General features: G+C 70.4%; 56 protein-coding genes and 1 pseudogene (2 of these 57 running past the window's edge). 26 read left to right on the forward strand and 31 right to left on the reverse strand.

The window, feature by feature from the left end:
* The 7 genes from ACQP2O_RS38470 to ACQP2O_RS38500 form a co-directional block, all read right to left on the reverse strand.
* Positions 1-1,711, reverse strand: partial view of an ATP-binding protein gene (locus tag ACQP2O_RS38470; RefSeq protein ID WP_433173967.1) — the 5' portion only. The gene continues 896 nt to the left of window position 1, outside the view; only the first 1,711 of its 2,607 coding nucleotides appear in the window; its start codon is at positions 1,709-1,711; the stop codon falls past the left edge of the window.
* Positions 1,712-1,783: 72 nt separating this feature from the next.
* On the reverse strand, positions 1,784-2,707 hold the full coding sequence (locus tag ACQP2O_RS38475) for a potassium-transporting ATPase subunit C (protein WP_433173969.1): 924 nt from the start codon (positions 2,705-2,707) through the stop codon (positions 1,784-1,786).
* Position 2,708: 1 nt separating this feature from the next.
* Positions 2,709-4,892: a potassium-transporting ATPase subunit KdpB gene (kdpB, locus tag ACQP2O_RS38480; RefSeq protein ID WP_433173971.1), complete on the reverse strand. Its 2,184-nt coding sequence runs from the start codon at positions 4,890-4,892 to the stop codon at positions 2,709-2,711.
* The gene (gene kdpA, locus ACQP2O_RS38485; RefSeq protein WP_433173973.1) at positions 4,892-6,553 is read right to left on the reverse strand and encodes a potassium-transporting ATPase subunit KdpA; all 1,662 of its coding nucleotides are present in this window, start codon (positions 6,551-6,553) and stop codon (positions 4,892-4,894) included. The genes kdpB and kdpA overlap by 1 nt, the downstream gene beginning before the upstream one ends.
* A complete protein-coding gene (locus ACQP2O_RS38490) occupies positions 6,553-6,642 on the reverse strand; it encodes a potassium-transporting ATPase subunit F (protein WP_360890487.1) in 90 nt (29 codons plus the stop codon). The genes kdpA and ACQP2O_RS38490 overlap by 1 nt, the downstream gene beginning before the upstream one ends.
* Positions 6,643-6,795: 153 nt before the next feature.
* Entirely contained in the window at positions 6,796-7,206 is a 411-nt protein-coding gene (locus ACQP2O_RS38495) for a hypothetical protein (protein ID WP_433173975.1), read from the reverse strand.
* A gap of 185 nt (positions 7,207-7,391) precedes the next feature.
* Complete coding sequence (locus ACQP2O_RS38500; protein WP_433173977.1) at positions 7,392-7,772, reverse strand: hypothetical protein; 381 nt, start codon at positions 7,770-7,772, stop codon at positions 7,392-7,394.
* A 261-nt stretch (positions 7,773-8,033) separates the two neighbouring features.
* Between ACQP2O_RS38500 and ACQP2O_RS38505 the strand changes: the two genes are divergently transcribed.
* A complete protein-coding gene (locus ACQP2O_RS38505; protein WP_433173979.1) occupies positions 8,034-8,207 on the forward strand; it encodes a hypothetical protein in 174 nt (57 codons plus the stop codon).
* 28 nt (positions 8,208-8,235) lie between these two features.
* On the opposite strand, the gene ACQP2O_RS38510 is transcribed toward ACQP2O_RS38505, so the two are convergent.
* Complete coding sequence (locus ACQP2O_RS38510; protein ID WP_433173981.1) at positions 8,236-9,951, reverse strand: IlvD/Edd family dehydratase; 1,716 nt, start codon at positions 9,949-9,951, stop codon at positions 8,236-8,238.
* Positions 9,952-10,020: 69 nt separating this feature from the next.
* A complete protein-coding gene (locus ACQP2O_RS38515) occupies positions 10,021-12,192 on the reverse strand; it encodes an MMPL family transporter (protein ID WP_433173983.1) in 2,172 nt (723 codons plus the stop codon).
* A gap of 129 nt (positions 12,193-12,321) precedes the next feature.
* On the opposite strand from ACQP2O_RS38515, the gene sigJ reads away from it, so the two are divergent.
* Positions 12,322-13,224 (forward strand): RNA polymerase sigma factor SigJ, encoded by a 903-nt coding sequence (sigJ, locus tag ACQP2O_RS38520; protein WP_433173985.1) that lies wholly within the window; start codon positions 12,322-12,324, stop codon positions 13,222-13,224.
* A gap of 32 nt (positions 13,225-13,256) precedes the next feature.
* Here sigJ and ACQP2O_RS38525 read toward each other — a convergent pair whose 3' ends face one another.
* The 5 genes from ACQP2O_RS38525 to ACQP2O_RS38545 all read right to left on the reverse strand — a co-directional run bounded on the left by ACQP2O_RS38525 (position 13,257) and on the right by ACQP2O_RS38545 (position 17,187).
* The gene (locus tag ACQP2O_RS38525) at positions 13,257-13,709 is read right to left on the reverse strand and encodes a VOC family protein (RefSeq protein WP_433173987.1); all 453 of its coding nucleotides are present in this window, start codon (positions 13,707-13,709) and stop codon (positions 13,257-13,259) included.
* A gap of 91 nt (positions 13,710-13,800) precedes the next feature.
* A complete protein-coding gene (locus ACQP2O_RS38530; RefSeq protein WP_433173989.1) occupies positions 13,801-14,376 on the reverse strand; it encodes a Uma2 family endonuclease in 576 nt (191 codons plus the stop codon).
* A 133-nt stretch (positions 14,377-14,509) separates the two neighbouring features.
* Positions 14,510-15,334 (reverse strand): DUF3710 domain-containing protein, encoded by an 825-nt coding sequence (locus ACQP2O_RS38535; protein ID WP_360890472.1) that lies wholly within the window; start codon positions 15,332-15,334, stop codon positions 14,510-14,512.
* Between the two features lie 3 nt (positions 15,335-15,337).
* Positions 15,338-15,835 (reverse strand): dUTP diphosphatase, encoded by a 498-nt coding sequence (gene dut, locus ACQP2O_RS38540; protein ID WP_433173991.1) that lies wholly within the window; start codon positions 15,833-15,835, stop codon positions 15,338-15,340.
* A 110-nt stretch (positions 15,836-15,945) separates the two neighbouring features.
* Positions 15,946-17,187 carry an AI-2E family transporter gene (locus ACQP2O_RS38545; protein ID WP_433173993.1) on the reverse strand — a complete coding sequence of 414 codons (1,242 nt, stop codon included), beginning with the start codon at positions 17,185-17,187 and terminating at the stop codon, positions 15,946-15,948.
* Between the two features lie 213 nt (positions 17,188-17,400).
* On the opposite strand from ACQP2O_RS38545, the gene ACQP2O_RS38550 reads away from it, so the two are divergent.
* Genes ACQP2O_RS38550 through ACQP2O_RS38575 form a run of 6 tightly spaced genes read left to right on the forward strand, consistent with a single transcriptional unit; the run spans position 17,401 to position 20,486 of the window.
* Entirely contained in the window at positions 17,401-18,099 is a 699-nt protein-coding gene (locus ACQP2O_RS38550; protein ID WP_433173995.1) for a hypothetical protein, read from the forward strand.
* Positions 18,099-18,635 carry a MauE/DoxX family redox-associated membrane protein gene (locus ACQP2O_RS38555; RefSeq protein WP_433173997.1) on the forward strand — a complete coding sequence of 179 codons (537 nt, stop codon included), beginning with the start codon at positions 18,099-18,101 and terminating at the stop codon, positions 18,633-18,635. Before ACQP2O_RS38550 ends, ACQP2O_RS38555 begins: the two co-directional genes overlap by 1 nt.
* Complete coding sequence (locus tag ACQP2O_RS38560; protein ID WP_433173999.1) at positions 18,632-19,177, forward strand: hypothetical protein; 546 nt, start codon at positions 18,632-18,634, stop codon at positions 19,175-19,177. Before ACQP2O_RS38555 ends, ACQP2O_RS38560 begins: the two co-directional genes overlap by 4 nt.
* 18 nt (positions 19,178-19,195) lie before the next feature.
* Positions 19,196-19,750: a hypothetical protein gene (locus ACQP2O_RS38565; RefSeq protein WP_433174001.1), complete on the forward strand. Its 555-nt coding sequence runs from the start codon at positions 19,196-19,198 to the stop codon at positions 19,748-19,750.
* Positions 19,734-19,913, forward strand: coding sequence for a hypothetical protein (locus ACQP2O_RS38570; protein ID WP_433174004.1), 180 nt, complete (start codon positions 19,734-19,736; stop codon positions 19,911-19,913). Before ACQP2O_RS38565 ends, ACQP2O_RS38570 begins: the two co-directional genes overlap by 17 nt.
* Before the next feature lie 18 nt (positions 19,914-19,931).
* The gene (locus tag ACQP2O_RS38575; RefSeq protein ID WP_433174006.1) at positions 19,932-20,486 is read left to right on the forward strand and encodes a hypothetical protein; all 555 of its coding nucleotides are present in this window, start codon (positions 19,932-19,934) and stop codon (positions 20,484-20,486) included.
* A 14-nt stretch (positions 20,487-20,500) separates the two neighbouring features.
* Here ACQP2O_RS38575 and ACQP2O_RS38580 read toward each other — a convergent pair whose 3' ends face one another.
* Positions 20,501-20,827 carry a cupin domain-containing protein gene (locus tag ACQP2O_RS38580; RefSeq protein ID WP_433174008.1) on the reverse strand — a complete coding sequence of 109 codons (327 nt, stop codon included), beginning with the start codon at positions 20,825-20,827 and terminating at the stop codon, positions 20,501-20,503.
* A gap of 29 nt (positions 20,828-20,856) precedes the next feature.
* On the opposite strand from ACQP2O_RS38580, the pseudogene ACQP2O_RS38585 reads away from it, so the two are divergent.
* Positions 20,857-21,675 (forward strand): annotated as a pseudogene (locus ACQP2O_RS38585) (amidohydrolase family protein); the annotation flags it as partial.
* 42 nt (positions 21,676-21,717) lie between these two features.
* On the opposite strand, the gene valS reads toward ACQP2O_RS38585, so the two are convergent.
* On the reverse strand, positions 21,718-24,243 hold the full coding sequence (valS, locus tag ACQP2O_RS38590; RefSeq protein ID WP_433174009.1) for a valine--tRNA ligase: 2,526 nt from the start codon (positions 24,241-24,243) through the stop codon (positions 21,718-21,720).
* A gap of 119 nt (positions 24,244-24,362) precedes the next feature.
* On the opposite strand from valS, the gene ACQP2O_RS38595 reads away from it, so the two are divergent.
* A complete protein-coding gene (locus tag ACQP2O_RS38595) occupies positions 24,363-24,674 on the forward strand; it encodes a DUF4235 domain-containing protein (protein ID WP_433174011.1) in 312 nt (103 codons plus the stop codon).
* 142 nt (positions 24,675-24,816) lie between these two features.
* On the opposite strand, the gene ACQP2O_RS38600 is transcribed toward ACQP2O_RS38595, so the two are convergent.
* The 4 genes from ACQP2O_RS38600 to ACQP2O_RS38615 form a co-directional block, all read right to left on the reverse strand.
* Positions 24,817-25,959, reverse strand: coding sequence for a hypothetical protein (locus ACQP2O_RS38600; RefSeq protein WP_433174013.1), 1,143 nt, complete (start codon positions 25,957-25,959; stop codon positions 24,817-24,819).
* 1 nt (position 25,960) lies between these two features.
* Complete coding sequence (locus ACQP2O_RS38605; RefSeq protein WP_433174015.1) at positions 25,961-26,125, reverse strand: hypothetical protein; 165 nt, start codon at positions 26,123-26,125, stop codon at positions 25,961-25,963.
* Positions 26,126-26,352: 227 nt separating this feature from the next.
* Positions 26,353-27,096, reverse strand: a complete 744-nt coding sequence (locus ACQP2O_RS38610; RefSeq protein ID WP_433191288.1) for a hypothetical protein — start codon at positions 27,094-27,096, stop codon at positions 26,353-26,355.
* Between the two features lie 73 nt (positions 27,097-27,169).
* On the reverse strand, positions 27,170-27,466 hold the full coding sequence (locus ACQP2O_RS38615; protein WP_360890442.1) for a DUF4193 domain-containing protein: 297 nt from the start codon (positions 27,464-27,466) through the stop codon (positions 27,170-27,172).
* A 331-nt stretch (positions 27,467-27,797) separates the two neighbouring features.
* Between ACQP2O_RS38615 and ACQP2O_RS38620 the strand changes: the two genes are divergently transcribed.
* Together ACQP2O_RS38620 and ACQP2O_RS38625 are read left to right on the forward strand one after the other, a co-directional pair.
* Positions 27,798-29,384 carry a serine/threonine-protein kinase gene (locus ACQP2O_RS38620; RefSeq protein ID WP_433174017.1) on the forward strand — a complete coding sequence of 529 codons (1,587 nt, stop codon included), beginning with the start codon at positions 27,798-27,800 and terminating at the stop codon, positions 29,382-29,384.
* A 31-nt stretch (positions 29,385-29,415) separates the two neighbouring features.
* Positions 29,416-32,184, forward strand: coding sequence for an ABC transporter substrate-binding protein (locus tag ACQP2O_RS38625; RefSeq protein WP_433174019.1), 2,769 nt, complete (start codon positions 29,416-29,418; stop codon positions 32,182-32,184).
* Between the two features lie 80 nt (positions 32,185-32,264).
* Here the strand turns inward: ACQP2O_RS38625 and ACQP2O_RS38630 are convergent, their stop codons facing one another.
* Together ACQP2O_RS38630 and ACQP2O_RS38635 are read right to left on the reverse strand one after the other, a co-directional pair.
* The gene (locus ACQP2O_RS38630) at positions 32,265-33,398 is read right to left on the reverse strand and encodes a sensor histidine kinase (protein WP_433174021.1); all 1,134 of its coding nucleotides are present in this window, start codon (positions 33,396-33,398) and stop codon (positions 32,265-32,267) included.
* The gene (locus ACQP2O_RS38635; RefSeq protein ID WP_433174023.1) at positions 33,395-34,048 is read right to left on the reverse strand and encodes a response regulator transcription factor; all 654 of its coding nucleotides are present in this window, start codon (positions 34,046-34,048) and stop codon (positions 33,395-33,397) included. The genes ACQP2O_RS38630 and ACQP2O_RS38635 overlap by 4 nt, the downstream gene beginning before the upstream one ends.
* 157 nt (positions 34,049-34,205) lie before the next feature.
* Here ACQP2O_RS38635 and ACQP2O_RS38640 point away from each other — a divergent pair, with 157 nt between their 5' ends.
* Positions 34,206-34,376, forward strand: a complete 171-nt coding sequence (locus ACQP2O_RS38640; RefSeq protein WP_433174025.1) for a hypothetical protein — start codon at positions 34,206-34,208, stop codon at positions 34,374-34,376.
* 120 nt (positions 34,377-34,496) lie between these two features.
* Here ACQP2O_RS38640 and ACQP2O_RS38645 read toward each other — a convergent pair whose 3' ends face one another.
* The 3 genes from ACQP2O_RS38645 to ACQP2O_RS38655 form a co-directional block, all read right to left on the reverse strand.
* The gene (locus ACQP2O_RS38645; protein ID WP_433174027.1) at positions 34,497-35,300 is read right to left on the reverse strand and encodes an inositol monophosphatase family protein; all 804 of its coding nucleotides are present in this window, start codon (positions 35,298-35,300) and stop codon (positions 34,497-34,499) included.
* 32 nt (positions 35,301-35,332) lie between these two features.
* Positions 35,333-36,331, reverse strand: coding sequence for a ferrochelatase (locus ACQP2O_RS38650; protein ID WP_433174029.1), 999 nt, complete (start codon positions 36,329-36,331; stop codon positions 35,333-35,335).
* A gap of 73 nt (positions 36,332-36,404) precedes the next feature.
* Positions 36,405-37,562 (reverse strand): lytic transglycosylase domain-containing protein, encoded by a 1,158-nt coding sequence (locus ACQP2O_RS38655; RefSeq protein ID WP_433174031.1) that lies wholly within the window; start codon positions 37,560-37,562, stop codon positions 36,405-36,407.
* 172 nt (positions 37,563-37,734) lie between these two features.
* Here ACQP2O_RS38655 and ACQP2O_RS38660 point away from each other — a divergent pair, with 172 nt between their 5' ends.
* The 6 genes from ACQP2O_RS38660 to ACQP2O_RS38685 all read left to right on the forward strand — a co-directional run bounded on the left by ACQP2O_RS38660 (position 37,735) and on the right by ACQP2O_RS38685 (position 44,650).
* Positions 37,735-39,045, forward strand: a complete 1,311-nt coding sequence (locus ACQP2O_RS38660; protein WP_433174033.1) for a D-arabinono-1,4-lactone oxidase — start codon at positions 37,735-37,737, stop codon at positions 39,043-39,045.
* Positions 39,046-39,442: 397 nt separating this feature from the next.
* On the forward strand, positions 39,443-40,828 hold the full coding sequence (gene sepH / locus ACQP2O_RS38665) for a septation protein SepH (protein ID WP_433174035.1): 1,386 nt from the start codon (positions 39,443-39,445) through the stop codon (positions 40,826-40,828).
* 228 nt (positions 40,829-41,056) lie between these two features.
* The gene (locus ACQP2O_RS38670) at positions 41,057-41,494 is read left to right on the forward strand and encodes a MarR family winged helix-turn-helix transcriptional regulator (RefSeq protein ID WP_433174037.1); all 438 of its coding nucleotides are present in this window, start codon (positions 41,057-41,059) and stop codon (positions 41,492-41,494) included.
* Complete coding sequence (locus ACQP2O_RS38675) at positions 41,491-43,257, forward strand: MFS transporter (RefSeq protein ID WP_433174039.1); 1,767 nt, start codon at positions 41,491-41,493, stop codon at positions 43,255-43,257. The genes ACQP2O_RS38670 and ACQP2O_RS38675 overlap by 4 nt, the downstream gene beginning before the upstream one ends.
* A gap of 172 nt (positions 43,258-43,429) precedes the next feature.
* Positions 43,430-43,576 (forward strand): hypothetical protein, encoded by a 147-nt coding sequence (locus ACQP2O_RS38680; RefSeq protein ID WP_433174041.1) that lies wholly within the window; start codon positions 43,430-43,432, stop codon positions 43,574-43,576.
* Positions 43,577-43,678: 102 nt separating this feature from the next.
* A complete protein-coding gene (locus tag ACQP2O_RS38685; protein ID WP_433174043.1) occupies positions 43,679-44,650 on the forward strand; it encodes a hypothetical protein in 972 nt (323 codons plus the stop codon).
* Positions 44,651-44,703: 53 nt separating this feature from the next.
* On the opposite strand, the gene ACQP2O_RS38690 is transcribed toward ACQP2O_RS38685, so the two are convergent.
* Together ACQP2O_RS38690 and ACQP2O_RS38695 are read right to left on the reverse strand one after the other, a co-directional pair.
* A complete protein-coding gene (locus ACQP2O_RS38690; RefSeq protein ID WP_433174045.1) occupies positions 44,704-45,336 on the reverse strand; it encodes a DUF1579 family protein in 633 nt (210 codons plus the stop codon).
* A gap of 8 nt (positions 45,337-45,344) precedes the next feature.
* Entirely contained in the window at positions 45,345-45,749 is a 405-nt protein-coding gene (locus ACQP2O_RS38695) for a hypothetical protein (RefSeq protein ID WP_433174047.1), read from the reverse strand.
* A gap of 168 nt (positions 45,750-45,917) precedes the next feature.
* Between ACQP2O_RS38695 and ACQP2O_RS38700 the strand changes: the two genes are divergently transcribed.
* Positions 45,918-47,870, forward strand: coding sequence for a histidine kinase (locus ACQP2O_RS38700; protein ID WP_433174049.1), 1,953 nt, complete (start codon positions 45,918-45,920; stop codon positions 47,868-47,870).
* Here the strand turns inward: ACQP2O_RS38700 and ACQP2O_RS38705 are convergent.
* A complete protein-coding gene (locus tag ACQP2O_RS38705) occupies positions 47,796-48,401 on the reverse strand; it encodes a response regulator transcription factor (protein ID WP_433174051.1) in 606 nt (201 codons plus the stop codon). The two genes, ACQP2O_RS38700 and ACQP2O_RS38705, sit on opposite strands and share 75 nt — an antisense overlap.
* Before the next feature lie 277 nt (positions 48,402-48,678).
* Between ACQP2O_RS38705 and ACQP2O_RS38710 the strand changes: the two genes are divergently transcribed.
* The gene (locus tag ACQP2O_RS38710; protein WP_433174053.1) at positions 48,679-49,080 is read left to right on the forward strand and encodes a nuclear transport factor 2 family protein; all 402 of its coding nucleotides are present in this window, start codon (positions 48,679-48,681) and stop codon (positions 49,078-49,080) included.
* Between the two features lie 215 nt (positions 49,081-49,295).
* Here the strand turns inward: ACQP2O_RS38710 and ACQP2O_RS38715 are convergent, their stop codons facing one another.
* Both ACQP2O_RS38715 and ACQP2O_RS38720 read right to left on the reverse strand, forming a co-directional pair.
* The gene (locus ACQP2O_RS38715; RefSeq protein ID WP_433174055.1) at positions 49,296-49,421 is read right to left on the reverse strand and encodes a DUF397 domain-containing protein; all 126 of its coding nucleotides are present in this window, start codon (positions 49,419-49,421) and stop codon (positions 49,296-49,298) included.
* Positions 49,403-50,233, reverse strand: a complete 831-nt coding sequence (locus tag ACQP2O_RS38720; protein ID WP_433174057.1) for a helix-turn-helix domain-containing protein — start codon at positions 50,231-50,233, stop codon at positions 49,403-49,405. The genes ACQP2O_RS38715 and ACQP2O_RS38720 overlap by 19 nt, the downstream gene beginning before the upstream one ends.
* Before the next feature lie 92 nt (positions 50,234-50,325).
* Between ACQP2O_RS38720 and ACQP2O_RS38725 the strand changes: the two genes are divergently transcribed.
* The 3 genes from ACQP2O_RS38725 to ACQP2O_RS38735 all read left to right on the forward strand — a co-directional run bounded on the left by ACQP2O_RS38725 (position 50,326) and on the right by ACQP2O_RS38735 (position 52,586).
* Complete coding sequence (locus ACQP2O_RS38725; protein WP_433174059.1) at positions 50,326-50,760, forward strand: ATP-binding protein; 435 nt, start codon at positions 50,326-50,328, stop codon at positions 50,758-50,760.
* 158 nt (positions 50,761-50,918) lie between these two features.
* Positions 50,919-51,548 (forward strand): SMI1/KNR4 family protein, encoded by a 630-nt coding sequence (locus tag ACQP2O_RS38730; RefSeq protein ID WP_433174061.1) that lies wholly within the window; start codon positions 50,919-50,921, stop codon positions 51,546-51,548.
* 111 nt (positions 51,549-51,659) lie between these two features.
* Positions 51,660-52,586 carry an alpha/beta fold hydrolase gene (locus tag ACQP2O_RS38735; protein WP_433174063.1) on the forward strand — a complete coding sequence of 309 codons (927 nt, stop codon included), beginning with the start codon at positions 51,660-51,662 and terminating at the stop codon, positions 52,584-52,586.
* Here the strand turns inward: ACQP2O_RS38735 and ACQP2O_RS38740 are convergent.
* Positions 52,543-53,808 (reverse strand): MFS transporter, encoded by a 1,266-nt coding sequence (locus tag ACQP2O_RS38740; RefSeq protein WP_433174065.1) that lies wholly within the window; start codon positions 53,806-53,808, stop codon positions 52,543-52,545. The genes ACQP2O_RS38735 and ACQP2O_RS38740 overlap by 44 nt on opposite strands.
* 146 nt (positions 53,809-53,954) lie before the next feature.
* Between ACQP2O_RS38740 and ACQP2O_RS38745 the strand changes: the two genes are divergently transcribed.
* Together ACQP2O_RS38745 and ACQP2O_RS38750 are read left to right on the forward strand one after the other, a co-directional pair.
* Positions 53,955-54,974: an LLM class flavin-dependent oxidoreductase gene (locus ACQP2O_RS38745; RefSeq protein ID WP_433174067.1), complete on the forward strand. Its 1,020-nt coding sequence runs from the start codon at positions 53,955-53,957 to the stop codon at positions 54,972-54,974.
* A 127-nt stretch (positions 54,975-55,101) separates the two neighbouring features.
* Positions 55,102-55,541, forward strand: partial view of an ATP-binding cassette domain-containing protein gene (locus ACQP2O_RS38750; protein ID WP_433174069.1) — the 5' end (the start) only. 538 nt of this gene lie beyond the right edge of the window; 440 of the gene's 978 nt are visible here — the first part of the coding sequence; the start codon lies at positions 55,102-55,104; its stop codon lies off the right edge, out of view.

The following is a 55,541-nucleotide window of genomic DNA, read 5'->3' on the forward strand; positions in this document are numbered from 1 at the left end:
CGCCGTCGTCGGGTGTGCAGGTCGGCTCACCACCGACGGTGGCGATGATCCGCCAGCAGTCCGGGTCACGCTGGCGATTCGGGGTCAGCGGCGTCTCCGGGCGGCGTTCGAGCAGCGTCACCGACGTGAGGGCGAAGGTGACCCGCAGGTGTTCCAGAAGGTCGTTCAGCGCGCCGTGGTGGCGTCCGTCGGCGTCCCAGCCACGCAGGACACTGCCGGCCAGGTCGGACAGCAGTTCGGCGTCCGCGCTCGCGCGGACCGCCTCGCGGGTCCGCCGGGCCGCGATCTCCACCACGACGCTGACCGCGATTCCCACGAGGACGTACGCGATCAGCGCGAGGACGTTCTCGTGCTCGTTGATCGTGAACTTGTACAGCGGCGGGGTGAAGTAGTAGTTGAGCAGCAGCGAGCCGAGGATGGCGGCGAACAGCGCGGGGTAGATGCCGCCGACGAGGGCGACGCCGACCACGGCGACGATGAAGAGCAGGATGTCGCTGGGCAGGGAGAGCTGGCCGCGCAGACTCGCCAGCAGCACTGTGAGAAGGGGCAGGCCGGCTGCTGCCATGACGAACCCGGCGGCCTGACGGCGGCGGGTGAGCCCGCCGGCGCGGCGAGTGCGGAGCCGCGGCTTGTTCACCTCCTCGTGGGTGACCAGGTGGACGTCGATCGGCCCGGACAGCGCCGTGGTGGTGACGCCGACGCCGCGGGAGAACAGCTGGGCGAACCGGCCGCGCCGGGAGGCGCCGAGGACGAGCTGGGTGGCGTTGACACCGCGGGCGAAGTCGAGCAGGGCGTTCGGGACGTCGTCGCCGACGACCTGGTGGTAGGTGCCGCCCAGGCTCTCGACGAGCGCGCGCTGGCGGGCGAGGTTGGCGGGGCTCGCGCCGGCCAGCCCGTCGCCGGTGGTGACGTGGACGGCGAACAGGTCGGCGCCCTTGGCCCGGTCGGCGATGCGGGCCGCCCGCCGGACGAGAGTGTCGCCCTCGGGGCCGCCGGTGAGCGCGACGACGACGCGCTCACGTGCCTCCCACGTCGTGTGGATGTCGTGGTCGGCGCGGTACCGGTCGAGCTGGTCGTCGACCTTGTCGGCCAGCCACAGCAGGGCCAGTTCGCGCAGCGCGGTGAGGTTGCCGACACGGAAGTAGTTGGCCAGCGCGGCGTCGATCTTCTCCGCCTGGTAGACGTTGCCGTGCGCCATCCGGCGGCGCAGCGCCTCGGGCGCCATGTCGACCAGCTCGACCTGGTCGGCGCGCCGGACGACCTCGTCCGGCACGGTCTCCCGCTGGGGGATGCCGGTGATCTGCTCGACGACGTCGTTGACCGAGTCGAGGTGCTGGATGTTGACCGTGGTGATCACGTCGATGCCGGCCTCGAGGATCTCCTCGATGTCCTGCCAGCGCTTCTCGTTACGTGATCCCGGGATGTTCGTGTGCGCGAGCTCGTCGATCAGCGCGACCCTGGGGGCGCGGGCGATGACGGCATCGGCGTCGAGCTCGGTGAACGTCGTCCCCCGGTACCCCATGGTCTTGCGGGGAACGGCCTCCAGACCCTCCAGCAGTTCTATGGTGCGGGGCCGGCCGTGGCACTCGACGTAGCCGACGACCACGTCGGTGCCGCGGTCGTGGCGCCGATGTGCCTCGGACAGCATGGCGTAGGTCTTACCGACACCCGGCGCGGCGCCGAGATAGACGCGCAAGCGCCCCCGGGTCATCTCGCCTCACCCTCCTCCTGCGGGGGACGGCGCGCCGTGCGCTCCCACGCACGGCACGCCGGATGCCCGCCGTCATCCACGGAACGGGTACTTCTTGTCGAGCTCGACGTTGAGCTGCAGGACGTTGACGCGGGGCTCGCCGATGAAGCCGAGCGTCCGGCCGTCCTCGTTGTCCTTGATCGCGGACAGGACCTGCGCCGCGGTGATGCCGCGGGCCTTCGCCACCCGGGCGGCCTGCAGCCGCGCATAGGTGGGAGAGATGTGCGGGTCCAGTCCGCTGCCGCTGGCGGTGACCGCGTCCGCGGGCACCTCCGGCTGCGCCGGTGCGGTGCCGCGGATCGGCACGATCTCGCCCGCGGCGTAGTCCTCACCGGCCTTGGCGCACTCGACGGCGACGCCCTTGTACGTGGCGAGGAACGGCTTGGTCACGACGCCGCATTGCTCGTTGACGCTGACGACGCGGGTGGGCCGGGTCACGTGGCCCGAGCGGTCGCGGGGGCCGATGACCGACAGGACCGCGCCGACGCCGCCCGGGGTGCAGAACGGGCGGGCGCCGCTGACGCCCTCGAGCTCGCCGACCGCCTTGCTGCGGGAGCACACCTGGGTGAGCAGGCTGTCCCGGGCGGTCTTGGCGGTGATCTCCTTCGCCTTGTCGGCCGGGTTCTTCGGGAGGGTGTCGACGATGTCCTCCGGGCCCAGGTTGCTCGCGGCCGTGGAGGTCGGGTCGTAGCCGGTGCCGGCGTTGGACGGGCGGCTCTGGACGTACTGCTTGAGCGGGTTCCCGTCCTTGTCGGTGAAGGCCTGGCCGATGAGCCGGCTGCCGACGACCTTGCCGTCCGCGCCCTCGATCATCGAGCCTTGGGCCCGGTCGTGCAGACCGGGGATGAACGCGACGGCCCAGACCGCGAGCGGATAGATCACTCCGGTGATCACCGTCAGGACGAGCAGGGCGCGGACCGCGGCGAGATGCTGGCGGATCCAGGTGGGCAGGCGCATGTCAGGACATCCCCGGAAGGAACATGATGAGTAGATCGATGAGCTTGATGCCGATGAACGGCGCGATGATGCCGCCGAGCCCGTAGACGTACAGGTTTCGGGACAGCAGCTTCGACGCGCTGCTCGGGCGGTACTTCACGCCGCGCAGGGCGAGCGGGATCAGCGCGATGATGATGATCGCGTTGAAGATGACGGCCGACAGGATCGCCGACTGCGGGCTGTGCAGCCGCATGATGTTGAGCTTGTCGAGCCCGGGGTACACCGCCGCGAACATCGCGGGGATGATCGCGAAGTACTTGGCGATGTCGTTGGCGATCGAGAAGGTCGTCAGCGCGCCTCGGGTGATCAGCAGCTGCTTGCCGATCTCGACGATCTCGATGAGCTTCGTCGGGTTGGAATCGAGGTCGACCATGTTGCCGGCCTCCTTGGCGGCCGACGTGCCGGTGTTCATGGCCACACCGACGTCGGCCTGGGCGAGCGCGGGCGCGTCGTTGGTGCCGTCGCCGGTCATCGCGACGAGCTTGCCGCCCTCCTGCTCCCTCTTGATCAGCGCCATCTTGTCCTCGGGCTTGGCCTCGGCGAGGAAGTCGTCCACGCCGGCCTCGTCCGCGATGGCCTTGGCCGTCAGCGGGTTGTCACCCGTGATCATTACGGTACGGATGCCCATGCGGCGCATCTCGTCGAAGCGCTCGCGCATGCCCTCCTTGACGACGTCCTTCAGGTGGATGACGCCGAGCACGTGAGCCGTCGTCGCGCCGTTCTCCCGGACGACCTCGCCGACCACGAGCGGCGTGCCGCCACTGGCCGAGATCCCGTCCACGATGTGGCCGACCTCGTCCGTCGGGTGACCGCCGTTGTCGCGGACCCACTTCATCACGGCCGTCGCCGCGCCCTTGCGCAACATCCTGTCGCGGCTCGGCGTGCCGTCGCCGTCCAGGTCGACCCCGGACATCCGGGTCTGGGCGGTGAACTCGATCCAGGTCGCGTGCGACAGTTCGCCCGGCGTGCGCTCCCGCAGGCCGTACGTCGTCTTGGCGAATACGACGATCGAGCGGCCCTCCGGCGTTTCGTCGGCGAGGCTGGACAGCTGGGCGGCGTCGGCGAGCGCCTGCTCGCTCACGCCGTCCACCGGGGTGAACTCCGCGGCCTGCCGGTTGCCCAGCGTGATGGTGCCGGTCTTGTCGAGCAGCAGCGTGTTGACGTCGCCGGCCGCCTCGACGGCGCGGCCGCTCATCGCGAGGACGTTGCGCTGGACGAGCCGGTCCATGCCGGCGATGCCGATCGCGCTCAGTAGCGCGCCGATCGTCGTCGGGATGAGGCAGACCAGCAGCGAGACCATGACGATGCCGGTGACGCCGTGCCCGTTCAGCGCGAGGGAGTCCGCCACGCCGGGCTGGTTCGCCTTGGAGAAGATCGCCAGCGGCTGCAGCGTCGCGACCGCCATCACGAAGATGATCGTCAGCGAGGCCAGCAGGATGTTGAGGGCGATCTCATTCGGGGTCTTCTGCCGGTTGGCGCCCTCGACGAGGGCGATCATCTTGTCGATGAAGCTCTCGCCGGGCTTCTGGGTGATCTTGACGATAATCTGGTCGGACAGCACCTTGGTGCCGCCGGTGACCGCGGACCGGTCACCGCCGGACTCGCGGATGACCGGCGCCGACTCGCCGGTGATGGCCGACTCGTCGACGCTGGCAATGCCCTCGACGACGTCTCCGTCGCCGGGGATGATCTGCCCGGCCTCGACGACCACATGGTCGCCCTGCTGGAGCTGCGGCGCGGGCACCGACTCCTCCCGGATCTGCCTTCCGGGAGCCCAGTCGATCAGGCGACGGGCCATCGTGTCGGTCTTGGCCTTGCGCAGCGTGTCGGCCTGGGCCTTGCCCCGGCCCTCGGCCACCGCCTCCGCCAGGTTGGCGAAGATCACGGTCAGCCAGAGCCAGGCCACGATCAGCCAGGCGAACCAGCTGGGCTTGGCGAACGCCAGGATCGTCGACCATACGGCGCCGATCTCGACGATGAACATGACCGGGTTGCGCCACATCGTGCGCGGATCCAGCTTCTTGGCGGCGTCCGGCAGCGACGTGAGCAGCTGCTTGGGATCCAGGAGACCGCCCTGGACACGCCCGCCCGATGGCTTCGGCGGTTCCGGAGCCTTGGTGGGAGCTTCAGTGACCTGTGCAGACATCAGTGGATTCCTTCGGCCAACGGCCCGAGCGCGAGCGCCGGGAGGAACGTCAGGGCGACGAGGACCACCGTCACGCCGGCGACCATGCCGACGAACTGCGGACGGTGGGTGGGCAGGGTGCCCTCCGACGCAGGGGTGTGCCCCTGGCGGGCAAGCGACCCGGCCAGGCCCAGCACGAAGATCATCGGCAGGAACCGCCCGAAGACCATCGCCAGTCCCAGAGCCGTGTCGTACCAGGTCGTGTTCACCGTGATCCCGGCGAACGCCGACCCGTTGTTGTTGGACGCCGAGGTGAAGGCGTACAGCACCTCGCCCAAGCCGTGCGGGCCGCTGTTGGCCATGCCCGCCCGTTCACCGGGCAGTGCCATCGCGAACGCGGTGCCGACGAGCACGCAGATCGGGGTGATGAGGAAGTAGGTCGCCGCGAACTTGATCTCACGGCTGCTGATCTTCTTGCCGAGGTACTCGGGGGTGCGGCCGACCATCAGCCCGGCGACGAACACCGTGACCACCGCGAGGATCAGCATGCCGTACAGGCCGGAGCCCGTCCCGCCGGGCGCGACCTCGCCGAGCATCATGTTGAACATCGTCATCATGCCGCCGAGGCTCGTGTAGGAGTCGTGGAACGAGTCCACCGCGCCGGTCGAAGTCAGGGTCGTGGCGTCTGCGAACGTGGCGGAGTTCGCCACACCGAAGCGCGTCTCCACGCCCTCCATCGACGACCCGATCGCCGTCGGGACCGTTCCGTGGTGGGCGAGTTGGAAGGCCGAAAGCAGCGTCACGCTGATGATGGCCAGCGTGGCCATGACCGAGACGATCGCGTAGCCCTGCTTGTTGTTGCCGACCATCCGGCCGAACGTCCGGGGGAGGCTGAAGCTGATCACCAGCAGGAGGAAGATCTCCAGCCAGTTGGTCCACACCGTCGGGTTCTCGAAGGGGTGGGAGGAGTTGGCGTTGTAGAAGCCACCGCCGTTGGTCCCGAACTCCTTGATGACCTCCTGGCTCGCGACCGGGCCGCCGGTGATCGACTGCTTGGCGCCCGCGAGGGTCTGGATCGTGTGGGGGTCGTGGAAGTTCTGGACCACCCCGCCGATGATCAGGACGATCGCGCCGATGAAGGCGAAGGGCAGCAGGATCCGCAAAGTGCCGCGGACCAGGTCCACCCAGAAGTTGCCGAGGTGCTCGGTCTTCTTGCGGGCGAAGCCGCGGACGAGGGCGATCGCCACGGCCATGCCGACGGCCGCCGACACGAAGTTCTGCACGGCCAGGCCGGCCATCTGCACCAGATGGCCCATGGTCGACTCACCCGAGTACGACTGCCAGTTGGTGTTGGTGACGAAGCTGATCGCGGTGTTCCACGCCTGGTGCGTCATCACCGGCTTGAACCCCAGGCTCAGCAGCAGGTGGCTCTGCAGCCGCTGCAGGGCGTAAAGGAACAGCACGGACACGGCCGAGAACGCCAGCACGCTCCGCGCGTAGGAACTCCACGTCTGCTCAGCGTCCGGGTGGGCCCCGATCAGCCGGTAGACGACGCGTTCGACCCGCGAGTGCTTCGTACCGGTGTACACCCGGTACATGTAGTCGCCCAGCGGCCGGTAGGCCAGGGCCAGAGCGAGCACGAGGGATCCCGTGAACAGGACCCCCGCGACCGTCATACTCATCAGAAACGCTCCGGGAACAGTAGGGCGGCCGCGAGGAAGACGATCAGGAGCACGGCCAGGATCAGTCCGACCACGTTCTCCAGACTCAAAGCCGCTCGACCGCCTTCACGACCAGGCCGAACAGGGCGAAGATCGCCACTGTCAGCAGGATGTACACCAGGTCAGCCATGTGTTTCGGTTCCTCTATTCGATCTACGGGGATGACCCCGTCTCGCCGAGCGCCGCCGGGGGCGCGGACTCGATCAGACCGTCGGTCCCCCACGGTCCGGCCGCTCAAAGTCGGATTCGTGGAAGTGGAAGTCGACCCAGACCGGGTCGGCTCGCCGATAGCGACGTCTGGCATCGACCACCGCGTGGACGGTGGCCGCCAGGACTCCGGTGAAGACGAGCACCGCGGCCCGGGCGAGGTCGCCACTCCCGGCGACCTCGATGTGTCCGAGCCGGTGGACGTCGAAGCCGGTGACGCACAGCCATGCGATCGCGCCGATCGCGGCGCCGACGACGATCCGGCTGCGCCACGCCCAGGCTGCGACGACCGCGGCGACCGCCGCGCACGCGGCCTGCCACGGCAGGCCGGCCAGCACGACGGCCAGCGCGAAGACGCAGGCGCTCCCGCCGGCCAGTGACCAGGTGGAGATCTCCAGGCGCGTCATCGCATCCTCCTTGGGCATGCCGGCGGCATGCCCCACCGGTCCCCCTGTGTCAGGGGGCTTACGGCAGGAGTAAACGCCTCGTTTAAGGGGTTTCGGCCCTCATTGACAGAGCCTTAGCGCGCCCCTTCCGCGCCTTAACGCATCTCTAACGCCCCCGGCCACCGGCGCCGAGCACGGTCGGGCCGCTACTCCAACGAGCCGACCGGCGAGACCGGTGTCCCTTCGCCGGGACACACCCACATCGCCGACCGGCCATGCGTCGAGGCCCGCAACGGATGGGTCTCCGGATGCTGCGGACACCGCGGCCAGTTCGTCGCCGCCCGGCCCCACAGCTCTTCGATGACCCACTCCTGCACCTGGTCGGCCACCTGCACCACGCGATCGGCCTCGGCTGCGGCACGGTCGACACGTACCCCGGCGCCGCTGCCGTCCCGGCTCCACAAGAACGCCGACGCGCTCAGGTCGTCATCTGCCCAGTCGTCATCACGGACGTCCGGCTCTGGAACGCCCGTCGCGCGAATATCGCGCAACACCGGTTCCAGTGCCCGCCTGAGAACCTCGTCCACGGCTCCCCACATTGCAGCGTACGAAGGACGTTAAGAGTCGGCACACCGGCGGAAAGGCGACGTCAAGGAACTTGCCTTTCGGCCGCACCGGTATTGGACTCGGGAACGTGCCCGAACTGACACCATCCGAGAGCGGGATGAGCAATGAGCCGGAAACGCCCTCGGCGAGTCCCAGCGTCCCACGGTGACTCGCTTCCCGCTGAACCCCCGCGAACGCGGGGGCACGAACGATCGAGGCGTGCAAGGGCCGACGTCCGCGCGTTGACGCACAGCCCGGCCGCTCTCATCGTCGCGGTCGGCGCCGCGTGGACCAGCGCGAGCGCCCCGCACGGCCCGGTGATGATGTGGCCGACCGCCGCGTGGCTGTGGCTGACCGCGCTGTTCCTGATCCGCCGCTCCCTCCCCGCCCGGAAACGCGTCACGCGCGTCCGGTGACGGGTCGGCCGGCCGGGACGGGGACCCGTCAGTGCGACTCGCGGGCGACGGCGTCGCCCGAGGAGCCGACGAGGAAGTCCAGGTCGGCGCCGGTGTCCGCGCCCATCACGGTGTCGACGTACAGCCGCTCCCAGCCCCGGCGCGGCCGGGCCACCCCGTCCAGCAGGGCCTTCGAGGGTTCCCGCCCGTCGAGCTCCTCCTGCGGGATGTCGACGTCGATCCGGCGGTTCGCGACGTCCAGGACGATCGGGTCGCCGGTCCGGACCCGGTCCAGCGGGCCGCCCGCCGCCGCCTCGGGCGCGACGTGCAGGACGACCGTGCCGTACGCCGTGCCGCTCATGCGACCGTCGCAGACGCGGACCATGTCGCGGACGCCCTGCTTGAGCAGCTTCTCGGGCAGTGGCATGTTCGAGACCTCCGGCATGCCGGGGTAGCCCTTCGGGCCGCAGCCGCGCAGCACGAGCACGGAGTCGGCGTCGACGTCCAGGTCCGGGTCGTCGAGGCGGGCGTGCAGGTCCTCGATCGAGTCGAACACCACGGCACGGCCGCGGTGGCGCATCAGGTGCGGGGAGGCCGCCGCGGGCTTGATGATGGCGCCGTCGGGCGCGAGGTTGCCGCGCAGGACGGCGATCCCGGCGGCGGCCCGCAACGGCGCCTCCCTGGTGCGGATGACCTCCGGGTCCCAGATGCCGGCGTCGTCGAGGTGGTCGACGAGCGGGCGGCCGGTGACGGTGAGCGCGGCCGGGTCGAGGAGGTCCTGGACCTGGCGGAGGACGGCGTGCAGCCCGCCCGCGCGGTGGAAGTCCTCCATCAGGAACCGGCCGGCGGGCTGAAGGTCGACGAGCAGCGGCACCTCCGCGCCGATCCGGTCGAAGTCGTCCAGGGTGAGCGGGATGCCGAGCCGGCCGGCGATCGCCAGCAGGTGGACGACCGCGTTGGTGGACCCGCCGAGGGCGGCGAGCGCGACGATCGCGTTGCGGAACGATCCGGCCGACAGCACGTCGCCGGGCCGACGCCCCTCTCGGACCATCTCGACGGCCAGCCGGCCGGTCTCGTGCGACCGGGCGAGCAGGCGGCTGTCCGGGGCGGGCAGGCCCGCCGTGCCGGGCAGCGTCGTGCCGAGCGCCTCGGCGAGCAGGCCCATCGTGGACGCGGTGCCCATCGTGTTGCAGTGGCCCCGGCTGCGGATCATGCAGGACTCGGACTCCAGGAAGTCCCGCTCGGACAGCTCTCCGGCGCGTACCTCCTCGCTGAGCCGCCAGACGTCGGTGCCACAGCCCAGCGGCACGCCGCGGAACGTGCCGGACAGCATCGGCCCGCCCGGCACGACCACGGCGGGCAGGCCGACCGACGCCGCCGCCATCAGCAGGGCCGGGATCGTCTTGTCGCACCCGCCGAGCAGGACCACGCCGTCGACGGGGTTGCCGCGCAGCATCTCCTCGGTCGCCATCGCGGCCATGTTGCGCCACAGCATGGCGGTCGGCCGCAGCTGCGTCTCCCCGAGCGAGACGACGGGCAGGTTCAGCGGGACTCCCCCGGCCTCCCACACCCCCTGCTTGACGCTCTCGGCGACCTCGTCGAGGTGGCTGTTGCAGGGGGTCAGGTCCGAGGCGGTGTTGGCGATGGCGATCTGCGGGCGTCCGTCGAAGGCGTGGTCCGGCAGGCCCCGGCGCATCCAGGCCCGGTGGATGTAGGCGTTGCGGTCGTTGCCGGAATACCACTGGGCGCTGCGCAGACCAGACATGTTCCATTCCTCCGAACGAGACTCCAGGGAATGGAATCACATGACCCGCCGCCACCGCCGTGGGCCATCTCACTCGGCGGACACGGGAATCCGGGGTACGGGTTCCTCCGCCTCCTCCCGCAGGCCGAACCGGGCGTGCAGGCGGCGCAGCGAGCCGGGGGCCCACCAGGTGGCGCGCCCGCCGAGGCGCATGGCGGCGGGGAGCAGCGCACCCCGCACGAGCGTGGCGTCCATCAGCACCGCCAGCGGCAGCCCCACCCCGAACGCCTTCATGTACGTGATGCCCGACGCGGTGAAGGCGAGGAACACGAGGGAGATCAGCACCGCGGCGGCGGTCACGATGCGGCCGATGCGCTCGAGGCCGACGGCGACGGCCGCGGTGGCCGAGCCACCGCGCTCGTACTCCTCCCGGATCCGCGAGAGCAGGAACACCTGGTAGTCCATTGCCAGGCCGAAGGCGAGCGCGAAGAGCATCACCGGGATCGTCGCCGCGATGTCGCCGGTGACGGTGAACCCGCCCAGCAGCCCGTTCAGGTGGCCGTCCTGGAAGATCCAGACCAGCGCCCCGAAGGTCGCGGTCAGGCTCAGCGCGCTGAGGACGAGGGCGAGCAGCGGCAGCACGAGGCTCCCCGTCAGGAGGAACAGCAGCACGACCATGACGAGCGCCACCGCACCGACCGCGTACGGCAGGCGCTCCCGCAGCGCGGCCGTGGCGTCGACGTTGACCGCCGCGGTTCCGCCGACCATGACGCCGAACGGCGCCGGGACCGCGCGGACGTCCCGGACGAGACGACCGGCGTCGCCGGACCCCGGCACCACGGACAGGTAGACGGACCCGCCGGCGGCGAATCCCGGGCGCCCCGGAGAGACCTGGGCTCCACGGGCGTACCCTCCGGTGACCGTGTCCACCCGGACCACGTTGGGCAGCCGCGACAGCCTGGCGGCGTACGAGGCGAGCGCGGTCCGATCACCGGCCGGACGCGCGACGACGACCTGGAGGGCGTCCTGCTCGGCCGACCCGAACTCGCTCCGCACCGCGGTGGCGACCTGACGGGCCGACGACGAGGCCGGCATGACCCGTTCGTCCGGGAAGCCGAGCTTGATGCCGAGGAACGGAGTGCCGAGCAGCAGCAGGACCGCCGTGACGACCGTCGCGATCGGCACCGGACGCCGCATGACGAACGAGACCAGACGATGCCAGAAGCCCTCCCCGTCGGCCCGGACCGGACCGCGACCCGCGCCGACACGCGCTCCGAAGACCGCCAGCAGCGCGGGCAGGACGGTCAGTGAGACGGCCGCGGCGAGCAGCGCCGTCGTCACGCCGGCGTACGCCAGCGACCGCACCGCCAGCAGCGGGAACAGCGCAAGACCGCCCAGGGCGACGGCGACCGTGACCGCCGAGAACACCACGGTGCGCCCGGCGGAGGTCATCGTCGTGCGGATCGCCTCGCCGGGTGCCCGCCCCCGCCCCAGCTCCTCCCGGTACCGGTTGACGATCAGCAGGCTGTAGTCGATCGCCAGACCGAGGCCGAGCAGCGTCACCGCGTTCACCGCCAGGACCGACAGGTCGGTGACGCTCGCCAGCACCCACATCAGCCCCATGCCGAGCAGCATGGTCACGAACGCGACGGCCAAGGGCAGCAGCGCGGCCACGACACTGCCGAAGACGAACACGAGCGCCACGAGCGTCACCGGGAAGACGATCATCTCGCCGGTCGCGGCGTCCTTCTGGCTCTGCCGGTTCATCTCGTGCTGGAGCATCGCGTACCCGCCGACCTTCACCTCCAGCCCGTCCCTGGCACCGGCGTAACGCTCCGCCAGCCGGGCCACGCGCTTGTCGACGGCCGTGTCGTCACCACTGATCGTCGCCAGAACGAGCGCCTTGTCCCCCTTGGCGCCGCGCAGCTGCGGCGCGTGCCCGGAGTTCCAGTAGGAGGTGACGTTCGCGACCCCCGGCTCGGCCGCGAGCCGCCGGCCGAGCGCCGCGCCGGCGGCGTCCCGTGCGTCGACGCCGCCTGGGGCGGTCACCAGCAGCACGAGGTTCGGCCTCCCCTGTCCGAACACGTCGCGCAGCGCCGTGGCCGCACGGCCCGACTCGGCGCCCGGATCGTCGAACCCGCCGCCCTTCGTCTTCTCGAACAGCGTGGCCGCCGCCGCCCCGCCGATCAGTGCCAGCACCAGTGCCGCGACGAGCACCGCCCGGCGCCGCCGCAGGACCATGCCCGCGAGTCTCTTCAACATCTCTTCTCCTCCGGTGATGCGGTCCGCACGTAGGAGAAGGAAGAGGCCGGCGATGTGACATGGGGAGACCGATGTCACATCCAGGTGGTCCCGCGCGTCCTACAGGCTGAACCGAAAGGAGGTGCGCTGATGAGCGACCCGCTCGACGCGGCGACGACCGAGTTCGCCCGGCATCGGGAGATGCTCTTCGCGATCGTCTACAACCTGCTCGGCACCGTCGCCGACACGGAGGACGTGCTGCAGGAGACGTGGCTGTCCTGGACCTCGGCGCGGGGAGATCACATCGGTGACGTGCGGGCCTACCTCGCACGCATCGCCGTCAACGCGGCGCTGTCCCGGCTGCGGCGGTCCCGGCACGAGGCGTACGTCGGACCGTGGCTGCCGGAGCCGGTGGTCACGGACGCCGCCGACGACGTCGTACGGGCCGACACCGTGTCCCTCGGCCTGCTCGTCGTCCTGGAGACGCTCTCGCCCCTGGAGCGAGCCGTGTTCGTGCTCCGGGAGTCGTTCGGTTACGAGCACACCGAGATCGCCGAGATGCTCGGCCGCAGCCCGGCCGCCGTACGCCAGCTCGCGCACCGCGCACGCGAGCACGTGCACGCCCGCCGCCCCCGCTACTCGCCGGAGCCCGCCGTACGGCGGAAGGTGACCGAGCGGTTCCTGGCCGCGGCGGCCGGCGGGGACCTGACCGCGCTGATGGAGGTGCTCGCTCCCGACGTCACGCTGTGGACCGACGGCGGCGGCGCGCATCGAGCGGCACACCGCCCCATCCTTGGACGCGACAAGGTCGGCCGGCTGCTCGCGGCGGTCGCCTCCGGGTACCCCGCCGACCTCGACGTCCGCCATCTGACCCTCAACGGCGAGCCGGGGGTGGCGCTGGTCGACGGCGACCGGCTGTTCGCCGTCGGGATCATCGAGCTGAGTCCGGAGGACGGCCTGGTACGGAACATCTACGGCCTGATCAATCCGGCGAAGCTGACGAGCGTGGCCGAGGCCCTGGGGTTGGTCACGGACGAGCCGGCCGCACCGTAGCGACGCCCCGTCGAGCCGGGGATCGTCCCCGGTCAGGCGTCGCCCCACAGCCGCCGTACGGTCTCGAAGACCTTCTGGTTGTGGGAGATCTCGACGACGTTGCCGTCGGGGTCCTTGAGGGCGCAGATGTAGCCGACCGGGCCGGGCATGTCGCGCGGCTCCCAGTGCAGGCACCCGAGCTCGCGGGCGCGGTCGGCAAGCGCGTCGACGTCCTCCCGCCGGGGCACCTCGATGCCCAGGTGTGCGAACGGGGCCAGCAGCCCCAGCCTCCCGCCCCTGTCCGCGTTGAACGACACGAGGACGAGCACGAACGGCGTCTCGACCTGCTTGTCGTTCGACAGCCACGCACTCTCGCCGGCGTCGTCCTCGAACCGCTCGACCACCACGAGGGGCGTCAACGTCGTATAGAACTCGATCGCCTTGTCGAGGTCCCCGGTCGGCAGCGCGACGTGCGTCCAGCGAGCCTGCGTCAGAGCCGTCCCCATAGGGTCCTCCCGACCAACTTGGCGAACGTGAACGTCTCCCTCAGGCTACGAACCTGCCGGTTCCCGGTCCACGCCCCGCTGCGCCCCGACCTTAGCGTCGGCGCCCGAGCAGCTCGGCAGGATCGAAGCTCAGCTCAAAAGGCTCCGCCAGTTTGAGCGTCTCCCCCGCGTGTGCGTCGGCCATCTCCACGTAGCCCGTTCCGCGCAGCTTGTAGACCCTGACCCGAGGAATCCCGTGCAGCTCCAATTCCAAGTAGTACGGGATGCCGCCGTCGGCGTAGCGTTGGGGCTTCCACGCCCGCTCGAAGCCGGTATTGCCAGGACTGAGGGTCTCCGCCACCAGAAGGATGTCCTTCGGATCGACATACTGCCTCTCCAGGACGCAGAGGGCTTCCGACTTCGCCACGATCACGTCCGGAATGAATAGATCCGGGCCGACCCGCACATTCGTCTCGGGCGTGACTTCGTACTCCACGGACACCGCGGCATAGAGCAGCCGTATCAGCCGCTGACCCGCGTTCTGGTGAGTGGGGGGAGGCACGGGGGATACCACCAGTCTTCCTTCAAGGAGCTCGTGGCGCATGCCGTTGTCCGGAAGCGCCAGTACCTCCTCGATCGTCCAGCTCGTTCGGTAATGATCGGGCGGCATGGCAAACGCCTCCGTCATCGGTGGATCACCTCCGTACACGTCGCCAGTCTCGCACGCCTAAGTAGTCACTGTATGCATCCATCTGATTACAGGTCTGGAAAACGCGAAATCCCGCCCCTGGCCTCGTGCCGGGGGCGGGATTCGAGGTCGGTCAGCGGACCTCGGTGATCTCCGGGCCGCGCTCAAAAGGGTTGAACGGGGACCTTTCGTCCCCCTCCTCCTCGCCGGCCTGCTCGGCCATCGCCTGCTGCGCCTCGGCGGGCAGGGTCAGCTCGAGCAGCTCACGGGGCGGCATCGGGGAGTCACCGCGTACGACCACGACGTTGGAGAAGATCTCCTCCATGAGCCGGGCCTGCTCCTCGTCCTGCAGGGCGGCACCCTGGAGGACGCCGCGCAGGAACCAGCGAGGGCCGTCCACGCCCAGGAACCGCACCGGCTGCCAGCCGAAGCCCTGCTCGGCGATCTCCGGCGGCACCTGGTCGAGCATCTCCTCAGGGATGGCGACCGGGACCATGGCGTGCAGCTCGGTGCCGAACGGCCCCTCGGCCTCCTGGGTCTCGCCCTGGGCCTGCTTGATCTCCTCGGCGATCTCCTGGCGGAGCTCGTCCCAGATCCCGCTCTTCTTCGGCGCGGCGAACGGCTGGATCTGCAGGCCGCTCTCACCGTAGACGACGGTGACGGCGACGAACTGGCCGCCGACGGGATTGCCCTCGGCGTCCTCCTCCACCCCGTCGATGTTCAGCTGGATCTCGATGTTCTCCCCGATGGGCACCTGGATCGCGCCGAAGTCGACACGCTCCACCTCGGGGATCCCGTCCGCCTCGGCGTCCCAGGGGCCGCCGTGGGACACTGCCGCGCGCTCCTCCTGCTCCTCCTCGGATCCGGACTCCTCGGACTCCTCGGCCGCGACGGTCTCCTCGTCGGTCGGCTCGAGGTTCTTCTCGGGCTCCTCGTCCCGACGACGGCGTCGAAACACGACTCACGCTCCTTCGCTGTGCTGTATGGCCGCGTCCGTGGCGCGGCCCTCCACGGCTCCTGCGTACCCGCCCGTGGATCCGAAACCACCGTCTCCGCGGGCGGATCCGGGCAGTGCCTGGACCTCATGGAAGACGGCCCGCTCGACGCGCTGGATGACCAGCTGCGCGATACGGTCGCCGCGCGTGAGCCGCACGGTGTGCTCGGTGTCGGTGTTCAGCAGGGTGACCTTGATCTCTCCCCGGTAGCCCGCGTCGACGGTGCCGGGCGCATTGACGATCGTCAGTCCCAATCTAGCCGCCAGACCGGAGCGCGGGTGCACGAAGGCCGCGTAGCCGTCGGGAAGTGCGATCGCGACCCCGGTCGGCACCATCGCGCGGGCCCCTGGCGGCAGCTCGACGTCCACGGTGGTGACCAGATCCGCGCCCGCGTCACCTGGGTGCGCGTACGACGGCGCGGGCAGGCCGGGATCCAGCCGCTGGATGAGAACGTCCACAGTCAAGGGCTCCACCTCGTCACGATCTGATGGCGGCGCACGCCTCGGCGCGCGTCACAGGGCGTGACACTATCGCCTGCACGGCCTCACACCGGTGAGCGCGGCCCGGGGGTGGCTCAGTCCGGCCGACCGTCATCCGGCGTTCGGTCCGCCGGCGGATGGTCCTCCGAGGCTCCGCCGCCCCGCGCCGCCGACCCGGATCCCGCCGGCGATCCGTCCGTCGGCGCGCTGTCGGAGGACGTGCTGTCCGGTGCGGTGTCCTTCCGGCGGCCGGTCAGGAGTGGGGCGCGGGCGGGCTCGTCGGCCGGGACGGGCTCGTCCGAGCCGCGGAGCGCCGGCCATGCCCGGTAGATGACCGCCGCCGTGGGCACGGCGATGGCGGCGCCGGGGATACCGCCGACGACCGCGCCGACCGAGATGGCGATGATGATGGCCAGCGGATGGAAGCGCACCCACCGGCCGACGACGAGCGGCTGGAGGACGTGGCCCTCGAGCTGCTGCTCGAGGACCAGGATGCCGAGGAAGATCAGCGCGGCGACGAAGCCCTTGAAGCTGAAGACGACGAGCACGGCCACCGCCCCGGCGACCAGGATGCCGACGATCGGGATGAAACTTCCGAAGAACACGATGACGGCGAGCGGCGCGACGAGCGGCACGCCCATGATCACCAGGGTGACGGCGATGACGATCGCGTGGATGAGGGCGACGATCACCGTGCCGTGAACGTACTGCGACAGCGTCTCCCACGCCGCGCGGCCGGCCCGGTCGACGCGTTCGCGGTGCCGTCCCATCCCGCTGATGAGCCATCGCCAGATCCCGGGGCCGTCCTTCAGCAGGAAGAACGTGACGAAGAACAGGAAGACGATCGACGCCAGCAGCTCTCCCGCGACGGTGGCGCCGGTGAAGGCCGTGCTCACCAGCTTGCCGCGCTGCTGCTGGATCTGGTCGAGCAGTTGGTCGACGCCGGCCTGGAGCTGGGAGTTCTTCAGGTGCAGCGGCCCGGTGACCAGCCAGTGCTGGACGTCGGTGGCCGTCCGCTGGATCCGGTTGACCAGGTGCGGGAACTGGTCGTTGGCCTGGATGCCGACGAAGGTGCCCACACCGCCGAGCACGCTGAACGCCAGCAGCATCGTGAGCCACGTCGCGGCGAGTGACGGCATCCACCGGCGCAGCCGGCCGGTCACCGGGTACAGCAGGGCGCACAGCAGAATGGCGATCGCGCACGGCAGCACGACCAGCCGCAGCATGTCGAGGATGCGCACGACCGCGTACACCACGACTCCGACGACGATCAGCCGCCAGCAGAACGACGCGGCGGTCGCCAGCGTCCCTGGCACTCCCGTATCCCGATCGCTCACTGTTCTCCTCCGACGACGCCCTACCCGGACGGTAGTCCTCGACTCGTCACCTGCACGACGTCTTCATGACCCGGTGCGTTCGCAAGCACGAGGACTTGGCCACATTCGGGCATCCCGGCTCCGGTATCTCGCCAACGAGCCGGAATGAGCTTAGTTTGTTTTCCGTCACGACCTTCGTTTAGGCGGGTCGGTCGAACGGGGAAGGTTTGCGGCATGGCGCACGGCGTGGTGCATAGAGCATTGGACGGTTACCGATTTCAGATCTCGGGCGATCTGGACCTTACCCTTCCTTTCACGTCGGTATCGCGGTTCGCCGTGGACGGGAGGATCTACGAGCTGACCTCCGGCGACCACGACGCGGCGGCCTCGTGGGCCCAGGATCTCGGCATCCGGCACTTCGACGATGAATTCTCCGTTCAGGGCGGCACTCTCCGGACCACGCGTGTGACTCATTATGACGAGCGCGTCGGTCTCGAGGACCATCTCCTCGCCGTGATATGGCAGGGCCGCAATTTCTCAATGTTCATTCCGATGTACAGCGCCCGCGCCGCCGACGCCGTGCGTCTTTTCCAGCTTCTGCGGGTCACCGAGCACGATGATGGCATCACCGTCGCCTCCCGCAATCCGAAGCGGGCGGGCATCGCCGAGCCCGCCGACGTGGCCAAGGAGATCCCGGGGCTCGGCCTGCTGGAGATCACCGCGCTCACCAAGACGACGGCGCGGCGGCTCCCGGGGTGGTCCGGCGCTCGCGTGCCGAGCGGCGAGCTGTTCCGGGACACGCTCGACGACGACACGACGTACTTCCTGCTCGCCACTCCGTCCGCCGTGGTCACCGTGCTGCCGCACGAGGCCGAGCAGACCGTGAAGGTGGCGAACCGTCTCGGCGGTCTGCGCGTCGAGGCCGTCGCCTGATGGCCGAGATGCTGGCCGGCGTGTCGGCCGGGACGGTCGCGCTCATCCTGCTGGCGGGGTTCGCCGGGCACCTGCTGCATCCGCGCGTCCTGCCCGGGGCACTGGCGGCGCACCGCACCGTGCCGGGCCCGCTGGTGTGGCCGGCGGCCATCGCGGTCGGCGCCCTGGAGGGCATGCTCGGGGCGGTCACCGGCTACGCGCTGCTGGCCGGGCGGCCGCGGGCGCTGGAGCTCGGGGCGACCGGCAGCGGCCTGCTGTTCGCGGCGTACGCGATCTACGGGTTGTACATCCTGCGTACGCGGCCGAGCGTGCCGTGCGGCTGCGCGGCCGACGACACCCCGATGACCGGCTGGGTGGCGGGGCGGGCCGCGGCCCTCGCGCTGGCGTCCGTGACGGCGTCGGCCGGCGCGGGCTCGGCCGTCGCCTCCCACGGTGTCCACGTCACGATCGTGGGCCTGTCGTCCGTCGTGTTCGCAGCCCTACTGTGGTCCCTGCCGCCGGCCCTGTCCGATCCCGAGAGGAGCCCCGCCGGATGAGCTTTGAGACCACCGCGCTCCTGGTGACCTGGGTAGCCCTCGCACTGCTCGCCCTCGTGGTGGCCGGCCTGGTCCGCCAGGTGCACCACCTGACCCGCGGACCGCGGACCCCCGACGTCGGCCCGACCACGGGGATGGCCGCGCCGGGCATCGACCGGCTCGCGCCGGAGCCGGGCCGCCCGACCCTGCTGCTGTTCCTCGGCGACGAGTGCCCGGCCTGCCACGACATCTTCGAGGAGGCGCTGGGCCTGACCGGCGCCCCGCCGATCCGCGCGCTGTTCTTCGACGGCGCGCTGGACGTCACCCCGCCGGACAACATGCAGATCTTCGCCGGCCAGGGCGACCTGTTCCAGGACTACCAGGTCCCCGCGACGCCGTACGCCGTGCTCGTCGGTGCGGACGGGCGCATCCGGACGGCCGAGCCGGTCGGCTCGGTGCGCACGCTCCACGCGCTGATCGTGCAGGCCGGAGGCCGCGTCGCCGACCTCGATGAGCCGTCGCCGTCGCCGGCCGAGGACGACGCGGCGACCCGGGTGAGTTGAAAACGGGGAGGATGCCCGATGCTCGAACTCGACGAGATTCCCACGCTGAGCGGGCCACGGCCCGAAGGCGCTCCACGGGCCGTCCGGCGGGTGCCGCACGCGACGGCCGAGGGTGTGGCGCGCCGGTCCATGCTGGGCGGCACGCTGGCCGCCGGCACGACCGTCGGCCTGTCCGCGCTCGGGGTGTTCACCCCGGCGCGCAAGGCGCTCGCCGACGGTTACACCCTCAAGGCCAGCGGCTACTACGACATCTACGGAAAGTGCCCGGCCTATGCCGGGCCGTTCGACTGCTCTCCCGGCTGCGGACCGAGCGTCGTGGTGGCCAGCGCGTGCCGGACGAGCGGCACGTACAAGGGGTTCCACCGCTCCAGCGTCTCCGATCCGGGCAAGTTCAAGCTGCGGCCGAACCAGTGCTACGCGGGCAAGTACGACGGCTGGATCTGGGCGTACGCCCACAAGTGCGGCAACTGCAAGAAGTCGGTCACCTGGCGCTGCCACGACGGCTGGAAGAAGAGCGCCCGCGGGCATTGGTACAAGTCGGTCTGCCGGTGGGCCCTTGCCTGCAAGAGCTGAGACCCGGCCCGCCGGCCGCCTGCGCCGGGGGCTGACCGAGCCGCTGCTGCCGTTCGCCGTGCTGGCCCTCCTGGCCGTCGCGGCGGCGGCCGCGCAGCACACGGTGCTGGGCTGGGCGTCGGTCGGTGCGCTGGCCGGATACTCCCTGTCCGGCTCCGTTTGAACGCGCAACAGCGATTTCGTGCTGTTCTCGCCAGGTTGGCGGGCCCACGTACGGCAGGGCGAGGTCCTCGCCGTCTTCTCCCTCGGTCTCCTGATCGGGGGCACGCTCAGCGCGACCGTGCTTTGGCTTCTGTCCGGCTTCGCGGAGCCGCTCCCCCGGGCCGTCCGGGTCGCGGCGATCATGGCGATCGCGGTGGCGGGCGTCGCCCGTGAGGCGGGCTGGATCCGTGTTCCGCTCCCGCAGAACGCCCGGCAGATCCCCCGGGAGGTCCTGCAGCGCCGGATCAGGCTGGGCTCCCTGCAGTTCGGCTTCGAACTGGGCACCGGGGTGCGCACGTACGTCTCCGCGAGCGCGCCGTACGTCGTCGCGCTGGGGCTCGTACTCGCGCACCGGGGGCCGCTCGCGACGATCCTCACCGGCACGGGCTTCGGCGTGGGGCGGGCGGTCACCGCGACCGCCCGCTACGCCAGCCGGAACGACGAGTGGGACGACCGCCGGATCACCCGGATGCCGATCCTGACCAACGCGATCGGCGTCGTGGTCCTGGTCGCCCTGGCCATCCTGGAGCTCTAGAACCAGGAGCCGTGTCAGTAGCTGGGCGGGGTGACGCTCACCAGGAATCGGGTCGGCTCGTCGGACTCGTTGACGAACCGGTGGGGAAGGTTGGAGTCGAAGTGGCAGCTGTCGCCCTCGCCGAGCAGGTGCCGCTCATCGGTCACCTCGACGACGAGGCGACCGGACAGCACGACCACGCACTCCTCGGATGGGTGCCCCCGCAACACGTCGGCCGACGCCGAGCCGGGTTCGAGGATCGCCTCGAGCACCTCCAGACGCCCTCCGCCGTGGGACGCGCGCGTATAGGTGATCGTCGAGTGCGGTGAGCCGATCGTGAAGCGGTCCGGTCGCCGGATCACCGCGACCTTGCGAGGCCGACGGCGTCGACGGCGTCCTCGAACAGGTCCGGCTCCACGTGGCCCAGGGGGTCGATGTCATCAAGGTCATGACGACCGGTGGCTTCATGACCCCTGGCACCGGACCCGCCCATGCCCGCTTCACCCTCGCCGAGTTGACCGCCCTCGTCCGCGAGGCCCACCGCCACGGCGTCCCGGTCACGACCCACGCCCTCGGCGTCGAAGGCATCGAACGCGCCGTCGAAGCCGGCGTCGACTGCATCGAGCACTGCGGCTGGGTCACCGAGAAGGGCAGTCGCTTCGATCCGGGCATCGCCCGGAAGATCGTCGCCAAGGGCGTGATCGTCAGCCCCACCATGAACGCCGCCTGCACCGCCGAGACCTACTTCTGCCCCTGGGACGAACGCGACCACGTCATCGGCAACCTGCGCTCTCTTCACGCTGCGGGCGCCACTCTGATCGCCGGCACCGATGCCGGCATCCCCCTCGTCCCCTTCGAGGACTTCGCCGACTGCCTCGCCGTCTTCGCCGAGATCGGCATGGCACCGCGCGACGTCATCGCCTCCGCGACCACCGAGGCCGCCCGCGCCTGCGGCCTCACCGCCGTCACGGGGCGTCTCCATCCCGGCCTGGCCGCCGACCTGATCGCCGTCCCCGGAGACCCCACCCGGGACCTCGACGTGCTACGCGCCCCGGCCTTCGTCATGGCCCGCGGCCTCGAACACCGGGTCCGTCCTCGCGAGACGCCTCGCACCACCGCCGAGGTCCGCGACCGGCTCCTTGCCGCCCTCACCAGCGGCGCCGGTCGCGGAGACACGAAGTCGGCCGCGAACCGTACGGCACCGGAATAGCCGACGAGACCGCGCGCCGCGTCGACGTCGCCCCGGCGTCTTCTAGGACGCCAGGGTGACGTCGACCGTGAAGCCCTCCTGGGGCGCCGCTTCCAGCGCGAGGTCGGCGATGCGGCCGGCCGCCCGCAGGTCGGCCACTGCCAGGTGCCCGACGTCCGCGCCGCGGACCGCGGCCCGCTCGACGTCGGCGCGCATCGAGACCTTCGCCGTCGACTTGGCCTTGCGGACCTGCCGGAGGACGTCGGAGGTGGCCGCGAGCACCGTCGTGTCGCCGCCGGCGGGCAGCGCGTCGGCGGCGGGCCACGCCGCGCGGTGCACCGAGCCGTCCTGCCACCACGACCAGACCTCTTCGGTGACGTAGGGCAGGATCGGCGCGAACAACCGCAGCACGACCGACAGCGCCTCGCGCAGCGCCGCCCGCGCCGAGATCGCCCCCTGGTCCGGCTCGCCGTCCGACGCGCCGTACGCCCGCGCCTTGACCAGCTCGAGGTAGTCGTCGCACAGGTCCCAGAAGAACCGCTCGGTGCGCTCGAGGGCGCGGGTGTAGTCGTACGCCTCGAACGCGGCCGTGGCCTCGCGGACGGTCTCGGCCAGCGTCGCCAGCATCGACAGGTCCAGGGACTCGGTCACCGCCGCGCCGGACGGCACGGCGCCGAGGCCGAGCACGAACTTCGAGGCGTTGAGGATCTTGATGGCGAGCCGGCGGCCGACCTTGATCTGGCCGACGTCGAACGCGGTGTCCGTGCCGAGCCGGCCGCTGGCCGCCCAGTAGCGCACCGCGTCGGAGCCGTGCTGGACCAGTAGGTCCATCGGCGTGACGACGTTGCCCTTGGACTTGGACATCTTCTTGCGGTCCGGGTCGAGGATCCAGCCGGACAGCGCGGTGTCGGTCCACGGCAGGGAGCCGTGCTCCAGGTGGGACCGAACGACGGTGGAGAACAGCCAGGTGCGGATGATGTCGTGCGCCTGGGGCCGCAGGTCGAACGGGAAGACCCGGGCGAAGAGGTCCGGGTCGAGCTCCCAGCCGCCGGCGATCTGCGGGGTGAGGGACGACGTGGCCCAGGTGTCCATGACGTCGGGGTCGGCGGCGAAGCCCTGCGGCTTGCCGCGCTGGTCCTCGGTGAAGCCCGGCGGGGTGTCGGAGGACGGGTCGACCGGGAGGGCGTCCTCCGCGGGCGTGATCGGCCGGTCGTGGATCGGCTCGCCCTCGTCGTCGAGGGGGTACCAGACCGGGATCGGCACGCCGAAGAACCGCTGCCGGGAGATCAGCCAGTCGCCGGCCAGCCCCTCGACCCAGTTGTCGTACCGCGCCTTCATGTACGCGGGGTGCCAGGACAGCTCGGCGCCGCGGGCCAGCAGCCGCTCGCGCAGCTCCGGGTCGCGCCCGCCGTTGCGGATGTACCACTGGCGGGTGGTGACGATCTCGAGCGGCTTGCTGCCCTTCTCGTAGAACTTCACCGGACGGGTGATCGGCCGCGGCTCGCCGTCGAGGTCGCCGGACTCTCGCAGCAGCTCCACGACGCGCTCGCGGGCGGCCTGCGCGGTCAGCCCGGCCAGCTCGGCGTACGGCTCCGGGGCGACGCCGGCGGGCGGGTCGGGCAGGATCCGGCCGTTCCAGTCGATGATGGCCCGCGTCGGGAGGTCGAGCTCGCGCCACCAGATGACGTCGGTGAGGTCGCCGAACGTACAGATCATCGCGATGCCGGACCCCTTGTCGGGCTCGGCGAGGTGGTGCGCGACGATCGGCACCTCGACGCCGAACAGCGGGGTCCTCGCGGTCGTGCCGAACAGCTCGCGGTAGCGCTCGTCGTCCGGGTGGGCGACCAGCGCGACGCAGGCGGGCAGCAGCTCCGGCCGGGTGGTCTCGATGTAGATCGGGCGCGCGCCAGAGCCGTGAAAGCGGATCCGGTGGAAGGCGCCGGGCTGCTCGCGGTCCTCCAGCTCGGCCTGGGCCACGGCCGTGCGGAACGTGACGTCCCACAGGGTCGGCGCCTCCGAGACGTACGCCTCGCCGCGCGCCAGGTTGCGCAGGAACGCCCGCTGCGCGGCGGCGCGGGCCGGCGCGCCGATCGTGGTGTAGAGCAGGGACCAGTCGACCGACAGCCCGACACGGCGCCAGACGTCCTCGAAGGCCTTCTCGTCGATCTCGGTCAGCCGGTCGCACAGCTCGACGAAGTTGCGCCGCGAGACGGGAATCTGCCGGCCGGGCTTCTCCGGCGGTTCGAAATCCGGGTCGTAGGGCAGAGACGGGTCACAACGGACACCGAAGTAGTTCTGCACACGGCGTTCGGTGGGCAGGCCGTTATCGTCCCAGCCGATGGGATAGAACACCTCGCGGCCGCGCATGCGCTGAAAGCGGGCGACCGTGTCGGTGTGGGTGTAGGAGAAAACGTGACCGACGTGCAGAGAGCCGCTGACCGTCGGCGGCGGCGTGTCGATCGAGTAGATCTCCGAACGCGCCTTCGACCGGTCGAAGCGATAAGTGCCGCGCTCGGCCCAGAGTACGGCCCATTTCTCCTCGAGACCGTCGAGGGTGGGCTTCTCCGGCGGGCGTGGCTGCTCTGTCATGGCGCCAATGGTATTGGGCACGACGGCGGAGTCGATCCATGTCAGGTGATCGCCTGTGACAGGCTATGAACAACGTACGGCCCGGAAATCACACGGGTAACGCTGGAGAGGGAGAACGCATGCCGGACAAGGGAGAGCTGGGCTGGCGGCTGGTGGCCGGCGCGGCGGCCTTCGGGGCCGGGTTCGTGGCCCGCAAGGCCATCACGGTCGGGTGGAAGCGGGCCACCGGCAAGGAGCCCCCGGCCAACCCGGAGTCTCCGGAGGTCGCGCTGACGGAGGCGATCGGCTGGGCCGTCGCCATGGGCGTCGGCATGGAGGTCGCACGGCTGCTGGCCACGCGCGCGGCTGCCCACCGCTGGCACAAGAGCACGGGCGAGCTGCCGTCCGCGCTGCGCTCGGCGGTCGACAAGGCCAAGAGCGCCACCTCCTGACAAGGCCACACGCATCGCCCTCTGATCGAGGTCAGCGGCGCCGCCTCCTGATCGAGCCCGCCGCCTTCTGATCAAGGCCGGGGGCATCGCCTCCCGGCCGACGAGGTGCCGTCCGGCGCCCCACGGGATCTCCCGGGGGCGCCTAAATGCGTTCCAGCACGTGGAAGGGCGTCAGACCGTACGCGTAGTAGTCGACGGCGTCGGCGAACCCGGCGGCGGCCTTGACCTTCTCGGCCAGGTGGCCGGCCGAGTCGGTGTCCGGGAATCCGGGGCGCAGCACGGCGCGCAGTTCGCGGTCCGGCCCGATGGCCGCCCGGTAGGCCTCCAGGTCGGCGGCGACGCGCGCGGCGTCGCGGGCGTACGCCAGGACGGCGTAGCCGGAGACGACGGAGCCGACGGCCGCCGGGTCCACGCCGATCCGCCACGCCTCCGACGCCGCCAGGCCGCCGGTGGGCAGCCCGTCGGCGTATCCCTTCGCGGCGCCGGTCAGGTCGATGAAGATCAGCCGCGAGCCCTCGTCCGCGACGGCCTCGGCCACCTCCGCGACGAGCGTGGTGACCGTACGGCGGCGGGCGAGCGAGAACTCCATGATCGCCGTCGGCGGGGCGTCGGCGTCCGGCCACGGCCTGCCGTTCAGGGCGTCCTCGACGACGCGTACGGCCTCGGCGCGGGCGGCGTCGGCCCCCTCGATCCGCCGGCAGCGCGTGCAGAAGCACAGGCCGAGGGCGTACTCCGCGAGCGCCCCGAGCTCGGCGAACGAGCGCTCGTGGTGGTAACCGTGCCCGAACAGGCCGAAGTGCAGGGACTCGGCGACCACCGCGTCGGGCTCGTACCGGGCGAGCGATCGGGCCAGCGCCACGGCGTACGCGCGGACGTCCGGGTGGGACGGGCACAGGTCGGCGGGGGCGGCGCGGTCGCCGAAGCAGTTCTCCTGGGTGACGTCCGGGTGCTCCAGCCCCAGGGTCGTGTTGTGGCAGAACACTCCCCAGGCGTGCAGCGCGGCGCCCCGCTCACGGGTCAGTGACCGCAGCGCGCGCAGCGGGTCCTCCTCCGCCCACGGCTGGGCGGGAGGCACGAGCCGGCCGAACAGGTCACCGGGCGGGAAGTGGACCCCGTCTCGGCGGAAGGTGACGCGGGCGGGGCCGTGCGGCGTCACGTCGCGGGCCTGGTGATAGGCGGCGGCGACGGTCAGCCCGGTGCAGCCGTAGCCGAGCACGCGATCGAGGACCCGACCGGCGCCCTCGCCCCGGACGTCCTCGACGAAGGCGTAAATGGAAGATTTCATGTCAGCCCTTGATATCCAGGACGTCCCGGCGTGTCGAGCCCAGGACCCGGGAGCTCTCCAGAGCGGTCCCGGCGACGACCGGCCCGACGTCGCGCATCGCCTTCGACGGCCCGGTGGGCGTCTCGGTCAGCGAGGACCGCTGGGGCGGCGCGGCGCAGGTATTCAAGCACCCGACGCCGCTGCGGCCAGCACGGCACCGGTGAAGGTAAAAAGCATGGAAACTCCTTGAGGAGCGGATCCGCCCGCCGAGGAGTGGGATTCGCAGTCTGCCGGGAACGTGTCAGCGGCAAGTGCACGCCGGGCCGTACCGGCATGAGCGAGAAACGGCGGGTACGCGGGCGGTGAAGGCGAGGGGCCTAGGGGGCGCCCGCCATCGCCTTCGCTACGTGACCGTCAGGCCGGAGGCTCGTCGATCGGCGGCCGGGGAGAGGGGTCGCCGATGGTGCGGCGCAGGTCCTTGCGGACGGTGTCGGACAGCCGCTTGGTGGCCGTGCGGTTGAGGGCGCCGCCGGCGACGGCGCCGGTCAGCAAGGGGCCCATGGTGGTGAGGTGCCGGCCGAGGGTGCGCATGAGGCGCTTGCGCAGGCCGGTCTTGGCGGCCACGCCGAGTGCGGCGGTGACGCTGCCGGGCTTGAGCGGGTCGAAGCCGCGCTGCTGGGCCCACAGTTGAAGGAACACGGCGCCGCGCGCCGTGCCGCTGCCGGGGACCTGCACGCCGTACACCTCGTGCAGCTCGGCGATCAGCTTGACCTCGATCGTCGCGACGACGACGGTCTCGGCGAGGATCTGGGCGGGCGCGGACAGCAGGAGCGGCGGCGCGGCGAACTCGACGGCGGCGAGCGCGCCGCCGGCCGCGCCGACCCCGGTCGTGGCGCGCTGGGCGGCCCGCACCACGGAGTCGGCCAGCGCCTCCCCCGTCAGACCGTTGTGGTGGGCGCGCAGGGTCTCCAGGTCACGGACGGGAATGCGGGGCGCAATGTCCGCGACCACATCGGTGAGCCAGCGTCCCCGCGCGACGCCCGCGGCCCCTGCCCGGCGCGCGCTCGCCGCCAGAAGGCGGGCGAGCCGACCGAGCAGGCGGCCGCGGGTCTCGCGGTCGACATCGTCGTCGGACAGCCGGCCGACCAGCTCCGCCATTTCCTGGCCGAGCCGGTCGTCACCGTCATTCCATCGGGCGAGCTCTCCCTCGGACACGGGTGACGACCCGGCGTCAGGCGGCGCACTCGCGGCAGATCAACTGGCCGTTCCTCTCCTCCGCCAGTTGACTGCGGTGGTGCACGAGGAAGCATCGGGCGCAGGTGAACTCGTCCGCCTGGCGCGGCAGAACGCGAAGGCTGAGCTCCTCGTTCGACAAGTCCGCACCCGGCAGCTCGGTCACCTCGCCGGCGTCCAGGTCCTCGTCGATGACGCCCGTGCTCTTGTCTGCCCGGCGTGCCTGCAGCTCCTGCAGGCTGTCCTCGTTGAGGTCGTCGTCAGTCTTGCGTGGGCTGTCGTAGTCGGTGGCCATCTTCTGTCTCCATCCCCCTCGGTCCTTAGTTATGCGCCCCGTCGCGCGGGTCTAACGCTCGGGAGGCCCATCTTGTGCCCGATCCGGGCGGGAAATTCTGTCACGGGTTTTCACCCCGAACACGCAAGGCGCGTCGCATCACACCGTGAGTCCCCTCACCGCTCATCCGAGTTGTCCGATGTGGCATAAATCACACCGCCTACCGGTGAAGCGGTGATGATGTTTGCCCTGAACCGGATGTTGACGACGAACGTCACAGGTAACGCGATATGGTTTCCCGCCTGTACGGACCTGGCGGGTGCACAGGATAAGGGTTTCGATGGGGTCACACATGCCGGATGCCGCTCCACTAGAGCCGGGCGATCCGACCACACTGGGGCGGTACCAGGTCGTCGGAAGGCTTGGGGAGGGCGGCCAGGGCGCGGTCTTTCTCGGCCGGTCGCCTTCGGGTGACTCCGTAGCGATCAAGTTGCTGCACGAGCAGATGAACTCCGACACCTCCGCCCGGACGCGGTTCGCGCGCGAGGCGGAGGCGGCGCAGAAGGTCTCGCCGTTCTGCACGGCGCAGGTCCTGGACTACGACCTGACCGGCCGGCCGCCGTACATCATCAGCGAGTTCATCGACGGACCACCGCTGTACGACGTGGTGCTCCAGGAGGGGCCCTTCGAGGGGGCCGCGCTCGAGCGCCTGGCGATCGGCACCGCGACGGCGCTCGCGGCCATCCACGAGGCTGGCATCGTCCACCGCGATTTCAAGCCGAACAACGTGCTGCTGGCCTCCGACGGCCCGCGCGTGGTCGACTTCGGCATCGCCCGGTCCGTCGACTCCCAGCAGAGCTCGGTCACGGCGACCGGCATGGTCGTCGGCACGCCCGGATACCTCGCCCCGGAGCAGCTCACCGGTGAGCCGCTGACCCCGTCGGTGGACATCTTCGCCTGGGGCGCGACGATGGTCTTCGCCGCGACGGGGCGGTCGCCGTTCGAGGCGGAGACGCTTCCGGTGATCATCAACCGGATCCTCAACCAGGAGCCGGACCTGTCCCGGCTGCACGGGATCATGCGCGAGCTGGTCGGCGCCGCCCTGGACAAGAACTCTCGCCGCCGCCCGGCCGCGCACCAGCTCCTGCTGCGCCTGCTGGGCCAGGTCGGCGCGACGCCGGGCCCGGCCGCCGACCGGCAGGACCTGCTCGACAAGGGCACCCAGATCGCCGCGCAGCTGCCCCCTCCCCCGCAGATCATCACCCCGCCGCCCGCGATGCCGCCGATGCATCCCGGCCCCTCCACGCCGCCGCCGATGATGCCGCCGGGCCCGAACACGCCCAACCCGATGATGCACCCGGGCCCCTCGACGCCGAACCCGATGATGCGGCCGGGCCCGCAGACCCCGCCGCCGTGGCAGAACCAGGGGCGGCCGACGCATCCACAGGGAGCGCGGTACGTCCCGCCCCCGCCGCAGAAGAAGAACACCAACGCCCCGATCTTCATCGGCCTCGGCTGTGTCGTGGCGCTCATCCTGGTGGTCGGCCTGCCGATCGCCATCGGCGCGGGTCTGCTCCACAAGACCCAGAGCGACCGCCTGCCGGATGGCTTCGAGGGCAGTTGGTCCGGCCGGGCGGCGCCCACCAGCAACCTGGCGTTCGGCAACGACCAGTCACGCGGCATCGACCTGACGCTCTACCAGATCCTCAAGGAGGGCAACGTCAGGTACGACACGTGCTCGGGTGAGCTGAACAGCGCCCAGATCTCGGACGACAAGAAGCAGGTGACGTTCTCGCAGACGCTGACGTCGTACGGGTCGAGCCAGTGTCTGTCCCCGTCGTACGTGACCCTGACCCTCAACGGCTCGTCGATGACGTGGCAGATGAGCCAGACCGCCGGCGGAGCCACGCTCGCCTCCGGCACCCTCACCAAGGAATAACGGCTCCTGACCAGTCCCAGGGAGGACGCCCATGCCCGGAAGCCCCCTTCGGGCGAACGACCCACAGCGCGTGGGGTCGTACGCCCTCACCGGCCGCCTCGGCGAGGGCGGTCAGGGGGTCGTCTATCTCGGCGAGGCGCCGGACGGCGGGCAGGTCGCGGTCAAGCTCCTGCACGCGCAGTTCAGCGGGGACGCGAAGGTACGGGCCCGGTTCGCCGGTGAGCTGGCCAGCGCCAAGCGGGTCGCGCCGTTCTGCACGGCGCGCATCCTCGACGCCGACGTCGAGGGCGACACGCCCTACCTCGTGAGCGAGTTCATCGACGGCCCGTCGCTGCGCCAGGTCGTCGACCGCGAGGGGCCGCGCACGGGCGAGGCCCTGCAGCGCCTGGCCATCGGCACGGTCACCGCGCTCGCCGCCATCCACGAGGCCGGCATCGTCCACCGTGATTTCAAGCCGTCCAACGTGCTGATCGCCGCGGACGGGCCGCGGGTGATCGACTTCGGTATCGCCCGGGCCCTCGACGCCACCGGCACGCTGTCGAGCACGGCCGTGGGAACGCCGTCGTACATGTCGCCCGAGCAGATCTCCGGGCACGTCGTCGGCCCGGCGACGGACGTGTTCGCGTGGGGCTGCACGATCGTGTTCGCCGCCACCGGCTCTCCGGCGTTCGGCCAGGACTCCATCCCCGCCGTGATGCACCGGATCCTGAACCAGGAGCCGTACCTCGGGATGCTCATGGGGCCGCTGCGGGAGATCGTCACGGCGTGCCTGTGGAAGGACCCGAACCGGCGGCCCACCGCCCAGCAGATCCTGCTGCGCCTGCTCAGCCACGAAGGCGTCGTCCTGCCGGGCGCCGGGGCGCCCGCGCCCACGACGATCCTGCAGGAGGGCGCCCAGATGGCGGCCGAGGGCGCCTCCCCGGCCCCGTACGCCCCGGCGGGCGACACGCCGCCGCCCGGGACCTACCGCAACGACATGCCCTCGAATCCCTACGGGGGCGACACGCCGCCGCCTGAGGCGTACCGGAACGACCTGCCGTCGAACCCCTACGGAGGCGACACGCCGCCGCCCGGCCCGTACGGCCCGCCGACGCCGTACGACCCCTACGGGACGAACCCGGCGTCCCTGCCGTACCCGCAGCAGACGATGCCCGCCGGGCGGCGGCGGACCCGGCCCGGCGTCGTGGCCTCGATCGCGGCAGGCGCGGTGCTGCTCATCGCGACGGGCGCCGTGGCGACGACCGAGCTCCTCAACCGTCACCACCAGAAGCCGACGCCGAGCCCGACCGGCCGGGTCGGCGGCACCTTCCGGATGGCGATGTTCGCCCCGGCGGCCATCGATCCGTCGAACGCCGTGCTCACCTCGGACGTGTTCGCGGCCGAGAACCTCTTCACCGGCCTGACCACGATCCAGCCGAACGGCTCGGTCGCGAAGGCGCTGGCCACGGAGATGACGCCCAACTCCGGCTGTACGCAGTGGCACTTCACGATCAAGCAGGGCACGACCTTCAGCGACGGTTCGCCCGTCGACGCCGCCGCCTTCGTACGTGGCTGGAACCGCGCCGCGCGCGGCCAGGGCATGGGCTACCTGATGACGCTGATCCAGGGCTACTCGGACGTAGCGGCGGGCAAGAGCACCTCCATGTCCGGCGTCGTGCAGGAGGGGACGAACGCCCTCCGGGTGACGCTGAGCAAGGCCGACTGCGACTTCGCCATGCGGGTGGCCACTCCTCCGTTCGCGCCGGTCCCGGCCTCCGCCGGGGACGTGAAGAACACCACGTACAACAACCAGCCGATCGGCAACGGCCCGTTCAAGGTGAGCCAGTACACCCCGAACACCCGGCTGAGCCTCGTACGGAACGACTCCTACGCCTTCGCCAAGCCGAAGCTCGACCAGGTCGACGCCACCTTCGTCTCCGACCTCAACCAGCCGCTCACGGACTTCGGCCGCGGGCAGTACGACTGGGTCGAGGTCGAGGGCGCGACGATCAACACGGCGCGCTCCCTGCACTCCTCGGACCACAAGCTCGTCACCGCCGCCTCCAGCACGATGTCGTACCTCACGCCGATCACGGACAAGGGCCCGATGAACAAGAAGGAGGCACGGCTCGCCGTCTCCTACGCCCTCGACCGGAAGGCCCTGGCCACCGCCCTCAACCAGGGCTACGAACCCGCGACGTCCCTGGTGCCGCCCGCGGTCCCCGGCGCCTACGTCAACGGCTGCACCGCCTGCACCTACAACCCCTCGCAGGCCAAGACGCTGGCGCAGCAGGCGGGCCTCCCGCCGGGCTCGAAGGTCACCTTCACCTCCACCGACCTGGCCACCTACACGCAGCTGGTGACGCTCGTGCAGAACCAGCTGAAGCAGGTGCTCGGGTGGGACGTGCAGGTGAAGAGGCTGCCCTCCACCGCGTTCTACCCGGACATGTCCGGCAAGAGCGCCGCGGGCCTGTACCGGCTCTCCTGGGCCGCCGACTACCCCTCGGCCGAGAGCGTCCTCGACGCGCTGCTGTCCAGTGACAACATCCAGCGCAAGAACGACGGCGCCATCTCGGGCACAAACTACGCCCGGTACAGCAGTCAGGCGTTCGACTCGGCCCTGAACACCGCCCGGGCCACCAACGACCCGACCCAGCGGACCCAGCGGCTCCAGGCGGCCGAGAAGGTCGCGCTCGACGACATGGCCATCATCCCGCTGTACTCGCACACGCAGTACCGGGTCGCCGACACCACGTCCTTCGTCGGCATGGACCTCGACTACACCGGGTTCCCGGTGCTCACCGCGACGGCCCGGAAGTAAGGATCGTCCCCGAGACTCCCCGTACGGGCGGTCAGGCGGACGGTCACGATGAGGGCCGGCATCCCCGCGCGGCGCGGTGGTCAGGCGTGCGGGAGGCGGACCGTCACGATGAGGCCGCCGTCCTCGCGCGGCGTGGCGATGACCGTCCCGCCGTGCGCGGAGACCACCGAGCGCACGATGGACAGGCCCAGTCCCGCGCCCTTGGACGACTCGATCCGGTCGGTGTTGAGCCGGCGGAACGGCTCGAACAGGCTCTGCACGTCGTACGCCGGCACCACCGGACCGGTGTTCTCCACCTGGCAGGTGGGCCACCCCTCCAGGACCCCCGTACGGACGACCACCATGCCGTCGTCGACGTTGTGGCGGATCGCGTTGTCCACGAGGTTCGACACCAGGTGCTCGAGCAGGACCGGATCGCCGATGGCCGGCGCGTCGGTCAGCTCCGACTTCACCTCGATGTCGGGCCGGTCCCCCCGGACCGACGTCTTCAGCACGGTGGACGCGACCTCGCCCAGGTCGACCGGCGTGCGGGTGGTCAGCTCCCGCTCGCTGCGCGCCAGCAGGAGCAGTCCCTCGATCAGCCGCTCGTGCCGGGCGTTGTTGGCCAGGAGGGTCTTGCCGACCGTCTTCATGTCCTCCGACGCCTCGGGGTCGGTGACCGCGACCTCGAGCAGGGTCCGGTTGATGGCCAGCGGCGTGCGCAGCTCGTGCGAGGCGTTGCTGACGAACCGCCGCTGCGTGTCGAACGCCTGGCTCAGCCGGTCGAGCATGGCGTCGAACGTGTCGGCCAGCTCCTTGATCTCATCCTCCGGGCCCTGCATCGCGATGCGCTGGTGCATGGTGCTCTCGGAGAGCTTGCGGGCGGTCGCGGTGACCTTCTGCAGCGGCGCGAGCGCCCGGTCGGCGACGAACCAGCCGAGCGCCAGGGCGATGAGCCCCACGCCCAGCAGCGCGAACGCCGACTGGGTGATGAGCCGGTGCTGGACCCCCTTGATGAAGGCCCGGGCGAAGGCTTCGGCCTGCTGCTGCGTCAGCCCGGTGCCCGGCTCGGTCGACTGCACGGTGATCGGCAGGCTCTCCAGGATGTTGGTGACCAGGACGTAGGCCACCGTCAGCAGCAGGAGCCCCGCCGCGAAGAACAGCCCGCCGTACAGAAGGGTCAGCCGCAGCCGCACCGTCATGCGGCGCGGCAGGGAGCCCGGCGAGGGGATCAAAGGCGGTACCCCGCGCCGGGAACGGTCTCGATGACCTGCGGCTCACCGAGTTTCTTGCGAAGCGTCATCATGGTCACCCGCACCACGTTCGTGAACGGATCGATGTTCTCGTCCCAGGCCTTCTCGAGAAGCTGCTCGGCGCTGACGACGGTGCCCTGCCCTCGCATGAGCACCTCGAGCACCGCGAACTCCTTGGGCGTCAGGTCGACCGGCCGGTCGTCCCGGGTGACCTCACGGCGGGCCGGGTCGAGCCGCACGCCGGCACGCTCGAGCACGGGCGGCAGCGGCGGCGCGGAACGTCGGCCCAGCGCGCGGATCCGGGCGATCAACTCGGCGAAGGCGAACGGCTTCGCGAGGTAGTCATCGGCCCCGATCGACAGTCCCTCGACCTTGTCGTCCAGCTCACCCGCCGCGGTCAGCATCAGGACGCGCGCCGTGGCCCCATCGGCGACGAGGCTCCGGCAAACCTCGTCGCCGTGGACCCGCGGTAGATCGCGGTCCAGCACGACCACGTCGTAGTCGTTGACGCTGGTCCGCTCCAGCGCGCTGGCGCCGTCGTACGCGACGTCGACCGCCATCGCCTCACGCCGCAACCCGGTGGCGATGGTGTCGGCGAGCACGCGCTCATCCTCGACGACCAGGACTCTCACCCGCTTCAACCCCCCTGGAAGGCCACGCGCTGGACCGGCGATTCAGTTATGCCACGCCGCGCGTAAGTCTCTGATAAGCGCGTCCAGGATATTCGTAGGTTTACCAAGAACGGGGACGTGGGTAGGGGTGGCAGACGACCTATCGAAAGGAGACCGCGTGGGCGAGTTGAAGGCCACGATCCAGCAGCGTATGTCCGATGCGTACGATTCGCTTCGGACAGCCCGCGACGCAGGCGACGATCTCCTGATCGATGTGCAGGAGGCAGAGATCGACGACCTGCGCCGCACGGCCGCCGATCACGGGATCGACCTGCCGCGCTCCGGCTGACAACACGGTTGGTGGGCACCGAGTCCGCCCAGAGACGTCCGGGGGCCTCGCACCTGTAGTCAGGTGCGAGGCCCCCGTGCGCTCTGCTTGATGGCGCTCGCTTCGCGGGCGCCCCGCGGGTCACCCGCGTGCGGCACCGACCTCGTCGAGGAGGTCGTGCAGCGGAGGGAAGAGATCCGGGCCCGCGGCGATCGTGAGCTCCGCGCTCGGCGGGGCGCCGTGCAGGCCGCCGACGGTCCCGCCGGCCTCCTGGACGATGAGCGTCCCCGCGGCGAAGTCCCACTCCTGGGGGCCGCGTTCGTAGTAGGCGTCGATGCGGCCGGCGGCCACGGAGCACAGGTCCACGGCGGCCGAGCCGTTGCGCCGGATGTCGCGGACGCGCGGCAGCACGCCCAGCAGAGCCTCGGCCTGGTGGGCGCGGCGTTCGGCGGAGTAGCCGAACCCGGTCGCCACCAGCGCCTTGTCCAGGGAGACGCCGGTGTTGCAGCGGAGCCGTTCGCTCGACCCGTCCTCGCGCATCAGGTGCGCGCCCTGTCCCCGTGCGGCGGTGTACAGCTCACCGCGCATCGGGACGGCGACGACGCCGACCACGACCTCGCCGTCGACCTCGGCGGCGATGCTCACGGACCAGTCGGGCAGGTCGTACAGGTAGTTGACCGTGCCGTCGATCGGGTCGATGATCCAGCGGACGCCGCTGGATCCGCCGCTCTCGCCGCCCTCCTCGCCCAGGAAGGCGTCGCCGGGCCGGGCGGCCCGGATGCGGTCGACGATGAGCCGCTCGGACGCCTTGTCCATCTCGGTGACGACGTCGGTCGAGCTCGACTTGGTGTACGCGACGCCGAGGTCGGCCGGCCGCTTGTCGATGAGCATGACAGAGGCGACCTCAGCGGTGCTGATCGCCAGTTCGAACAACAGGTCCTGCACGTTCCCCCCTCGGGATTCGGGCTGCACGTCCGTCAACGGCCGGTGGGCACGTCCGCGCGGCGGCAGTGCCCCGCGGCGCAGTGGTCGGGGCGCGGCCCCAGGCTCCCCAGCGCCGGGCGGTCGGTCCCGTCGCGTTCGAGGAGCAGCTCGCGGACCATCGCGACGAACCGGGGATGGACACCGGGCGTTGCCGCCCGTTCGATCCGCAGCCCGAGGCGGCCGGCGAGCTCCGCCGCCTCGATGTCGAGGTCGTACTTGACCTCCATGTGGTCGGAGACGAATCCGACGGGCACGATGACCGCCGCGCGGACGCCTTCGGCGTGAAGCTTCGCCAGGTGGTCGAGGATGTCCGGCTCCAGCCACGGCACGCTCGGCGGGCCGCTGCGGCTCTGGTACACCAGGTCCCAGGGACGGCCCTCCGCCACGACCGCGGAGATGTCGGTCAGCTCCGCGACGTAGTCCTCGCGGCCCGGCTGGGCGAGCGGCACGCTGTGGGCGGTGAAGACGACCCGGGCGTCGTCGCGCAGCTCGGCGGGCAGCCGGTCGAGGGCGGCCCGGGTGTTCTCGATCATCGGCTCGACGAAGCCGGGGTGGTTGTAGTAGATCCGGAGCTTGTCCACCTCGGGAGCGTCCTCGACCTCGTCCCGAGCGCGGTCGATGTCCTCCAGGTACTGCCGGCAGCAGGAGTAGCCGCTGTAGGCGGACGTCGCGAACGCCGCCGCCCGGCGTACGCCGTCGGCCTTCATCTGCCACAGCGTGTCGGCGAGGAACGGATGCCAGTTGCGGTTGCCCCAGTAGACCGGCAGGTCGAGGCCGTTCGCGGCGAAGTCGGCCTCGATGGCGGCCTTGAGGTCGCGGCACTGCTGGTTGATGGGGCTGGCCCCGCCGAAGTGATCGTAGTGCTCGGCCACGGCCTCGAGGCGTGCGCGCGGGACGCCCCGGCCCCGCGTGACGTTCTCCAGGAACGGCATGACGTCCTCGGGCTTCTCCGGCCCGCCGAAGGACAGCAACAGCAGCGCGTCGTACGGCATGCCCCCATCCAACCAGCCGCCCGCCGATGCCCGGCACCCGCCCGGCGGGCGGCGGTGCCGACCCCAGGTCCGGTCAGGAGTAGCGGCGGGCGTACGCGCGGGCCAGGGACAGCACGTTGTTCACGTACGCGTCCGAGTGGTTGTAGGCGAAGACGGCGTGGTAGAGGCCGTTGCCGCCGCGCCCGGCCCCGCTCGCGCACAGGTACTTGGCGGCGGCCGGCACGGCGTCGTACGGATCCATGATGTCGGCCTTGCCGTCGCCGTCGCCGTCCACGCCGTAGATCCGCCAGGTCGCCGGCATGAACTGCATCGGGCCGAGCGCGCCCGCGCTCGACGGTCCGGCGTTGCGCCCGTGGTCGCTCTCGATCTGCCCGATGGCGGCCAGCACGGTCCACGAGAGTCCCGGGCAGAGACCGGCGGACTGCTGGTACAGGGCGAGGTACGTGCCGGGGCGGCCGGAGGACGGCTGCTTCTGCGCCGGTTGTCCCTTCGGCTGCGTCGCGGACTGGTGCAGGTCGATCACCTGGGCGTTCCCGCCGACGACCTTGTGCAGCCGTGTCCCGAGGCCCCGGTCGGCCCCGGGCGCGTTCACGAGGAAGGCGATGTCGTGGACCAGGCCGATCTTCCGCCCGGTCTCGCGTCCGACGAGCACGTTGATGCCCGGCAGACCCAGCGAGCCGGAGCCGCCCATGGTGACGAACATCTGCGCCCTGCCGAGGACCGGGTACTGCATCGACTCGCGCAGCCCGAGCTGCTGCTGAACCTCGTCGGAGACGACGAACCGGTCCTGGGCGAGGGCGTTCCACAGTCCGTCGTTCTTGGCCGTGCCGGGCGGGGTCCAGGACCGGAAGGCCGACGGGTCGACGGCGAACATGTTCACCCGTCCGCCCTGGAGCTGCACCGCCCCGGCGTCCACGGTGATGACGTCGCGGACGCGCTTGAGGTGGGAGACCCCCTGCAGCTTCGTGGTGGTCACCGGGCGGTCCGCGACGACGAGGAAGTCGGGGTCCACGACGCGCTTCAGAGCGGCGGGCTGCTCGGTGTTCGGCACGACGGTGGTGACGGGCCCGGTGCCGTTCTCCGGCCCTGAGGCCGCCGTGTGCCCGCCCTTGGGCGCCGCGTCGGGTTCGGCGGTCACGATGTACACCGCGCCGCTCGCCGCGGTCGCGGTGGCCGCCAGCGCGATGGCCGCCACGGCGGTCGGGAGTCCTCTGCGAACGAAGCGTCTCATCGGTACTCCCAACGATCGGACCCGGGCGGTAGTTACCCAACACTCGGCGGCACTTCGACAGGTACGGTTCGGACAAAGAAAAGATCCGCCCAGAATCGGCCTGGTCACGAGGCTCCATGATCACGCTCATGGGGTTGCCGAGACCAGGTGAAAGATGAGTAGATTTCGCCTTATGCCCCCTGTGACACCTCAGACCTGGCGAAATTGGGCCGGTAACCAGCGCGCCACCCCCCGGCGCGTCCTGACGCCCCGGTCCACCGCCGACGTCGTCTCCGCCGTCAAGGCCGCGGCCGCCTCCGGCCTGACGGTCCGCATGGCCGGCACCGGGCACTCCTTCACCGACGCCGCCGCCACCGAGGGCCTCCTGCTCCGGCCGGACGGCCTCACGGAGCTGCGGTCGGTCGACACCGCCACCGGCCTCGTCACCGCCGAGGCGGGCATGCCGCTGAAGGTCTTCAACGCGCACCTGGAACAGCACGGCCTCGCCCTGGCCAACATGGGGGACATCCAGGAGCAGACCCTCGCCGGCGCCACGCAGACCGCGACGCACGGGACGGGGCGCGACGCCGCGGGCCTCGTGTCGCAGATCGCCGGGCTCGAACTCGTGCTGGCCGACGGCAGCGTCGTCACCTGCTCCCGCGAGGACCGGCCCGAGCTGTTCGACGCCGCCCGCGCCGGCCTGGGCGCGCTCGGCATCGTCACCGCGATCACCTGGCAGGCCGTCCCGGCGTTCCTGCTGCAGGCGCGCGAGGAGCCGATGCGGTGGGACGAGGTCCTAGCGCGCCTCGACGAACTCGCGGCCGAGAACGAGCACTTCGAGTTCTACTGGTTCCCGCACACCGACGGCTGCCTGACCAAGCGCAACAACCGGGTGCCCGGACCCGCCGAGCCGCTCGGGACGTTCCGGCACTGGCTGGACGACGAGTTCCTGTCCAACTCGGTGTTCGACGTCGCGAACCGCGTCGCCCACCACGTCCCCCGCGCCATCCCGACGATCAACGGTGTGTCCGCGCGGGCCCTGGGCGCCCGGACGTACACCGACGTGTCGTACAAGGTGTTCACCAGCCCGCGGCGGGTCCGTTTCAAGGAGCAGGAGTACGCCGTCCCGCGTGAGGAACTGGCCGGAGCGCTCCGCGAGGTCCGCGCGCTCATCGAGCGCCGGGGCTGGCGCATCTCCTTCCCCATCGAGGTGCGCCTGCTGCCGCCGGAGGACGCCTGGCTGTCGATGGCGTACGGGCGGGACAGCGCCTTCATCGCGATCCACGTCTACCACGCGTCCCCGCACGAGGAGTACTTCCAGGGCGTCGAAGAGGTCCTGACGCCACTCGGCGGACGGCCGCACTGGGGCAAGCTGCACACGCGGGACGCGTCGTACCTTGAGGGCGTCTACCCGCGATTCGGCGACTTCCTGGCGCTACGCGACCGGATCGATCCCGAACGCCGCTTCGCCAACCGCTACCTGACTCAGATATTCGGCACGTGAAACCCGTAGACTCGCGATGAATCGCATCCCGCTCGCGCGGCGTGCAGATCCCTCGTGCTCCGACCGGTAGCCGCGTACGACCCCGAACCATCAAGCATCCACCGATCTCCCGACCGCGTCCCGTCACAGCGGCCGCGTGAGCCACGCCAGTCCGACGGCATCACGCGGCAAAGGATCCACAAGAATGGTTAAGCCCCCCGTCGCCGCCGTCCCCGAGCGGGCAAGCTGGGTCGACACTGCGGGAACTTGACAAGGATCACGTCGTGAGGGCGGCGATGTTCGGACATGCCGGGTACGGTGCTGGCGGGCAGGTGTGTCCTGACGCGACACTGGTAGCACCGGGGGAAGGGCACGCATGCGCCCCGAGCCGCGTCGGACAGGGCACGAAAGGACACGCATGCAGGAGCTGCGCCTCGTCGCGGTCAGCGAGGACGGGTCGTACCTCGTCCTGGCCACCGCGGGACGGGGCACCCGGTTCACGCTGCCTATCGATGATCGGCTGCGTGCCGTGGTCCGTGGGCATTTCTCCCGCCTCGGCCAGTACGAGATCGAAGTGGAGAGTCCTTTGCGTCCCAAGGAGATCCAGGCTCGTATTCGCGCTGGAGAGACAGCGGAAGAGATCGCCGAAACGGCAGGCATCCCGGTGGAGCGTGTCCGCTGGTTCGAGGGACCGGTTCTTCAGGAGCGCGAGTACATGGCCCAGCAGGCCCAGCGCGTGCCGATCCGACGCCCGGGTGAGTCCTCGCCCGCCCCTGCCCTCGGAGAGCTCGTCGAGGAGCGCCTCGGCCGGCGCGGCATCGACCTGGAAGAGGTCGAGTGGGACTCCCGTAAGTGCGAGGACTCGACCTGGCGGGTCAGCCTCGCCTTCTACTACGACGGCCGTCCCTACTCGGCGGAGTGGGCGTACGACCCCCGCCGCCGCCACATCTCGGCCGTGAACGACGAGGCCTCGCGCCTGTCCTCTCTCGACGTCGACGAGTCCGCCGACGACACCGTCACCCCGTTCGTCCCGCGCCGCCCCATGAAGATCGTCGGCGACCCCGTCCGCGAGCAGGCTCCGCCGCCTGGCCCCGTCATCCCGGTCCCCGCGCCGGCCCGCCGCGAGGAGTTCGTGGCCGAGGAGCCGACGGTCGTCCGCGAGGTTCCGCGGCCGGCCCCCGCCGAGGAGCCCGTCGCGCGCGCCCCGCGTCCGCGCGAGGCCCACCCGGAGATCGTGGCCAAGCCGCAGGAGCTGACCGTGCCGACGCGGCCCGCTCCCCCGGCCGCCGCCGAGCCCCCGGCTCCCGCACCGCAGCCGTCCAGGCCGGAGCCCGTCGCCCCGCCCGCCGCCGAGCGCGCGCCGGTCGAGGCCGCCCCGGTGGAGGCGGCACGGGTGGAGACGGCCCCGATGGAGGTCGAGGCCGAGCAGCCGGAGCCGGAGCCGGAGCGGGAGGTCGCCGAGGCCAAGCCGCAGGCGCCCAAGCCGGCGCCGCCGAAGCAGGCCGCCGCCAAGCCCGCCGCGGCTGCGGCGAAGCCTGCCGCCGCCCAGAAGCCGGCCCAGGCCAGGCCCGCTGCCCAGAAGCCGAGCCAGGCCAGGCCCGCGGCGCAGAAGCCGGCGCCGCAGAAGCCCGTGGAGAAGCCGGCCGAGAAGGCTCCGGAGCGTCCGGCCGCGGCCGCCGCGAAGCCCGCGACCCCGCCGGCAGCCCCGGAGAAGCGGCCGCCCGCCCGGAAGCGTGCCCGCAGCAAGCGCGCCTCGGTCCCGTCCTGGGACGAGATCATGTTCGGCGCCCGCCGCCCCGAGTAATCCCGGAGGAAGGCACCGTCGGTCACGGCAGCGTGGCCTGATTCGACGTGCTCCAGAACTCGGTCGTGCGTCTCCAGACGACGGCCGCGGAAGCCACGACGTGCGGACCATGGCACTTGGTCACGTCAGGCTGCTCCGCGCACTGCTGATACCCCCATTCCGCATGTTTCGGACCATTGCCGCATCCTGCCCAGAAACTAAGCCAAGGTTATAAGTTAGGCTTAGTACATGACCGACAAACCGGACGCTCATCAGATTTCCGAGGCTCTCCTGGCCGGGATCACGATGCTGGTCCGCCGGGTCCGGCAGGTGCAGGTGGACGACGAGCTCTCGCTGCACGAGAACTCGGCCCTGAAGCGGCTGAACCGCGCCGGCCCGACCACCCCCAGCGCGCTGGCCCGGCTCGAACAGATCACCCCGCAGTCGATGGGGAGGACCCTGGCCGGACTGGAGGCGCGCGGTCTGATCGAACGGCGCCCGGACGCGCAGGACGGCCGACGCGTGGTCCTGTCGCTGACCGAAGCCGGACGTCAAGCGTTGCTCACCAGGCGTAACACGCGGATCGAGACGATCGCCGCAGCGCTCTCCAGCGACTTCACCCGGCCGGAGCAGGAGCAGCTCATGGCCGCCGCACGGCTGATCGAGCGACTCGCGGAGGGACTGTGAGCTCGACCGAGCAGAAGGGCGATCCGTCCGAGCAGAAGGGCGATCCGTCCGAGCACACGGCCACGCCGGAAGCACGCCGGCGGTCGGCGGATGACCGTTACCGGTGGGCGGCGCTGACGAACACGACAGCCGCGATCTTCATGGCGGCCCTCGATGGCTCCATCGTCTTGATCTCCCTGCCCGCGATCTTCCGGGGGATCCACCTGGATCCACTGGCGGCGGGAAACCTCGGCTATCTCCTGTGGATGATCATGGGCTACCGGCTCGTGCAGGCCGTTCTCGTGGTCCCGCTGGGCCGCCTGGGCGACATGTTCGGCCGGGTCAGGATCTACAACGCGGGGTTCACCGTGTTCACCGCCGCCTCCATCCTGCTGTCCTTCGACCCGTTCCACGGCGGTGGCGGCGCGCTGTGGCTGATCGGCTGGCGGATGCTGCAGGCGGTCGGCGGGTCCATGCTCACCGCCAACTCGGCCGCGATCCTCACCGACGTGTTCCCCGCCGACCGGCGTGGCTTCGCCCTCGGCATCAACCAGGTCGCCGGGCTGGCCGGCCAGTTCGTCGGCCTGGTCGCCGGCGGCCTGCTCGTGCTCTGGGACTGGCGGGCGGTGTTCTGGGTCAACCTGCCGGTAGGGATCTTCGGAACGCTGTGGGCCTACGCGAAGCTCCGCGAGCCCCGCGCACCGGGCCCCCGTGCACCCGCCCGGGTCGACTGGTGGGGCAACGTCACCTTCACGATCGGCCTCAGCGCGATCCTCGTCGCCATCACCGAAGGCCTCCACCCCTATCACCACCACACCATGGGCTGGACGAACCCCGAGGTCATCGGCCTGCTCTCGGTGGGCACCGCCCTCCTGGCGGCGTTCGTCGTCGCCGAGAGGAGGGCCGCCGAGCCGATGTTCCAGCTCGGCCTGTTCCGCATCCGCGCCTTCACCGCCGGCAACCTGGCCGGCTTCGCCAGCCGCCTCTCCCAGGGCGGCCTGCAGTTCATGCTCATCATCTGGCTGCAGGGCATCTGGCTTCCGCTGCACGGCTACGACTACGCCGACACGCCGTTGTGGGCCGGCGTCTACATGCTGCCGATGACCTTCGGCTTCCTGATCGCGGGCCCCGTCGCCGGCTGGATGTCGGACCGGCTCGGCTCTCGCGGCCTGGCCACCTCGGGCATGGCGCTGTACGCCTGCACCTTCATCGGGCTGACGCTGCTGCCCATCGACTTCCCGTACTGGGCGTTCGCCCTGCTCATCGCGGTGAACGGCATCGGCGTCGGCGCCTTCAGCTCGCCCAACTCCTCATCGATCATGAGCAGTGTCCCCGCGTCACGGCGCGGCGTGGCCTCCGGCATGCGCGCGACGTTCCAGAACACCGGCACGGCGCTGTCGATCGGCGTGTTCTTCTCCCTCATGATCGCCGGGCTGGCCGCCAGCCTCCCGCACACGCTGACCAGCGGGCTGCGGCAGCAGGGCGTGCCGTCCCAGGTCGCCGAGCAGGTCGGCGCGCTGCCGCCGGTGGCCTCGCTGTTCGCGGCGATTCTCGGCGTCAACCCGGTCGAGCAGCTGCTCGCGCCCAGCGGGACGCTCTCCTCGCTTCCGGCCGGAAACCGGCACGCCCTCACCGGTCGGGAGTTCTTCCCGAACCTGATCGCGGCCCCGTTCCACCACGGCCTGGTGGTGGTGTTCACCTCGGCCGCCGCCCTGGCCGTACTGGCCGCCATCGCGTCCGTGCTCCGCGGCGCTCCGGACCCCAGGACCCGTCGGCGAGGCTGATGAGGAAGTACCCGCCATTCGGTTAACGACCGGTAAATCGTGATCTATCGCGCATCAACAAAATTGGTGTTGCATTCCTTGATCGTTCCGATGCACCATGACGAAGATCCGCTAGACGATCTTGAGCGGCGGGTCCGACGGAGTTCCGCATCACGGAGAGGAGTCCGCAGCGATGTCGACCGTGACCGCAGACCACCCCCAACTCGATGTCCTGGATCCATCGCTTGACCTCGGCGAATTCATGATCGAGGGCACGGCCAGAAGCAGCAGGGCGGGGACCCTGAGCAACTTCAACACCCCGCAGTACTTCTGGGTCTGACCAGGTCGGCGCGCGCACCGCGGGCCTCGGTCCGGCGGTGCGCGCGCTTCCCGGTTGGAAGGTCCGGCACCCGGATACGACCCCTGCTTCGGAGGCTGACGAGTGAGTGACATGTGGGAAGAGTCGGTCGAGCGCTTCACGGCGTACCTGCCGAAATCCGTGTCGACCTGGCTGGTGATCATCGATGCCGCCGCCCACGCGCGCCTGGCGGCATCCCTGCTGCCCCGGCTCGGCGACGACGTGAAGGTCCTCCGTCTCGGCGAGGTGTCCATCGACGAGGTACGGGCGGCGGCGCTCGAGTACGTCGACCAGGACCACGTCGGCCTCATCGGCTTCCACGCCCGGAACTATCCGGAGTACCAGGAGGCGCTGGTCCGCTTCGCCGACTGGCCGAGCCGCCGCGTGGCGCTGTGCCTCGAGGTCTGGGACGACAACTTCGCTCAGCTCTTCGCCGAGGATCCGCAGGAGGTGGCCCGTCGGTGCGACGGGCTCCGCCGGCAGTTGACCGGCGAACGGACGCTCACCTATCGTGCCGCCGACGACGCGTCCGAGTTCCTCTCCTTCGACTGCGCGCCGGACGACTGGGTCGCCTACAGCGGGCTGGAGGACTACGACTACCTCCTGCCCAGCGGGGAGGTCGCGTGCGTCCCGGAGAGCGCGAGCGGCACCCTGCCGGTCGAGGGGTGGATCATCGGGACCATCCCCTTCGGCCGGAAGTACGGCCGGATCGGCCCGGGTGACCTCTCCGTCCGCATCGAGAACGGCCAGGCGACCGGCGTCACCGGGCGTAACACCGAACTCTGCCGGGACCTCGAGATGGCGTTCGACCGGCTGCCGGGGGTGCGTTCGATCGGCGAGCTCGGGATCGGCCAGTCGAAGGCCGTCACCGAAGCGGCCAGGTCGCACAGGGCGGCGTTCACCTGGCACGAGCGCAACTACGGAGTGCACATCGGGTTCGGCGCCGAGCTGAGCGAGACCGCCGACCCCGAGCAGCGGGCCACCGCCCACCATCTGGACGTCGTCCTCTCCCGCGGACGGCTGACCGGGCAGGCGGGACCGCTGCTGACCTGGTGACCGGCACGCCGGGGCGTGGCCGCGTCGGCGGCCACGCCCCGGATATCCGGTCCTTATTTGATCTTTTGGGTGTAGACGACGCGGTCGACGAGGCGTTCGTGCTGGCCGGGTGGGGTGAAGTAGAGGTCGAAGGTGTGGTGGCCGTGTCGGCCGATGGTGATGACGGTGCGCATGGGGATGGTCTTGCCGAGGTATTCGGGGCCGAGCACGCCGGGGTCGGTGAACTCGCCGGGGATGGACAGTACGGAGGGGATCGCGGTGACGGGGTTGCCGCGGTAGGTCATGGCGGTGGGGGTGACGCTGTCGAAGGTGGTCCATTCGTAGCGGTGGTCGATGTTGGAGAAGCCGAGGATGCCGAGGCGGTAGTAGTGGTTTCCGCCGAGGGTTCCTTGGGTCTGTTCTTCCAGGAAGCGGCCGCCGGTCTTGGTGATCCAGTGGGTGGTGACGGTGATGTCGTGGGAGACGATGGGTGTGCCGCCGCCGAGGATGTAGTTGGTCTTGACGGCCTTCCAGGTGCCGACCAGCGGGTCCAGTGCGCGTTGGTACGGGCCGGGGTTGAGGTTGTCGGCCGGGGTGGTGGAGGCAGAGGCGGGCCGGTGCTGAACGGACGCACCCGCCACACCGGTCAGACCGACGACGAGGGCGGCCGCCGCGGCCGTAAGCGACACCTTCTTCAGGGGGAACATCGTCTCTCCTAGAGTTCTCGGATCAGTCCGGCCGACAGGGCGATGAGCGCGACGGCGATCAGCAGGGCGCCGACACGGGTCAGCGTCGTGCCGAAGGAGCGGGCGCCCGCCTGGCCGATTCCGAGGTGGACGAAGAACCCGCCCGACTGGGCCAGCACGCCGGCCAGCAGGATCGCGCCGAACGTCCATTCCAGGCCGTCGGAGTATCGGGCGCGGGGCAGGTAGAGGAAATAGACCAGCGTCAGCATCAGCAGAACGCCGGCGTGCGCGTGCCCGGCGCGGAAGAAGCGTTCGCGCAGCTCACCAAGCTTGTCGCGGTCGGTGGTGATGAACCTCAGCAGCGCGTGCCCACCGAACTCGACCGTGACGATGGACAGGAGCGACACGATCGGCAGGACCTCGGTCGACTCCATCAGACGGCCTCAGCGTTCGCCGCGGGCGGAGCGACCATTCCCGTCCGCACAGCCTTCGCATCAAGTGATCGTTCTTTCACGATCGGATGCTCGCAGCGGCCCCGTAACTCCCGATAGTGTCCCTGTCATCTGTCGGGGGTGCATTTGTCATGGCTCTCGGGGAGATCTGTGGAGCGGACTCCCGATCACCTATCGCCACGGCCGGCCCGGGGCATGCTGTGGGTCTCCCTCGGCATCCTCTTCGCCATCCGGGCCTCCAGCGGGATCGACAGCGGCTGGTGGCCGCTCGGCGTACTCCTCGCCACCACCTCGTACCCGCCGCTGATCGCGCTTCTGGCACTGCGTCGCGGCCCGGCCCGCCGCTACGGACTGCTGGCCTGCCTCGTACTGCTCTACCTCGTCCCGTTCCCGATCGTCGGGTGGCAGTGGGACTGGGTGCCGTGGACCGTGGCCGCGGGCGTGCTCTGCGTGCTGCCCGCGCGCTGGGCATGGCCGCTGTTCGCGCTGCTCGTGGGCGCGACCGGCCTGACCGCCGCGCTGACCGGGGCCGATGTCCACGGCTCGCTCTTCTACACGATCATCATCGCGGACGACGGCCTCATCGTGTTCAGCGTGGCCGCGCTGGTGGGAACCGTGGAACGGCTGTCCGCCGCCGAAGAGGAGCTCGCCAGGCTGGCGCTGGTACGGGAGCGCCTGCGCCTGGACGGTGAGCTGCGGGACACGCTGGGCGGCAAGCTCCAGGCGATCGTGTTCCGGATGCGGAAGGCGGCGCGGGAGGACGTCCCGGAAGCCCGGCTCGACATACGCGAGGCGACCGAACTCGCCCGCCGGACGCTGGCCGAGGTCCGGGCCACGGCCGGCGCCTACCGCGTCGGCCCTCTCCCCGAGCCCCCGGCGCCGGTCGAGTCACCCCTCCTGGCACGGCGCGTCCTGCTCGCCGTACTGATCATTCAGTGCGTGCTCGTACTGACGAACATCTCCTTCTATCAGCACCACTCGCTGAGCCATATCGGTCCGCTGAAGCTCACCCTCGCCGTGCTCGGCCTCGGCGCGATCGTCGTCCTGCAGACGCTGCCGCGGACCCGGGCCACATTCCTCGCCCAGTCGGTGCTGATCGTGCTGCCGATCTTTCTGATCCACGTCGCGTGGGACCGGGTACTGAGCTACCTCTCCGGCTCGATCCTTCTCCGGGTACGCCCACCGTTCTCCTGGGGGATCGTCGGGTTCATCCTGACCGCGCATCTGGCGTTGCTCCTCTCCGAAACCGAAGGCACCGCGGCCAACGACCTCACCCTCATCGGCGGGCACATCATGCTCATGTGGCTGGTGTACTCGCTGGGACGCCTCACCGAGTTGGCCGGCGTACTCGAACGGGCCCGCCACGACCTCGCCGAGGTGGCGGTACGGCGGGAACGGACCCGGATCGCCCGCGACCTGCACGACGTTCTCGGCTACAGCCTCTCCGCCGTCGCGCTCAAGGGCGAAGTGGCGGACCGCCTGCTGGACACGGCGCCCGAGCGGGCCAGAACCGAGCTCGCCACCCTCATCACGATGGTGGAACGGACGACGGCGGAGCTGGACGCCATCGTCGTCGACCGGGTCGAGCTCAGGTTGACGGCCGAGATCACCGCGGCCCGCCGGATGCTGGAATCCGCCGGCGTCGAGACGACGGCACACGTGGAGATCCCGGAGCTGCCGAGCGAGGTCGACACCGCGCTGGCCGCCGTCCTCCGCGAGACCATCACCAACGTCCTGCGGCACAGTCAGGCCCGTACGTGCGAGATCACCATCTCGGAGACCGACGGGCGCGTACGGCTGCGCGTCGTCAACGACGGCGCCGGACCCGTCTCGGAAGCAGTCGTCCGGACGGAAGCGCCGGCCGAGGCGGAGACGCCGGCCGAGGCGGAGACGCCGGCCGAGGCGGAGACACCAGCCGAGGCGGCACGGACCAGATCCGGGCTCGCCAACCTGACGCAGCGAACCGGCGGCCGGCTGACGGCCGGGCACCGGCCCGGCGGCCTGTTCGAGGTGATCGCCGAGTTCCGGTCAGATCCACTCGGACTCTGTCGCGATCCGGATGGCGTCGACCCGGTTCCGAGCGCCCAGCTTGACGACTGCTGAACTGAGGTAGTTGCGGACGGTTCCGTACGTCAGGAAGAGCCGTTCGGCGATCTCCGCGGGATGGGCGCCGGTCGCCGACATTCGCAACACCTCGGTCTCCCGCTGCGTGAGCGGGCTCTCCGGCGCCTGCAACGCGGCCATGGCCAGCACGGGGTCCACCACACGTCCGCCGGCGGCGACGGTACGGATCGCGGCCGCGAGGTCCGCCGGGCGGATGTCCTTGGCGACGAACGCGTCGACGTGGGCGCCGAGCGCGCTGCGCAGCGTGCCCGGTTTGGTGATCGCCGTGAGGATGACGACGCGGCACTCGGGCAACCGCTCGCGCAACTCGGCCGCCGCCGAGATGCCGTCCAGGCCGGGCAGACCGACGTCGATCACGGCCACGTCGGGCCGGTGGTCCAGCGCGGCGGGGACGATCTCCCCGCCCGCGGCCACCTCGGCCACCACCTCGAGGTCGCATTCCAGCGACAACAACTCGACCAGCGCCTCGCGAAGGATGGTCATGTCCTCCGCGATGAGAACTCTGATCATGTTGTCTCCGAGCAGCCACCCCACCCGCCGAACGCGGACCCGCCAGGAGGATATCCACCCAAGATCACATCGCGGCCGGGAAGCGCTCGGCTCAGCCGCCTGACAGCGCGCAGCGGAACCGGGGATCCGCTATCCGCCATCCTCGTCTCCGCATTGCGAAATGGGGAGTTCCCCAATTATCGTAGCTCGAACCGGGGAGCTCCCCACATCGCCGCACGGCCGTGCGTTGAGCGACCGAGCGGCGAGCCTCTCGCGCCCAGCGAACAAAGGATCCTTGATGGCTCTCACCTGCGAAGATCGGTTCCTCATCACCGAACTGATCGCGCTGCACGGACACCTGTGCGACAGCGGAGAACTCGATCGCTTCGACGAGGTGTTCACCGTCGACGTCATCTACGACGTCACCGACTTCGGGCAGGAGATCTTGAGAGGGGTGGCGGCCTGCGCCGACGCCGGCCGCGCCCTCGGTGACCGGAACCCGGTCGGCCACCACGTCACGAACATCGTCCTGAGCGAGCAGCCCGACGGTCGAGTGCACGCCCGGTCCAAGGGCATCGGCATCAACGCCGACGGTACGAGCGGAAGCGTCACCTATGAGGACACCGTCGTACGGGTGGATCAGGGCTGGCGAATCAGCCACCGAAAGATACTCGCCCGAAGGACTCCCCTGAGCAGGTGAGAACAGCCATCTCGACCGGGCAGACGGCCATCACGTTCCGCGATGTACCGCCAGGTGGGAAAGCTATCGTCTGGCGGCACGCCGGGAAACGAGCATCGCAGGCCCGGCCGCGATGCCACGGACACGAGAACGGACCTTGCCGCCGTCGTTGACCTCCCAAACCTGGCCAACCGGGCGGCCTGCCGTCAACACAGGCGGCAATGAGTCAACACCGACTACAAAGTGCAGGCGGCCTGCTCCTCGGCCAGCCACGCCACCGCCACTTCCACGCAGCTGGATTCTGGCTCTCCGCTACGGCTCGACTTACGCCACTCCGGGTCGGTCAATCTCGGTCGATCCATATCTGACCCATCGCTCCGACGATCATCCCGATCGATGCCTCGGGCGACAGTGCCACCGCCCGGAGCCGATCGTAAACCAGCGTCAGTTCGTCCAACTCCCCCTTGTGATCAATCAGACGGCCGACCCCGCGGCCTTCGGCAAAGGCGACCGGAGCTTCATGCTCGAACTCGAACAACGTGAATGGCCCGGTCGCGCCGGCAAGCTCACCTGCCGCGAACGGCAGGACCTGGATGTCCACGTGGGGCAGGCGAGCTACTTCGAGGAGGTACTTGAGCTGAGCTCGGGAGATCTCAACACTCCCCACTGGTTGTTTCACCGCGGCCTCGTGCAAGACGACCCACACGCGCGGCGGGACCGGCCGGGCAAGGAGTGATTGCCGCTGGAGTCGTTTCTCCACGCCCGCCGCGATGATCTCCTCACCGAGCATCGGCCGAGCGGCATGCATCGCAGCACGCGCATACTCCTCTATCTGGAACAAGCCGGGGATGAGGCTGTTGGCCCAGATGCTGATTTTGCTGGCCTGGGACTCGAGTTCGACGTAGTGCTCGAACCAGCGGGGGGCGGAGCGTACGAGCTCGGCGAGGCGGGTGAGCATGTCCGGCAGGGCGAACACGGTGTCGGCGCGCTCGGGAAAGCGCTCCGGCGGGTTGCGGCGGGCGGTCTCGACGCTGGCGACGGTGGACAGTGCCCAGCCGAGCTTGTGGGCGAGCTCCTCCAGCGTCCAGTCGTTCCGCTCGCGGAGACGGCGGATCTCCGCGCCGAAGAACGCGCCGAGCGAGGAGAAGGCGTCGAGCTTGCGGGGTGGGGGCATGTGGCACCTCGTTTGTGAAACCGAAACACCTCCGCAGAGTAATCACATCGCGACAGTCTGTCCTCGGTAATCCACAACCGACGGAGGAAGTCGTGACACGGTGCGCTCTACCGGGCGACGTCAGCGGCGTGCTGCTGGCCGACGTGCGCCTCATCAATGCTCCGGAGTCCGCGTCGGCGGCGCGCCGGATCGTCAAGGCCGTCGCCTGCGCCTGGGGTGCGGCGGCGGTCGCCGACCGGGCGGAACTGCTGGTCTGCGAGCTGGTCGCCAACGCCTCGAAGCACGCCCAGGACCGGCTCGGCACGAACCTGCGCCTCGTCGTGTCGCGCGACGATGACCGGCTGCGAATCGAGGTCCACGACGCCAACCCGGCGCTCCCCCGCGTACGGCACGGCGGGCTGCTGGAGGAGAACGGCCGTGGCCTCCTGCTCGCCGAGACGCTCGCCGACCGGCTCGGCTGGCAGGTGCTCGCCCGGGGCAAGGCCGTGTACGTCGAACTGGCGGCGTGGCCTGCCCTTCCGAAGTAGAAGACGGAACGCCGACAGCGGTGCGCCGCGCCCTTGCGCGGATACAGCCGGACGGTGTCGGCCTAGGGCCCCGTCTCGAAAGTGCTGGTCACAGCCGTGATCCCACGTCTGCCCTTGTTGCGGCTTGTGTCAGTGCGACCTCGTAGGCTCTCGGCAACGTGATCGAAGGGATTGCCGTGGAAGGCCTGACGGGTATATCAGCGCTGGCCAAGATCCTGCCTCCGGATCTCGGGGTGGACGAGGAGATCGACTGGTCGGCGGCCGAGGCGCGGTGGGGCACAGGGTTCCCGCGTGACTACATCGCGTTCATGTCCGTCTACGGCGCAGGCTCCATAGGCTTCATCGGCTCCTTCGCCGAGGTCGGCATCCTCATGCCGTTGCCCAAGGAGTACATCCAGTGGGACCCCGGGACCTTCGAGGAGGAGACGGAGAACGCCCGTGCCACCTGGGAGATGCTGGACGGCCAAGAAGGCCTCGGCATCGACCCGGACCATATCCTCGCCTGGGGCTTCACCAACGGCCCCGACATCTTGTGCTGGCTGACCACCGACCCTGACCCCGACAACTGGCCCGTCCTGGTCTGCGGCCGACACACCGACGAGCCCTTCACTCTCTTTCCCTGTGGCATGGTCGATTTCCTCCGCAAGCTGCTCGCGGACGAGTACGCGCCCCTCAGCATCGACGTCCGCGGCACCTCGCCGCGTTACGTGCACTGGCTTGAACAACAAAAGCGCTGGAAGGCGGGCTTGGACGGTTACTCCGGCGAACCACGATCAACCCACCATTAGGGTCTGTCGGCCGACGCCAGGCTCATCCCTTCGAATCCGACACAATTATAGCACATTTTCGCCATTATGTGAATTTCGCACTAAATGGCCTGTCGCGCTATATTCGTCATCATGGAATTGGTCGAGGAGAAATTCGTCGCGTCGGCGGACGTTCGCCTGTGGACCGAGCGCTTCGGCAACGGTGACGATCCGGTCGTGCTGCTCATCATGGGCACCTCCGCACAGGGAATCGGATGGCCCGACGAACTGGTGGAAGGTCTGGTGAAGGGCGGACGGCAGGTCATCCGGTTCGACCACCGCGACACCGGCCGGTCGACGCACGCGGACTTCACCGGCCACCCGTACACCCTCGCGGACATGGCGGCCGACGCCACGGCCGTGCTCGACGGACACGGCGTCACCGCCGCGCACGTCGTCGGCGCCTCCCTCGGCGGGGCGATCGCCCAGTGGCTGGCGGTGCACCGCCCTGAGCGCGTCACGACCCTCACCGCCATCATGACCGGCCCGATGGGTCACGACGCCAGGGACGCGTGGGTGCGCGCCATGTCCGGACGGTCACCCGACCCTGACGACCTCCCGCCGCCGGCGCCGACGGTACTGGCGCACCTCGCCGGCCTCGCCGGGTCACCGCCCTCGACGCCCGAGGAGCGCGTCGCGGCGGCCCTGGAGACGTGGCGAATACTGAACGGTGGCGTCCTCGCGTTCGACGAGGACGCCGCGCGGCGCAACGTCGAGCTCTCCTACGAACGAGACCCCGACCAGACCACCGCCGCCAACCATGACCTCGCCGCCAGGCAGATGACCGAGGACCGGCTCGTGCCCCTGTCCGGCATCACGGCACCGACGCTCGTCATCCACGGCACGGCGGACCCACTCCGCCCACCGGCCCACGGCGAGGCCGTCGCCGCGACGATCCCCGGTGCACGGCTGCGGACCATCCCCGGCATGGGGCACGGGTTCTTCTCCCCCGGGCTGCCTCACCGCGTCGCCGAGCTCATCCTCGAACACACCGGCGGTCGTGGACGGCATCACCGGTGAGGGCGGTCACGGCGGCGTCGGCGCGTGCCATCGGTCCGGCGGGCCAGGCGGCGATGACGGTGGCGGCGCCGATGACCGTGGCCGCGAAGATGAAGGACCACGGTATTCCGCCGGGCTGGTCGACGATCAGGCCGGCGATCGCGCCGCCGGCCGAGTTCGCCGCGACGGGAACCGTCACCAGCCAGGTACCGGCCTCGTTGCGCATGCCGGCCGGCACGATGCGGCCGACCATGGTGGTGTAGACGGTCAGTGTGGGGGCGATGGTGGCGCCGCCGATCGCGAGTGCGATGCCGAGCGTCAGCGCATCCGGCATGGTCGCCAGGACCGCTGTGCTCAGGGAGACCGCGCCGAGCAGCCAGGCGAACTGCCGTGGAAGCGGCGCACGTGGCCGCGCCATGCCGTACCCGAAACCGCCCAGCCCGGATCCCAGGCCCCATACCGCGAGCAGGACACCCGCCAGTCCGTCGGCGCCGGCACCTGTGTGCCGGGTCGCGTACGCCGGCACGGTGACGCTGACCGCACCGAACGCCATCCCCAGACTGCCCACGCAGACCAGCACCACGGCGAAGCCCGGCACCAGTAGCGGACCCAGCCCTCGGGTCCTGGTATCCGGCGAGGCCGGGCGCTGCCCGCGCATCGCAGAGCCACGCGCGAGAGCCAGCGTGCCCGCCATGGTCACGATCGCCGACCCGGCGATGGCCGCGGCCGGTGAGGCGACCAGCACCACGACCGCCACCAGGAGCGGACCGGCCACGAACACCAACTCGAACAGCGAAGTCTCCACCGCCAATGCGGCGTTGCGGAGGTGATGCCGGCCGGCGCCGTCCTCGGTGAGGCCGATCCACGCACTGCGGATCGCCGCCGTCAGCGGCGGATAGGTCCCGCCCGCGAACACCGCCGCCGCGCAGATCAGCGGCATCGAACCGCCGCCGGCGGCGAGCAGGAGCGCGACCAGACCGACGGGGTGAGCGACGGCGGACGCGCGGAGCACCGGCGTGGATCCGAGCCGATCGGCGAGCCGGCCGGCGATCGGGCTGATGAGCGCGCCCGACAACGCGTAGCAACCGGCGGCGATGCCCGCTGACGCATAGCGTCCGCTTGCCTGTTCGACCACGAGCAGCAGAGCGAGAGGCGTCACGCCCATGCCCAAGCGGGCGAGCACACCGGCCACCAGCAGCAACGGTGCCCCCGGGATCCGCCACACCGCCACGTACTGCCGCAAAGCAGATCCTTCCGCGCCGCCGTTCCGGCAATCACCAACCGCCACCTCCACGGCGTTGTTCCGGGAGAGCCATCGTCGATCGCCTGCGACAATCAGTACGGCATCGGCCCAAGCCGGAGCATCTCCGTGGAACCGGGAGGGTCGCTGTGCCGACGACCGCACGACCGTTGCGAAAGCTCGGTTTCCTGACCATCGGGTTGTTCGACGGAGCCGATCCTCGCCCGGGCCACGAGTCGACGTTGAGCGTCATCGAGCTGGGCGAACGGCTCGGATTCGACAGCGCCTGGGTGCGCCACCGCCATCTGCAGTACGGCATCTCCTCCCCGGTCGCCGTCCTCGCGGCGGCCTCGCAGCGCACCAGCCGGATCGAACTGGGCACCGCCGTCATTCCCCTGGGCTGGGAGAACCCACTGCGGCTGGCCGAAGACCTGGCGACGGTGGACCTCCTGTCCGGCGGCCGGCTCAACCCCGGCGTCAGCGTCGGGCCGCCCATGCACTTCGACCAGGTCAAGGGGGCTCTCTATCCCGACACCGCCGACGCCGAAGACTTCGGCTACGACCGCGTACGGCGGCTGCTGGACTTCGTGCGCGGGGAGCCGGTGACGCGGTTCAGCGGCACGGAGGGCTTCGAGGTGTTCTCCGACCGGGTCGAGCCGCATTCACCCGGTCTGGCCGACCGGCTGTGGTACGGCGGCGGGAGCCTGCGGTCGGCGCGATGGGCCGGCGAGAACGGCATGAACCTCCTGACCAGCAGCGTGGTGAAGGCCGAGGAGTCCGAGGACTTCACCGAGATCCAGCTCTCCCACATCCGGGCGTTCCGCTCGCATCACCCCGACGGCGACCGTGCCCGCGTCTCTCAGGGGCTCGTCGTCATCCCCACCGACAGCGCCTCGCCGGAGCAGCGCGCGAAGTACGAGGAGTACGCCCGGAAACGGACGCCGCGCACGGCGGCTCCGCAGGGCCCGGCTCGGATGATGTTCGCGCCCGACCTCGTCGGCACCTCCTCCGAGATCGCCGAACGGCTGTACGCGCACGCCGCGTTCCGTGAGGTCGACGAGGTCGCCTTCGCGCTGCCGTTCAGCTTCGACCACGAGGACTACGTCCAGATCCTCACCGACATGGCCACCAGGCTCGGCCCGGCACTCGGATGGAGCCCCAGCGACTGAACCCGCGGCTCCGCGACCAGGAATCTCAGCGGGCTGTCAGGCCATCTCAGGCTGATGTGCGCGGAATGTCAGGACGCTTCGCGACAGTGGGGTCATCACTTCACGTACCTCACGGGGAGAAGACTCCATGACTTACGCGATCCAGGCAGAGGGCCTGGTGAAGCGGTTCGGCGAGACGGTCGCCCTGAACGGTGTGGACCTCACGGCCCGCGCCGGCACCGTACTCGGCGTACTCGGCCCGAACGGGGCGGGCAAGACCACCGCCGTCCGCATCCTCGCCACCCTGCTGCGGCCCGACGAGGGCCGCGCGCTCGTCGACGGCCACGACGTCGTCCGGGAGGCCCACCAGGTCCGCCAGCTCATCGGCCTCACCGGGCAGTACGCCTCGGTGGACGAGATGCTGACCGGCACGGAGAACCTCGTCATGATCGGCCGGCTGCTGGGTCTGTCCCGGGCCGAGTCCAAGGCGCGGGCGGCGGAGCTGCTCGAACGGTTCGAGCTGTGGGACGCCCGCGACCGCGCGACCAAGACCTACTCCGGTGGCATGCGCCGCCGCCTCGACCTGGC

The organism is Actinoallomurus sp. CA-150999, assembly GCF_050942425.1.
Classification (GTDB): Bacteria; Actinomycetota; Actinomycetes; order Streptosporangiales; family Streptosporangiaceae; genus Actinoallomurus.

What these genes read in the sequence shown, in the direction of transcription:
- ACQP2O_RS38565 (WP_433174001.1), top strand. Translation starts at nt 19,196, where the DNA reads ATGCTCGAACTCGACGAGATTCCCACGCTGAGCGGGCCACGGCCCGAA.
- ACQP2O_RS38510 (WP_433173981.1), bottom strand. Translation starts at nt 9,951, where the DNA reads ATGTCTGGTCTGCGCAGCGCCCAGTGGTATTCCGGCAACGACCGCAAC.
- ACQP2O_RS38680 (WP_433174041.1), top strand. Translation starts at nt 43,430, where the DNA reads ATGTCGACCGTGACCGCAGACCACCCCCAACTCGATGTCCTGGATCCA.
- ACQP2O_RS38650 (WP_433174029.1), bottom strand. Translation starts at nt 36,331, where the DNA reads ATGCCGTACGACGCGCTGCTGTTGCTGTCCTTCGGCGGGCCGGAGAAG.
- ACQP2O_RS38670 (WP_433174037.1), top strand. Translation starts at nt 41,057, where the DNA reads ATGACCGACAAACCGGACGCTCATCAGATTTCCGAGGCTCTCCTGGCC.
- ACQP2O_RS38720 (WP_433174057.1), bottom strand. Translation starts at nt 50,233, where the DNA reads ATGCCCCCACCCCGCAAGCTCGACGCCTTCTCCTCGCTCGGCGCGTTC.
- ACQP2O_RS38705 (WP_433174051.1), bottom strand. Translation starts at nt 48,401, where the DNA reads ATGATCAGAGTTCTCATCGCGGAGGACATGACCATCCTTCGCGAGGCG.
- ACQP2O_RS38625 (WP_433174019.1), top strand. Translation starts at nt 29,416, where the DNA reads ATGCCCGGAAGCCCCCTTCGGGCGAACGACCCACAGCGCGTGGGGTCG.
- ACQP2O_RS38530 (WP_433173989.1), bottom strand. Translation starts at nt 14,376, where the DNA reads ATGACGGAGGCGTTTGCCATGCCGCCCGATCATTACCGAACGAGCTGG.
- sigJ (WP_433173985.1), top strand. Translation starts at nt 12,322, where the DNA reads ATGAGCGACCCGCTCGACGCGGCGACGACCGAGTTCGCCCGGCATCGG.
- ACQP2O_RS38550 (WP_433173995.1), top strand. Translation starts at nt 17,401, where the DNA reads ATGGCGCACGGCGTGGTGCATAGAGCATTGGACGGTTACCGATTTCAG.
- ACQP2O_RS38610 (WP_433191288.1), bottom strand. Translation starts at nt 27,096, where the DNA reads ATGGCGGAGCTGGTCGGCCGGCTGTCCGACGACGATGTCGACCGCGAG.
- ACQP2O_RS38595 (WP_433174011.1), top strand. Translation starts at nt 24,363, where the DNA reads ATGCCGGACAAGGGAGAGCTGGGCTGGCGGCTGGTGGCCGGCGCGGCG.
- ACQP2O_RS38735 (WP_433174063.1), top strand. Translation starts at nt 51,660, where the DNA reads ATGGAATTGGTCGAGGAGAAATTCGTCGCGTCGGCGGACGTTCGCCTG.
- kdpA (WP_433173973.1), bottom strand. Translation starts at nt 6,553, where the DNA reads ATGAGTATGACGGTCGCGGGGGTCCTGTTCACGGGATCCCTCGTGCTC.
- ACQP2O_RS38495 (WP_433173975.1), bottom strand. Translation starts at nt 7,206, where the DNA reads ATGACGCGCCTGGAGATCTCCACCTGGTCACTGGCCGGCGGGAGCGCC.
- ACQP2O_RS38555 (WP_433173997.1), top strand. Translation starts at nt 18,099, where the DNA reads ATGGCCGAGATGCTGGCCGGCGTGTCGGCCGGGACGGTCGCGCTCATC.
- ACQP2O_RS38525 (WP_433173987.1), bottom strand. Translation starts at nt 13,709, where the DNA reads ATGGGGACGGCTCTGACGCAGGCTCGCTGGACGCACGTCGCGCTGCCG.
- ACQP2O_RS38655 (WP_433174031.1), bottom strand. Translation starts at nt 37,562, where the DNA reads ATGAGACGCTTCGTTCGCAGAGGACTCCCGACCGCCGTGGCGGCCATC.
- ACQP2O_RS38690 (WP_433174045.1), bottom strand. Translation starts at nt 45,336, where the DNA reads ATGTTCCCCCTGAAGAAGGTGTCGCTTACGGCCGCGGCGGCCGCCCTC.
- valS (WP_433174009.1), bottom strand. Translation starts at nt 24,243, where the DNA reads ATGACAGAGCAGCCACGCCCGCCGGAGAAGCCCACCCTCGACGGTCTC.
- ACQP2O_RS38600 (WP_433174013.1), bottom strand. Translation starts at nt 25,959, where the DNA reads ATGAAATCTTCCATTTACGCCTTCGTCGAGGACGTCCGGGGCGAGGGC.
- ACQP2O_RS38515 (WP_433173983.1), bottom strand. Translation starts at nt 12,192, where the DNA reads ATGTTGAAGAGACTCGCGGGCATGGTCCTGCGGCGGCGCCGGGCGGTG.
- ACQP2O_RS38660 (WP_433174033.1), top strand. Translation starts at nt 37,735, where the DNA reads ATGCCCCCTGTGACACCTCAGACCTGGCGAAATTGGGCCGGTAACCAG.
- ACQP2O_RS38560 (WP_433173999.1), top strand. Translation starts at nt 18,632, where the DNA reads ATGAGCTTTGAGACCACCGCGCTCCTGGTGACCTGGGTAGCCCTCGCA.
- sepH (WP_433174035.1), top strand. Translation starts at nt 39,443, where the DNA reads ATGCAGGAGCTGCGCCTCGTCGCGGTCAGCGAGGACGGGTCGTACCTC.
- ACQP2O_RS38710 (WP_433174053.1), top strand. Translation starts at nt 48,679, where the DNA reads ATGGCTCTCACCTGCGAAGATCGGTTCCTCATCACCGAACTGATCGCG.
- ACQP2O_RS38695 (WP_433174047.1), bottom strand. Translation starts at nt 45,749, where the DNA reads ATGGAGTCGACCGAGGTCCTGCCGATCGTGTCGCTCCTGTCCATCGTC.
- ACQP2O_RS38615 (WP_360890442.1), bottom strand. Translation starts at nt 27,466, where the DNA reads ATGGCCACCGACTACGACAGCCCACGCAAGACTGACGACGACCTCAAC.
- ACQP2O_RS38715 (WP_433174055.1), bottom strand. Translation starts at nt 49,421, where the DNA reads ATGGATCGACCGAGATTGACCGACCCGGAGTGGCGTAAGTCGAGCCGT.
- ACQP2O_RS38620 (WP_433174017.1), top strand. Translation starts at nt 27,798, where the DNA reads ATGCCGGATGCCGCTCCACTAGAGCCGGGCGATCCGACCACACTGGGG.
- ACQP2O_RS38475 (WP_433173969.1), bottom strand. Translation starts at nt 2,707, where the DNA reads ATGCGCCTGCCCACCTGGATCCGCCAGCATCTCGCCGCGGTCCGCGCC.
- kdpB (WP_433173971.1), bottom strand. Translation starts at nt 4,892, where the DNA reads ATGTCTGCACAGGTCACTGAAGCTCCCACCAAGGCTCCGGAACCGCCG.